The 57,671-nt window shown below is 33.7% G+C and carries 45 protein-coding genes and 1 riboswitch (1 of these 46 only partly in view); of the genes, 14 read left to right on the forward strand and 31 right to left on the reverse strand.

The window, feature by feature from the left end; all coding sequences use genetic code 11:
• Window positions 1-1,429, reverse strand: a 1,429-nt coding sequence (locus tag ACT3CE_RS16390) for a ribonucleotide reductase N-terminal alpha domain-containing protein (protein WP_444710853.1), incomplete at its 3' end; no start/stop codon positions are given.
• A gap of 363 nt (window positions 1,430-1,792) precedes the next feature.
• Window positions 1,793-3,028: a 3-deoxy-D-manno-octulosonic acid transferase gene (locus ACT3CE_RS16395; RefSeq protein WP_444710854.1), complete on the reverse strand. Its 1,236-nt coding sequence runs from the start codon at window positions 3,026-3,028 to the stop codon at window positions 1,793-1,795.
• Between the two features lie 167 nt (window positions 3,029-3,195).
• Between ACT3CE_RS16395 and ACT3CE_RS16400 the strand changes: the two genes are divergently transcribed.
• Window positions 3,196-6,621, forward strand: coding sequence for a hypothetical protein (locus ACT3CE_RS16400; RefSeq protein WP_444710855.1), 3,426 nt, complete (start codon window positions 3,196-3,198; stop codon window positions 6,619-6,621).
• Between the two features lie 89 nt (window positions 6,622-6,710).
• Window positions 6,711-7,568 carry an HAD family hydrolase gene (locus tag ACT3CE_RS16405; protein ID WP_444710856.1) on the forward strand — a complete coding sequence of 286 codons (858 nt, stop codon included), beginning with the start codon at window positions 6,711-6,713 and terminating at the stop codon, window positions 7,566-7,568.
• Between the two features lie 21 nt (window positions 7,569-7,589).
• Here ACT3CE_RS16405 and ACT3CE_RS16410 read toward each other — a convergent pair whose 3' ends face one another.
• From ACT3CE_RS16410 to ACT3CE_RS16455, 10 genes are all read right to left on the reverse strand, one after another.
• Window positions 7,590-8,813, reverse strand: a complete 1,224-nt coding sequence (locus ACT3CE_RS16410) for an alanine dehydrogenase (protein ID WP_444710857.1) — start codon at window positions 8,811-8,813, stop codon at window positions 7,590-7,592.
• Between the two features lie 92 nt (window positions 8,814-8,905).
• The gene (tsaE, locus tag ACT3CE_RS16415) at window positions 8,906-9,325 is read right to left on the reverse strand and encodes a tRNA (adenosine(37)-N6)-threonylcarbamoyltransferase complex ATPase subunit type 1 TsaE (RefSeq protein WP_444710858.1); all 420 of its coding nucleotides are present in this window, start codon (window positions 9,323-9,325) and stop codon (window positions 8,906-8,908) included.
• Between the two features lie 21 nt (window positions 9,326-9,346).
• On the reverse strand, window positions 9,347-10,906 hold the full coding sequence (porX, locus tag ACT3CE_RS16420; RefSeq protein WP_444710859.1) for a T9SS response regulator signal transducer PorX: 1,560 nt from the start codon (window positions 10,904-10,906) through the stop codon (window positions 9,347-9,349).
• Between the two features lie 67 nt (window positions 10,907-10,973).
• Window positions 10,974-14,552, reverse strand: a complete 3,579-nt coding sequence (porW, locus tag ACT3CE_RS16425; protein WP_444710860.1) for a type IX secretion system periplasmic lipoprotein PorW/SprE — start codon at window positions 14,550-14,552, stop codon at window positions 10,974-10,976.
• 252 nt (window positions 14,553-14,804) lie between these two features.
• On the reverse strand, window positions 14,805-15,902 hold the full coding sequence (locus ACT3CE_RS16430; protein WP_444710861.1) for an Mrp/NBP35 family ATP-binding protein: 1,098 nt from the start codon (window positions 15,900-15,902) through the stop codon (window positions 14,805-14,807).
• A 68-nt stretch (window positions 15,903-15,970) separates the two neighbouring features.
• Complete coding sequence (locus ACT3CE_RS16435; protein WP_444710862.1) at window positions 15,971-16,309, reverse strand: MGMT family protein; 339 nt, start codon at window positions 16,307-16,309, stop codon at window positions 15,971-15,973.
• Window positions 16,310-17,053, reverse strand: coding sequence for a tRNA (guanosine(46)-N7)-methyltransferase TrmB (trmB, locus tag ACT3CE_RS16440; protein WP_444710863.1), 744 nt, complete (start codon window positions 17,051-17,053; stop codon window positions 16,310-16,312).
• Window positions 17,054-17,071: 18 nt separating this feature from the next.
• On the reverse strand, window positions 17,072-17,542 hold the full coding sequence (locus ACT3CE_RS16445; protein WP_444710864.1) for a gliding motility lipoprotein GldH: 471 nt from the start codon (window positions 17,540-17,542) through the stop codon (window positions 17,072-17,074).
• Between the two features lie 3 nt (window positions 17,543-17,545).
• Entirely contained in the window at window positions 17,546-18,703 is a 1,158-nt protein-coding gene (locus tag ACT3CE_RS16450; protein ID WP_444710865.1) for a PSP1 domain-containing protein, read from the reverse strand.
• A 94-nt stretch (window positions 18,704-18,797) separates the two neighbouring features.
• A complete protein-coding gene (locus ACT3CE_RS16455; protein WP_444710866.1) occupies window positions 18,798-19,922 on the reverse strand; it encodes a DNA polymerase III subunit in 1,125 nt (374 codons plus the stop codon).
• Between the two features lie 458 nt (window positions 19,923-20,380).
• Between ACT3CE_RS16455 and ACT3CE_RS16460 the strand changes: the two genes are divergently transcribed.
• Window positions 20,381-21,568 (forward strand): phosphoglycerate kinase, encoded by a 1,188-nt coding sequence (locus tag ACT3CE_RS16460; protein ID WP_444710867.1) that lies wholly within the window; start codon window positions 20,381-20,383, stop codon window positions 21,566-21,568.
• A 184-nt stretch (window positions 21,569-21,752) separates the two neighbouring features.
• Complete coding sequence (locus ACT3CE_RS16465; RefSeq protein ID WP_444710868.1) at window positions 21,753-22,676, forward strand: LuxE/PaaK family acyltransferase; 924 nt, start codon at window positions 21,753-21,755, stop codon at window positions 22,674-22,676.
• Window positions 22,677-22,831: 155 nt separating this feature from the next.
• Here ACT3CE_RS16465 and ACT3CE_RS16470 read toward each other — a convergent pair whose 3' ends face one another.
• The 5 genes from ACT3CE_RS16470 to ACT3CE_RS16490 form a co-directional block, all read right to left on the reverse strand.
• Window positions 22,832-23,839, reverse strand: a complete 1,008-nt coding sequence (locus ACT3CE_RS16470) for an aldose epimerase family protein (RefSeq protein ID WP_444710869.1) — start codon at window positions 23,837-23,839, stop codon at window positions 22,832-22,834.
• A gap of 99 nt (window positions 23,840-23,938) precedes the next feature.
• Complete coding sequence (locus ACT3CE_RS16475; protein WP_444710870.1) at window positions 23,939-25,189, reverse strand: MFS transporter; 1,251 nt, start codon at window positions 25,187-25,189, stop codon at window positions 23,939-23,941.
• 78 nt (window positions 25,190-25,267) lie between these two features.
• Complete coding sequence (locus tag ACT3CE_RS16480) at window positions 25,268-26,542, reverse strand: galactokinase (protein WP_444710871.1); 1,275 nt, start codon at window positions 26,540-26,542, stop codon at window positions 25,268-25,270.
• Between the two features lie 28 nt (window positions 26,543-26,570).
• Window positions 26,571-27,605 (reverse strand): UDP-glucose 4-epimerase GalE, encoded by a 1,035-nt coding sequence (gene galE, locus ACT3CE_RS16485; protein WP_444710872.1) that lies wholly within the window; start codon window positions 27,603-27,605, stop codon window positions 26,571-26,573.
• Between the two features lie 2 nt (window positions 27,606-27,607).
• Window positions 27,608-28,654, reverse strand: coding sequence for a UDP-glucose--hexose-1-phosphate uridylyltransferase (locus tag ACT3CE_RS16490; protein WP_444710873.1), 1,047 nt, complete (start codon window positions 28,652-28,654; stop codon window positions 27,608-27,610).
• Between ACT3CE_RS16490 and ACT3CE_RS16495 the strand changes: the two genes are divergently transcribed.
• Window positions 28,653-28,907 (forward strand): hypothetical protein, encoded by a 255-nt coding sequence (locus ACT3CE_RS16495; RefSeq protein WP_444710874.1) that lies wholly within the window; start codon window positions 28,653-28,655, stop codon window positions 28,905-28,907. The genes ACT3CE_RS16490 and ACT3CE_RS16495 overlap by 2 nt on opposite strands.
• Window positions 28,908-29,057: 150 nt before the next feature.
• Here the strand turns inward: ACT3CE_RS16495 and ACT3CE_RS16500 are convergent, their stop codons facing one another.
• From ACT3CE_RS16500 to ACT3CE_RS16535, 8 genes are all read right to left on the reverse strand, one after another.
• Window positions 29,058-30,071, reverse strand: a complete 1,014-nt coding sequence (locus ACT3CE_RS16500; RefSeq protein WP_444710875.1) for a GntR family transcriptional regulator — start codon at window positions 30,069-30,071, stop codon at window positions 29,058-29,060.
• Between the two features lie 102 nt (window positions 30,072-30,173).
• The gene (locus ACT3CE_RS16505; RefSeq protein WP_444710876.1) at window positions 30,174-31,076 is read right to left on the reverse strand and encodes a substrate import-associated zinc metallohydrolase lipoprotein; all 903 of its coding nucleotides are present in this window, start codon (window positions 31,074-31,076) and stop codon (window positions 30,174-30,176) included.
• Complete coding sequence (locus tag ACT3CE_RS16510; protein ID WP_444710877.1) at window positions 31,076-32,506, reverse strand: RagB/SusD family nutrient uptake outer membrane protein; 1,431 nt, start codon at window positions 32,504-32,506, stop codon at window positions 31,076-31,078. Before ACT3CE_RS16510 ends, ACT3CE_RS16505 begins: the two co-directional genes overlap by 1 nt.
• A gap of 9 nt (window positions 32,507-32,515) precedes the next feature.
• On the reverse strand, window positions 32,516-36,145 hold the full coding sequence (locus ACT3CE_RS16515; protein ID WP_444710878.1) for a SusC/RagA family TonB-linked outer membrane protein: 3,630 nt from the start codon (window positions 36,143-36,145) through the stop codon (window positions 32,516-32,518).
• 123 nt (window positions 36,146-36,268) lie between these two features.
• Window positions 36,269-37,438 (reverse strand): FecR family protein, encoded by a 1,170-nt coding sequence (locus ACT3CE_RS16520; protein ID WP_444710879.1) that lies wholly within the window; start codon window positions 37,436-37,438, stop codon window positions 36,269-36,271.
• A 91-nt stretch (window positions 37,439-37,529) separates the two neighbouring features.
• A complete protein-coding gene (locus ACT3CE_RS16525; protein ID WP_444710880.1) occupies window positions 37,530-38,084 on the reverse strand; it encodes an RNA polymerase sigma-70 factor in 555 nt (184 codons plus the stop codon).
• Window positions 38,085-38,238: 154 nt separating this feature from the next.
• Window positions 38,239-39,420 (reverse strand): aminopeptidase C, encoded by a 1,182-nt coding sequence (locus tag ACT3CE_RS16530; RefSeq protein WP_444710881.1) that lies wholly within the window; start codon window positions 39,418-39,420, stop codon window positions 38,239-38,241.
• A 36-nt stretch (window positions 39,421-39,456) separates the two neighbouring features.
• The gene (locus ACT3CE_RS16535) at window positions 39,457-39,810 is read right to left on the reverse strand and encodes an MmcQ/YjbR family DNA-binding protein (protein ID WP_444710882.1); all 354 of its coding nucleotides are present in this window, start codon (window positions 39,808-39,810) and stop codon (window positions 39,457-39,459) included.
• Window positions 39,811-40,260: 450 nt separating this feature from the next.
• Between ACT3CE_RS16535 and ACT3CE_RS16540 the strand changes: the two genes are divergently transcribed.
• Window positions 40,261-40,662 carry a response regulator gene (locus tag ACT3CE_RS16540; protein ID WP_320117620.1) on the forward strand — a complete coding sequence of 134 codons (402 nt, stop codon included), beginning with the start codon at window positions 40,261-40,263 and terminating at the stop codon, window positions 40,660-40,662.
• On the opposite strand, the gene ACT3CE_RS16545 is transcribed toward ACT3CE_RS16540, so the two are convergent.
• Both ACT3CE_RS16545 and ACT3CE_RS16550 read right to left on the reverse strand, forming a co-directional pair.
• Entirely contained in the window at window positions 40,659-41,024 is a 366-nt protein-coding gene (locus ACT3CE_RS16545) for a YraN family protein (protein WP_444710883.1), read from the reverse strand. The genes ACT3CE_RS16540 and ACT3CE_RS16545 overlap by 4 nt on opposite strands.
• 11 nt (window positions 41,025-41,035) lie before the next feature.
• The gene (locus tag ACT3CE_RS16550; protein WP_444710884.1) at window positions 41,036-41,944 is read right to left on the reverse strand and encodes a S66 peptidase family protein; all 909 of its coding nucleotides are present in this window, start codon (window positions 41,942-41,944) and stop codon (window positions 41,036-41,038) included.
• Between the two features lie 387 nt (window positions 41,945-42,331).
• On the opposite strand from ACT3CE_RS16550, the gene metG reads away from it, so the two are divergent.
• Complete coding sequence (gene metG / locus ACT3CE_RS16555; RefSeq protein ID WP_444710885.1) at window positions 42,332-44,362, forward strand: methionine--tRNA ligase; 2,031 nt, start codon at window positions 42,332-42,334, stop codon at window positions 44,360-44,362.
• Between the two features lie 59 nt (window positions 44,363-44,421).
• Here the strand turns inward: metG and ACT3CE_RS16560 are convergent, their stop codons facing one another.
• A complete protein-coding gene (locus ACT3CE_RS16560) occupies window positions 44,422-45,372 on the reverse strand; it encodes an HU domain-containing protein (protein WP_444710886.1) in 951 nt (316 codons plus the stop codon).
• A 175-nt stretch (window positions 45,373-45,547) separates the two neighbouring features.
• On the opposite strand from ACT3CE_RS16560, the gene galE (ACT3CE_RS16565) reads away from it, so the two are divergent.
• Both galE (ACT3CE_RS16565) and rfbB read left to right on the forward strand, forming a co-directional pair.
• Entirely contained in the window at window positions 45,548-46,567 is a 1,020-nt protein-coding gene (galE, locus tag ACT3CE_RS16565; protein ID WP_444710887.1) for a UDP-glucose 4-epimerase GalE, read from the forward strand.
• A 38-nt stretch (window positions 46,568-46,605) separates the two neighbouring features.
• On the forward strand, window positions 46,606-47,661 hold the full coding sequence (rfbB, locus tag ACT3CE_RS16570; RefSeq protein WP_444710888.1) for a dTDP-glucose 4,6-dehydratase: 1,056 nt from the start codon (window positions 46,606-46,608) through the stop codon (window positions 47,659-47,661).
• A gap of 54 nt (window positions 47,662-47,715) precedes the next feature.
• Here rfbB and glmS read toward each other — a convergent pair whose 3' ends face one another.
• Both glmS and ACT3CE_RS16580 read right to left on the reverse strand, forming a co-directional pair.
• Window positions 47,716-49,551, reverse strand: a complete 1,836-nt coding sequence (gene glmS, locus ACT3CE_RS16575) for a glutamine--fructose-6-phosphate transaminase (isomerizing) (protein ID WP_444710889.1) — start codon at window positions 49,549-49,551, stop codon at window positions 47,716-47,718.
• A gap of 249 nt (window positions 49,552-49,800) precedes the next feature.
• Complete coding sequence (locus ACT3CE_RS16580; RefSeq protein ID WP_444710890.1) at window positions 49,801-50,610, reverse strand: glycogen/starch synthase; 810 nt, start codon at window positions 50,608-50,610, stop codon at window positions 49,801-49,803.
• 192 nt (window positions 50,611-50,802) lie between these two features.
• Between ACT3CE_RS16580 and panC the strand changes: the two genes are divergently transcribed.
• From panC to radA, 4 genes are all read left to right on the forward strand, one after another.
• Entirely contained in the window at window positions 50,803-51,642 is an 840-nt protein-coding gene (gene panC, locus ACT3CE_RS16585; RefSeq protein ID WP_444710891.1) for a pantoate--beta-alanine ligase, read from the forward strand.
• 18 nt (window positions 51,643-51,660) lie between these two features.
• The gene (panD, locus tag ACT3CE_RS16590; protein ID WP_444710892.1) at window positions 51,661-52,011 is read left to right on the forward strand and encodes an aspartate 1-decarboxylase; all 351 of its coding nucleotides are present in this window, start codon (window positions 51,661-51,663) and stop codon (window positions 52,009-52,011) included.
• A 243-nt stretch (window positions 52,012-52,254) separates the two neighbouring features.
• On the forward strand, window positions 52,255-52,752 hold the full coding sequence (rfaE2, locus tag ACT3CE_RS16595) for a D-glycero-beta-D-manno-heptose 1-phosphate adenylyltransferase (RefSeq protein WP_444710893.1): 498 nt from the start codon (window positions 52,255-52,257) through the stop codon (window positions 52,750-52,752).
• An 88-nt stretch (window positions 52,753-52,840) separates the two neighbouring features.
• A complete protein-coding gene (gene radA, locus ACT3CE_RS16600; protein WP_444710894.1) occupies window positions 52,841-54,214 on the forward strand; it encodes a DNA repair protein RadA in 1,374 nt (457 codons plus the stop codon).
• Between the two features lie 148 nt (window positions 54,215-54,362).
• Window positions 54,363-54,562: riboswitch (cobalamin riboswitch) on the reverse strand.
• A gap of 42 nt (window positions 54,563-54,604) precedes the next feature.
• Here radA and ACT3CE_RS16605 read toward each other — a convergent pair.
• Complete coding sequence (locus tag ACT3CE_RS16605; RefSeq protein WP_444710895.1) at window positions 54,605-56,980, reverse strand: transglycosylase domain-containing protein; 2,376 nt, start codon at window positions 56,978-56,980, stop codon at window positions 54,605-54,607.
• Window positions 56,981-57,188: 208 nt separating this feature from the next.
• On the opposite strand from ACT3CE_RS16605, the gene topA reads away from it, so the two are divergent.
• Window positions 57,189-57,671, forward strand: partial view of a type I DNA topoisomerase gene (gene topA, locus ACT3CE_RS16610; protein WP_444710896.1) — the 5' portion only. The gene runs 1,935 nt beyond the window's last position; 483 of the gene's 2,418 nt are visible here — the first part of the coding sequence; it begins with the start codon at window positions 57,189-57,191; the stop codon falls past the right edge of the window.

The raw sequence follows: 57,671 nt of genomic DNA on the forward strand, positions 1-57,671 counted from the left end.
TTACCATATCTTGGTAAAGACTCGCATCTGCTTCCTTTAATCTTTTTATAAAAGGATTTTTAGTTTCACGATCTTTAGCCAAATATACCGACGAACGATAAGCCTCTATTGCAATTGTTTTATGCACTTCAACTGCAAAATCAATAGCTTTATCGGTTCCATAACGCAAACCTAAAGCAGCAAGCATATCCCCTTCGGCAGTAATACCAACTCCGGTTCTTCTACCTTCTTTAGCTTTAGATCTGATATTCTCCCAAAGTTTCGATTCCACTCTTTTTATTTCACTATCCTCAGGGTCGTTAACTATTTTCTCTAGAATGGCATCAATTTTCTCTAGTTCTAAATCGATAATATCATCCATCATTCTTTGCGCGAGAGCAACATGCTTTTTAAATAAAGTAAAATTAAATTTAGCTTTATTTGTAAATGGATTTTCTACGTAACTATATAAATTAATAGCCAACAAGCGACAACTATCGTAAGGGCACAATGGTATTTCGCCACATGGATTTGTAGAAACAGTTCTATACCCTAAATCGGCATAACAATCGGGTACCGATTCTCTTTCTATTGTATCCCAGAATAAAATACCTGGCTCGGCCGATTTCCATGCATTGTGTACAATTTTATTCCACAATTTACCGGCATCGATATCTTTACTATATGTAGGTGTTTTTGAATTAATCGGGTACTGCTGAGTATAAGGAGTTCCATCAATAACAGATTGCATAAAACCATCATGAATTTTTACAGATACATTTGCTCCGGTAACTTTTCCCTGTTCCATTTTAGCATCTATAAACTCTTCCGAATCGGGGTGTTTAACCGAAACACTTAACATTAAAGCACCACGACGACCATCTTGTGCAACTTCTCTTGTTGAATTTGAATAACGCTCCATAAAAGGAACAATTCCTGTTGAAGTTAAGGCTGAATTTTTAACTGGAGAACCTTTAGGTCGAATGTGAGAAAGATCATGCCCTACTCCACCACGGCGTTTCATTAATTGTACCTGCTCCTGATCAATTTTCATGATTCCGCCATAAGAATCAGAGTCTCCTTCGTTTCCAATTACGAAACAATTGGATAAGGAAGCAACCTGATATTTATTTCCAATACCAGACATTGGACTACCCTGCGGAACGATATATTTAAAATCTTTTAAAACGGCGAAAATTTCTTCTTCGCTTAGTGGGTTCGGATAACGTGCCTCTATCCTTGCAATCTCACTTGCAATTCTACGGTGCATATCATCTGGAGTCTTTTCATAAATATTTCCATAAGAATCTTTCAGTGCGTATTTATTTAACCAAACACGTGCTGCAAGTTCGTCTCCTTTAAAATATTCATAAGATGCTTGAAAGGCTTCTTCGGTATTGAATGTCTCTTCCATCTCTTCAACGTGATTTTGCTTCTCCTTAACTTCCATTCAGGGTATATAAAAATGATTTTTCAATTAGATTATTATTCTCTATAAATCAACAAAATGACCTATTTCACCTAGTTAGATTTTGTACTTCGCAAGGTACACAATGTGACACTACCGTACAACTTTAGTTTTGTTTTTAGGATAAAAGTTATCCACAAATACCTGTTAATATATTTATTATCAAATCTTTAATTTTTATAAAAAATAAAAAAGTTACCCAAAAGGAAAATTTTGTATTAATTTTTAGTTAGTAAAACCAACAGAATTAAACAAATATTTTCATCACCAAAAAATGCGCGTTCGTAAAAACTAAATGGCAAAAACGTGGCACCCTCAGTAAACACTAGGAAGTAAAATAAGCATCTATTTAAAGACCTTAATTTCTGATAATATTTTTGTACTAGCTCCTCTTTTTTCGTCTACATAATTCTTAGACTTTTGTCCGGATTCGGTTCTTTCTGGGACATTTTCATAGTAGGAGTCTAATAATTTAGATAGCTCAATAAAATTATCATAACTATTTGAAGCTCCAATTTCAATTAAATCTTTTGCCTCTTGAAACTTGTGGTAATTTGGACCGAAAATAATAGGCAAACCAAAGGTGGCAGCCTCTAAAGTATTGTGAATTCCTCTACCAAATCCGCCTCCAATATAGGCAAGTGTACCGTATCGATATAAAGAAGATAAAACCCCAATACAATCTATCACTAGAACTTCAGCATTATCAATTTCCTGTTTTGATGCTTGGGTATATCTCACCCAGCTTTTTGCAATTTTAGAGGTAATTGCATTTATATGACCTTCATCAACCTCGTGTGCGGCAATAATGTATTTGTAATTATTTTGAGAAGTATTAAGATAATTTATGATGTTCTCCTCATCTTTAGGCCAAGTGCTACCAGCTATTAAAACAGGTCGGTTTTGGCTAAAACCTTCAACTTTTGGTAATGTTTTAGATCCTTTGGCAATTGTATAAACCCGATCGAACCGTGTATCTCCGGTTAAGGTGACATTATTAAAACCGATACTATTTAGTAGGCTTACAGACTCATTATTCTGAACAAATAGATGAGTAAATGCCGTTAACATTTTTCGATGGAATTTACCGTATCGTTTAAAAAACAATTGATCGGGACGAAAAATAGTAGAAAAAATATAAGTTGGCACCTTTCTTTTTTTCAATTCCTTTAAATAGTGATGCCAAAATTCATACTTAATAAAAAATGCCATTTTAGGATTTACAATATCCATAAAGAGCTTAACCTGAGTAGGAAAATCGGGTGGTAAATAAAAAATAAAATCGGCACCCTCATAATTCTTTCGAACTTCGTATCCAGAAGGAGAAAAGAAAGTCAACAAAATTTTACACTCTGGATACTTCTCTTTAAACTTTTCAATTACCGGACGCCCTTGTTCAAATTCTCCTAATGACGCAGAATGAAACCAAACAATATTTTGCTCTCCTTTGACAGCCTTTTCTAGTTTTGCAAACAAATTTTTTCTTCCATCGACCCATTGTTTGGCTTTTGGATTAAAATTAGCTGCAATTCTTATTAAAAGAACATATATTCGAACCGACAGGTTGTAAAAGAAAACCATATTTGAAAAAAATTAATGTTTAACGCGATAGCTTCGTTATCTTTATTCTTTGCAAAACTAATAATTTTACGACTTAGATTCCGTTTAAAGACAAGCGATTTCTAATAAGAACATACACCATAAACCAAAGAAGAACAATTCTGTTGAAACAATTTATCCTCTTCATATTGCTAATTACCCCGATTTCAAGTTTGTTTGGCCAATCCGAAAACAACCTGAGATATAAGAAAATACTAATAAACAAAGACACTATACAAATAGATTCTTTACTAATACTACCATCAACAGTTAAGGTATTTTATGGAACCCAGGAAGTAAATAAGGGCTGGTACAAAATAAATAGTACGAATGGTGAATTTATTGCAAGTCCGAAACTTAAAGCTTTAAACGATACAATTACTCTTAAATACCGGATATTTGCTTACAATGTTAACAAACCAATTTATACCAGAGATATTTCACAAATAAATCTATCTGGAGATACTCGAAGAAGAACTTTTACGCTTCGGAAAAATGATTATTCCAGAGGAATTTTAAATAGCAGCGAACTCGAAAAGCAAGGAAATTATTCTCGTGGAATTTCTTATGGAAACAATCAGGATGTGGTAATGAATTCGAATTTAAATCTTCAGATATCGGGAAAATTAAGCGACGATGTAAATATTCTTGCAGCCATTTCAGACAACAACATCCCCATACAGCCCGATGGAAATACTCAAACCATTCAGGATTTCGATCGAATTTACATTCAACTTTACGATGACACAAAAGAATTAACATTGGGAGATTATGAAATTGAATCTCCAAGTGGAGATTTCATGCGCTTTTACAAAAAAGTTCAGGGAGGTAAATTTTCGGGGTTAATCAGCAAAGGAAAAAATGGACACACATTAGAATCTACTATTAGCGCCTCTATCGCCAAGGGCAAATTCAATAGAATGGAAATTCAGGCTTCGGAAGGAGTTCAGGGACCTTACAGATTAACCGGCTCCAACAAGGAAAGCTATATTGTAGTACTTGCCGGCTCGGAAAAAGTATTTATAGATGGTAAACAGTTAAGCCGAGGCGAAAAATACGACTATGTAATTAATTATAACACCGCAGAACTTACTTTTACAACACAACAACCAATTAATGGCAATTCGAGAATTATAGTTGAATTTGAGTACTCAGAGGAAAATTACTCGAGATACCTACTATTTAATTCCAATGTTTACAAAAGCAGGAAAGGTAAAATCTGGTTTAATATATATCATGAACAGGATAGTAAAAATCAACCTCTGGATCAAAATTTAAGCGAAGAGAATAAATTATTGCTAAGCCAAATTGGAGATAGTTTAGAACTCGCAAAAATTACAAAAGAAGAAATTGTTGAATATTCGAACGACTATGTTCTTTATAAAAAAATCAGTAAACAAATTAACAATAACGATTATGATATTTACGAATATTCGACCCAGACAGATAGTGCAATTTATAGGGTAAATTTTTCTTATGTAGGCAATAATAGTGGTAATTACATACAAACCAATAGTGTTGCAAACGGAAGAGTATTTGAATGGATCGATCCTGTTAATAATATCCCGCAAGGCGATTATGCTCCTTTGGCGCAATTAGTAAGCCCCAAAAAACAGCAAATGATTACCCTGGGTGCCAATTACCAGATTGGAGAAAGCACTGCGACCAAATTAGAATTGGCATTAAGTAATCGTGACCTGAACACCTTCTCCTCTTTAAATGATAACGACAATAAAGGAATTGCTGCCAATTTTGAATTAAGTAAAAAAACGAATGTTGCAGATACCAATAAATATCTACTTAACGAATTCAACTTTCATTTTATCCAGGATAATTTTGAGGAGATAGAAAATTTTCGCTCTGTTGAATTTGAGCGAGACTGGAACATCGACGAACTAAGCAGCACAAAAAATGAAAGCTACTACTCTTTAAACAATTCGTTTATTAATAACAATTGGGGTTCGGCAAGCTACAACTTATCTTTATTACAAAAGGAATCGAGCTATAGCGGAATAAAGCATGATTTTAGTTTAAAATACCAACAGAAAAAACTATCTGTACTTTTTACGGGAAACTCTCTGTCTACAACGCAAGAAGAAATAGAAAGCAATTTTTACAGGCACAAACTAAATACAAATTACTCTTTAAATTTTGTAAAAATAGGATTGGAAACCGAAAATGAAAATAATAAGTTTAAAAATAAAGACGAAAACACAGTATTAAACAATAGCTTTTCTTTTTACTCCTATAAATTTTACATTACAAACGAAAACTCTTCAGTTAATGAGTTTACTGCCTATTATAAAAAGAGAAGAGATTATTCGCCCAAAGATCTTAAACTTAAAATACAAAGTGAATCGGAAGATTTTGGTGGTAAAATATGGTTAAATAAAAATAGTAACAATCAATTAAAAGTAGAATCGATTTACCGCAAATTTTCAATTTTAGATGATTTGTACAGCTCCGAAGAACCTGAAAATACATTCCTTGGTAAATTGGAACATCAAGCTCGAATAAAAAAAGGCCTGCTACAAAGCTCAACTTATTATGAGTTAGGTTCGGGCTTAGAAAGTGAAAAAGAATATTCGTATGTTAAAGTAAACGACGGACAAGGAGTTTATCGCTGGACGGATTACAACGAAAATGACATTAAAGAAGTAAATGAGTTCGAAATAGCTAGTTTTAAAGATGAAGCAAACTATATTCGTGTGGCCACAAACACTACTAATTACCAAAAAGTACATACCAGCGAATTTCGTCAAACTATTAATTTGCGTTTAAAAAGACTAAAAGGCAAGTCAAAATTTACAAGCTTCCTTTCCAGATTTAACAATCGTTTTGCTTACCGAATTTCTAAAAAAAGCCTGAAGAATGATTTTAACTTATATGCGAATCCTTTTCAATCTCAATCATCAAACGAGTATTTAATTACCATTAACTCAAGCATTCAAAACACGCTTTCGTATCGAAAAGCAAAATCGAAAACCAGTTGGGATATTCTACACCTTAGTAACAAAGGCAAACAACTCTTGAGCCAGGGTTTTGAACGAAGAAAGTATCATCAAAACGGATTCCGTTTTAATTGGAGAATAGGCAAATCGAATCAGTTAAACAATCGAATCGATTTTGGAAAAAAAAGCCTCTACAGCGAAAATTTTACAAATCAAAACTATCGCATAAATGAAATTAAGAACGCACTAAAACTTAAATTTCAAACCAGTTTGGTATTTCAATTTGGCCTAAACTACACTTTTAATCAAAAAGAAAATAGTATGGCAACAGAAAAATCTATAACCCATAATGCTGGTGCCGATTGTCAATATTCTATCGTGAAAACCGGCAAGTTAAGAGCCAGTTTTAACTTTCTAAATATTGATTACAATGATAACTCAGGTACTTCTATTGCCTATGAAATGCTAGAGGGTTTTTTACCTGGCAACAACAGTACCTGGAGCCTATCTTACAATCAGCAACTCTCGAAAGTTTTTCAGATGAATATTAGCTACAACGGCCGCCAAAGTGAAGGTGGAAAAACCATTCATGTTGGAAGCATGGAGGTAAGAGCATATTTTTAAAAACAGCAAACTACTATAATTAAATTTAAATTCTGACATAATTCTCGTGCTAAAAATGTAAATTTAAAGGTTAAACTAATTTTAAATTTATGGTAGAACAGATAAAGATTGTGGTTAGCGATTTAGATGGCACTCTATTACCCTCGTTGGGAGAAATAAGTGATAGAAATTACAAATGCCTGGAACAATTAAAAGAATCGAATATCATAAGAGTTATCGCAACAGGAAGAAACCTGTATTCTGCCATGGCTGTTTTACCTGATAATTTCCCTATTGATTACCTGATATTTTCATCGGGAGCAGGAATTATGAGGTGGGACACAAAGAAATTAATATACTCGCAACAAATTGAAGCTAAAGAAGTACGTGAATTGTCACAAATTTTAGTCGATCATGAAATTGACTTTATGATTCTTGATCCAATACCAATGAATCATCAGTTTTGGTATTATCAAAGCGGACATAAAAATGCCGATTTTGACAGAAGATTAAACCTTTACAAACAATTTGCCACTCCTATAGGAAAAATTGAAGACACCCAAAGAGATGCCTGCCAAATATTGGCAATTTTACCCAATAAAGAAGATTGGTTTGAAGAGTTAAAAACCAAATTCGACGATATAAAAATTATTCGTGCAACATCGCCTTTGGATCATGAATCAATATGGATGGAGATTTTTCCTCTGCACATTTCGAAAGGACATGGTTGCCAATGGCTGTGTAATAAACTTGGAATTAGTCCCGAAAATTCCTTTGTAATTGGTAACGACTATAACGATATTGACCTGTTAGAATGGGGCAAGCATTGTTTTGTTGTTGAAAATGCGCCAAAACATTTAAAAGAAAAATATAAAACCACCAAAAGTGTGATTCAAGATGGTTTTGCTTTGGCAGTAGATCAAACTTTAAAATGCTTATCCTGCGAACAGATAAGCATTAAAAAATAATAAAACGTATTTTACAGCAATTTACATTGCTGCCAGCAACAAATCGATATCCTTTGCTAAAATACCAAAAGTATCGCCTAATTTTCTGTTTGTTAAAATACCCCGATATACATAAGTACCGTGCCGTAAACCAATATCATGTTTAATAAATTTATGAATTCCCCCATTTTGTCCAACATTTAAAAGTAACGGTGAACAAATGTTACTTAAAGCCAAAGAAGCCGTTCTTGAAACATGCGATGGCACATTAGGCACACAGTAATGTAATACACCATGTTTTTTATATACCGGATCTCTGTGGGTTGTAAGCATCGAAGTTTCGAAACATCCTCCCTGATCGATACTTAAATCAATAATAATAGAACCTGATTTCATAGACTGCACCATTTCTTCGGTTACCATATACCCTTTGTAATCGCTCTCATGTCGCATCGCACCAATTACCACATCGGCCGAAGCTAAAGCTTTCTGAAGCACATGAGGATGAAAAATTGATGTAAATACCCGGTGACCAAGATGATCTTCCAATCGGCGCAAGCGGTAAATAGAATCGTCGAAGACCTTTACCATAGCTCCCAAGCCAAAGGCGGCTCTGGTAGCAAATTCGGCTGCTGTGCCAGCTCCCAAAATAACCACTTCGGTTGGAGTTATACCAGTAATACCACCTAACATAACACCTTTTCCTCCATGGGCCTTACTCAGATATTCGCCAGCAATCATTATGGAAGAGATTCCTGCTATTTCGGCCATTGAACGAACTACCGGAAAATAATTGTTTCTGTCTTTTACCAGCTCTAAAGCGATGGCAGTCACTTTTTTTTGCATTAACTTACGCACATTCTCTCCACACTGGCTCTTTGTTTGTAAGGCCGAAAATAGAATCTGATTTCCTTTTAGCATGTCAATTTCGTGTCCTGAGAAAGGAGAAACCTGCATTACTACATCGCATTGATATACTTCTTTTTTCTGATTTACGATAAGTGCGCCATTCTCGCTATATTCTTTATCGGTATAATTAGATGCCAAACCCGCTCCGCGTTCCATGATCACTTCATGGCCATTACTCACCAAAAGTTCTACCGACTGAGGTGTTAAGCACACCCTATTCTCTCCTCTGTAGTCTTCACGGGGAATTCCAATCGCAAGTTTCTTATGTCTGCGTTCTAATTCCAACATTTCTTCCTTGGGCTGGTAAAAACCATGTCCCAATGGAAAATTCTTAGATCTATCACTTAACGGCGCCATACACAAAATTGTAAGATTAAAACAGGATACTTACCTATACTTAGGAATTACAATTTAAGAAAATTTTGGCTTTTTCTCACTTTTGATTTTAGCTAATAAATAATACGGATTGAACGGGCACCATCTGCTTCTTCATTAAAATGAACTTCAACCGTATCGTTTGGTAAAATAGAGGCTATTTTTTCGGGCCATTCGATAAAACATAAGGCATTACTATAAAAATAATCCTCGTAGCCAAAATCATAAGCTTCCTGCACATCATCAATTCTATAAAAATCGAAATGATAAATAACTGCTTCCTTAGCTGTATGATATTCGTTAACGATGGCAAAGGTAGGACTGTTAATCGTATCCGTAACCCCCAACTCTTCGCAAATGGCTTTTACAAAAGTTGTTTTACCAACTCCCATTGCTCCATGCATGGCAAATATTCGCTTGTTGCCAACCAGTTTTATAAATTCTTTGGCAACCTTATTAATCTCATTAAGTGAATTGATTTTTAATTCGCTCATTTCTCTTTTATGTATTGATAATTAAACCTTACGAGGACTAAGCGTTACCAAAGGAACAATCATCTCTTCTAAAGAAATTCCTCCATGCTGAAAGGTATTTCGATAGTAAGAACTATAGTAATTAAAATTGTTCGGGTAAGCCAAAAAGTCTTCGCCAAATGCAAAGATATAAGAAGAACTTACATTTACTTGTGGAAGCTGTGCTTTTCGAGGATCGGTAACTTCAAAAACTTCTTTCGATTTATAATTCAGGTTCTTTCCTTGTTTGTAACGAAGGTTGGTATTGGTTTGTCTGTCACCAATTACCTTAATTGGGTTTTGCACCCGAATAGAACCATGATCGGCAGTAATAATTAGTTTTACATTTTGTTCGGCCAGCTTTTTAATTAACTCCAAAAGCATAGAGTGTTCGAACCACGATAAAGTTAAGGATCGGTATGCTGCCTCATCGGCTGCCAAATCTCTAATCATTTCGCTTTCTGTTCTAGCATGTGAAAGTATATCAACAAAATTATAGACAAATACACTTAACTGAGAATTAAGAATAGAATTAAGGTTATCGAGCACTTTAGCTCCCATTTTCTCATTATTAATTTTCTCGTAATGATAAGTATAGTCTTTATAGTGTCTTTTAAACTGGAAACCTATAAAATCTTCTTCATGAATATTTTTACTTGTCTCTGCATCTTCGTCAATCCAGTAATCGGGGTATCGTCGTTGAATTTCCAATGGCATTAAGCCTGAGAACATAGCATTACGGGCATACTGTGTAGCTGTTGGTAAAATAGAATAACACATCGAATCATCTTCGAGCGTATAATACTGGTTAATAACCGGATATAAGGTTTGCCACTGATCGTAACGCAAATTATCAATTAAAATAAATGCTACTTTTTGCCCTTTATCTAATAGTGGATATACTTTTTCCTTAAAAACATTGTTCGACATTAAAGGAGTTTTATCCTCAGAATTATCTAACCACGACAAATAATTTTTCTTTACAAAACGAGCAAATAAATTATTAGCCTCGGTTTTTTGCATGCGCAAAACTTCATCCATTCCCGAGTCTTCGATATTAGATAATTCCAACTCCCAAAAAACAAGTTTACGGTACATCTTCATCCAATCTTCAAAATCGCGGCAATCGTTAATTTCCATTCCCATTTGCCCAAATTTAGATTGGTAAGCCATGGTTGTTTTCTCGGATACAAGGCGTTTTTTATCGATATGCTTTTTAAGAGTAAGCAGAATTTGCTTTGGATTAACCGGCTTTATCAGATAATCAGAAATTTGTTTTCCAATGGCCTCATCCATAATATCTTCTTCCTCACTTTTTGTAATCATTACAATTGGTAAGGCCGAATTAATAGATTTTATTTCGCTTAAAGCTTCCAAACCGCTCATTCCCGGCATATTTTCATCTAGTAAAACCAGGTCTAACTTAGTAGTGCGAACTATATCAAGAGCATCGTAAGCATTGTTACAGGACTCAAGCTTATAACCTTTACTTTCTAAAAAAATAATGTGGGGTTTCAATAATTCAATCTCATCATCAACCCATAGTATTGTTATATCTTTCACGTCTCTTAAATTTTAGTTGAACACATACTAAAGCAAACGGCAAGTTGAATTATTTATTTCGCAATATCTATTTCAAATAATACTTTTTAAAGAATTCTATATAGATAGCCGGATCGCTATTTTTCATAAACACCTCAAGATTTTCATCGGATATTATAAAGTTTCGGTAACCAACTTTTTCTATTGGAGCAAACAAATCGCGGTTTGTAACTATGGCTCTAAAGTACATCATAGCCTGCTTTTTATTGCGCATATTAGTTACCAGTAATATTTCTCTATTGTTGTCTAAACTACGAACTTCTATTTTTAAACTTCGGGTATTATACCTTTTTATTCCGTTTAACAATTGCTTGGTATTTACATTATCGGTAGAATAAACCAATGCAAAATAATGAGCTCTGTTTTCGTCGTATTTAAACAAACCATCTTCAATTTGCTTTGATTCTTTTTTAGCAACAATAAATTCTTTTTCTCCAAAGTAATTCTTTTTAAAAAAATCCAGGTAAGGAAACAAAGTTTTGTTCACATAGAAATTTTTAAAATTTTCTTCACTGATTATAAAATTTCGATAATCAACATCCTGCAGCTGAGTATATACCGATTTATCCACAATCAGTTTACTAAAATAGCTCATTGCATCGGATTTAGTTCCAATATTATTTACTACAATCATATTTAAATCGCTATCGTACTGATCTTTTAGTACGCTATAATCTTTATCGTGATTGTAAATATCATTTCTAAGTTTACCAATATTAACTTTTCGAACTGGAACAAGTAATATAAACTTATGATTGTCTTTCGCATTCATCTCGAATTTTACAGAATCGAGATTTGAATTTACAGACACCAGTTTTCCTTTTTTCTTAAGCGTTTCAGTAGTATGCTTGCGCTTGATATTAAAATACGTTTTAGTATAAAAATCGAGATACTGCTCAACTTCCTTGCTCTTCCTTAATATTTCAAAATTCGATTTTGTAATGATAAAGTTACGGTAATCGATATCTTCAATACCCGAAAAGGCTTTTGTACTTGTAATTATTCCATTAAAATAATTTAAAGCATCAGTTTTATCTTTTAGGCCTTTCACCATAATCATAATTTTCTCTTTATCGAGCGAAAGTCGATCTACTTTAAATGTACGGTTATTATAGGCATCGGAATTGTATCGCGAAATATTAAACAAACTTCGGTTAGGGTCGCCATCTTTTTTTGAGAACATCAAAACAAAATAGTGTTCTTCGTCTTTTGTGAATTTATATAATACTTTAGGAGCAGCTTTTTTCTTATCTCTGGTTTCGATTTCAACCATAGCTTGCTGATCTTCAATTCTCCAATTTCTTAATAGTCTATTCTGACGAGCCAGATCCATATCTCTGGCAGTATAAATCACTGGCTTAACCCCTTTCTCTAATCCGGTAATAATTGCTTTTACTGTTTGGGCAATTTCCTTTGTTGGATTCGCCTCTAACACTTGTTCTAAAGATTGTTTAAAGTTATTTGATTCCTGTGTTCTTCCAATACACAAAGCTCTTAAAAACAAAAATCGGGAACGCAAATCACTTTCCGGATATCTTAATAATCCATCGCTGCATAATTTTACAACTCTAAAATAGTAGAAATTCTGAAAGTCTTCGTAGGCTTGCGCATACAGTGCGTTTGCTTTTTGATCTTTGGCATCTAGTTTTAGTCTGTAATTCGGATCGCTTAATGCTTTTGCATACTCGCTACCTTTAAATTCTGTTAATATTTTCTGCTTGTATTTTTCTGCTTGTGTAGAGTTTCCTTCTAACTTGTTTAAGGAATAGCAATGATAATAAGCCGACAATAGATATGGATTCTCAGGATATCTTTCAATTAAGAGCATCATACTCTCTAGGGCTTTGGTATTATTCTGTAGTTTTTCCTCATAAACCAAAGCGGCCTGATAAAGTCCCTTCATTATTCTTTCATCAGATTTTACCATTGCAGCTTTTGTCATTGGTAAATCAAGCATATAATAATCTCTTGATTTTGGATCTTTCTTTTTCGACTCACTACTGATTCCATCACTTTTGTCTTCTTCCAGAGCTAACTCTTCATCCTCAATACTAAATGTCGATCGATTTTTTCTTCTCCAATTATCTTCCAGCTTTCTTCTTCCCCATTTACGTTGAAAATCGGCTTTACCAATACCTATATTCGTAGGATTATAAAAATACCAGTTGCCTTGAGACGAAGAACTACTAGTTGAATTTCCAAGCATATTATTTTGAGCATAAAATGCTCTATCCGACTGATTTTCTGACTCGATCAATCTTTTTTCTCTTTCTTTATCGTTAATCTCTTTAATCAACCCATTAATAAGTTTATCACGATCTTTAGGACTCATTAAAGCAACACGCTGCAAACTATCTTCGCGCACAACCATATTTAAATTATTAACCAGCTCGGTAAGATTTCCCACGCGATTCGATATTTTAGAATAGTTAGGGTAATCTTTCCCTAAATAGGTCATGGAACTATCGTAGCACATTTGTGCTTTCATATAGGTTTGTTCGCCAAAGTAATAGTCTGCCAATTTTAAAAAGGAAATTGCTTTCTGGTTTTCATTAAAAAGTGAAACCTCAGTAGATTTCCAGTAGTTAGGAATTGCAGCCTCTATATTTTCATCGACTACATCCATTTCGGCCATTGCAAAATAAATCTGATCCAGATATTCTTTATTTTTCTCATCTCTAAGCATTTTACGAAGGCCTTTTCTTATCTCTTCTCCATTTTCGTTTCCAGTATAGGATAAAGCTCGGCTAATTTTCGCATTAAAAGTCATTTCATAACTCGCTTTTAAATCTATTAGCTTTTGAAAAGTTCTGGATGCTTCGCTTGGATTTTCTATTTTCTGATATATTTGGGCCATTAAGTAATAGTAGCGCGCTTTATTTTGTTTTTTATCGGCTAAATTCACACATCTTTCCAGCTCTGGAAGCGCATTCTCCAATTCGTTTTGGCGAATAGAAGCATCGGCATTTAAAGCTGAGATTCTCAATAAATCTTCTTTCGATAAATCACTTTCATTTGATAATCGCTCTAAAATTTCACCTCCTGCAATAAACTCACCTCTATCAATCAAACTAGTAGCTTTCCATAATTTTGCTTCGGGTACTAGTTCAGAATCAGGATACTCACGTAAAATAAAATCGAATGCTTTCTCTGCAATGTGATATTCTCCCTTATAAAAACGAGCTTTTCCAATTAGTAAATAACAATCATCAATCCAGTTATTGTACTCTTTTTTCTTTCTAAACTCTTTATATTTATCCGATTGGTTATTCTTTTTTCGCTTAGGCTTACGTGTTATAGAGTGTATTTTAATTGCTTTGGTAGCTTTCTCTATGGCTCTATCCATACTCGAAAAAGATAAGGATCGGGCCGATACATTCTGATATTCGAAAACTGGAAGTAAAATGGTATAATTCTCCTGAATCCCATTTACAATCTTCTGCTCTCCTTCTTTAAGACTTTCTTTTCCGTTAAAATAAACATTATAGTGCGTTGTTAACGAATGATATTGTCTGCTCATAAAAGTATTCTTCTGATTTGAGCATGCAAATGCAAAGGTTAAACAGATTACTATCAGTAAAGCTTTTTGAATATTTGTTCGAGTCAAGATTGTATGTTTTATATGACAAAACCTATTTTTATAATAAAACCCCTTAGTTCTACCTATTTACCTAATGATTCTAAGATATTAATAAATTTAACGATAAAAATATCCTATTCTAAAAAAGTATAACAGTTCTCAGTAAGGTTTTATTTTATTAAGACTGAAAATTATTAAAACTTTTTAAAAATAAGCTTATTTAAGGGAAATAAAAAAAGGAGCATTAAGCTCCTTTTAAAATATCAATATAATTTATACTTATCGGGTTATTTCAACACGATGTGTAGGATCTTGATTTTTATTTCTAGCATCAACTACATTTATAAGTTTTTTAGCTAAATCAGCGAAAGCCATACCTGTTACCGAATCTTCGTTAACAGCTGCAGGAGTACCATTGTCTCCACCTTCGCGAATACTTTGAACAATAGGAATTTGTCCTAAAAGTTTCAAGCCTTTTTCTTCAGCAAGATTTTTACATCCATCTTTACCAAAAATAAAATATTTATTATCTGGTAATTCTGCTGGTGTAAACCATGCCATATTTTCAATTAATCCCAAAACAGGAACATTTACACCTGGTCCTTCGAACATACTAATCCCTTTAATGGCATCGGCCAATGCAACTTCCTGCGGAGTACTAACCACAATTGCACCGGTAACCGGAACTGTTTGCACCAAAGTAAGGTGAATATCGCTGGTTCCTGGTGGCAAATCAATCAAAACATAATCTAATGCACCCCAGTTACCTTCTTCTATCATCTGCTTTAAAGCGTTAGAAGCCATGGGTCCACGCCAAACTGTTGCCTGAGCAGGATCTACAAAGAAACCAATTGATAACATTTTAACGCCAAATACCTCGTGTGGTTCGATCATATCTTTTCCGTCGATATTAATCAATTTTGGGCGAGCATCTTCCGATCCAAACATTTTAGGAATCGAAGGTCCAAAAATATCTGCATCAATCAGTCCAACTTTTGCGCCAGTTTTAGCCAATGCAACTGCTAAATTCGTTGCTACGGTTGATTTACCAACACCACCTTTTCCTGAAGCAACTGCAATAATATTAGTAACATTAGGAAGAACTCCAGCTTCTTCAACCATGTGAACGGCTTTAACTGTAATGTTTCCCTTTATGTCTGCATCTTTATCTACAAATTTTAAGATTGTAGAAACACAGGCTTTTTTCAAAGGAATGATATTTGCATCATCTGATTTTTGAAAAATCAATTCGAAACTAATTTTCTTTCCTTCAATTTTAATGTTACGAACCATATCCAAACCCATGATATCCTTATCGGATCCTGGATACTGCACTAAACGCAACGCGTCAGTAACTTGCTTTTGAGTATAACTCATGATTTATGAAAATTTTGTTCTTTACTATTAAAATTTAATACCTGCAAAGATATATATTTAGAATCAATTCAAATAGAATCCAAGTCAAGTTCTTTCATTGGATCCCAAAATATTTTATCAAAATTTTGAATTTGATCGTCAATCACAATAATCCCCTCATTTTCGAGCAATTGCTGCATTAAATTTTCACCCGGAAAATGATGCTTACCACTAAGCATACCTATTCGGTTAACAACTCGGTGGGCAGGAATATATTCTTTACTAGAATAAGATCTATTCATTGCCCAACCTACTATTCTCGCCCCTCTAGGCGATCCTATAAACTTAGCTATTGCGCCATAGCTTGTAGCTCGTCCGAAAGGAATTTGCTGAACAACTTTGAATATTCTGTCATACAGATCAGACATTTATTCTTTTCTTTTAAGTCGGCCAAAACTTCTGTAGGCATCCAATTCGATTTCCACATCGGGTTCGATAAATTCTGACTTTCCTTCGAGCATAAACTTCTGATACTTAATAGGAATCCCCCTATCCAAAAATTGTTGTTCGTAAAAGGTTCTTATGGAAAGAATATCATCTGCAATATCAGAATTATACAAATCGTTTGTATCAATATCTACGGCAAGCGAATTTTCTTTAATTACATAAGAAGTGTACTCATACAAGAAGTTACTATCTGTTTTTAAATGAATAATTCCATTTTGCGACAAAAGATTCGAGTATAAAGAAAGAAATCTGGTTCCCGTTAACCTTTTTCTTTCTTTTTTCATTTGAGGATCGGGAAAAGTAATCCAAATCTCCGAGATCTCGCCCGATTTGAATATCGACTCGAGCAATTCTGCTTTTGTTCTAATAAAGGCAACATTAGAAAGACCTTCTTCAATAGCAGTTTTTGCTCCTCGCCACATTCTGGCTCCTTTAATATCTATTCCAATAAAATTTTTATTTGGAAATTTTCGTGCTAATCCAACCGAGTATTCTCCTTTACCACAACCAACTTCTAAAACAATTGGGTTATTATTTTTAAATACTTCCTGTTTCCACTTTCCTTTATATTGATAATCTGTCTCCCAAACTTCGTTATGAGTTGGTTGAAATACATTATCAAAGGTCTCCATTTCAGCAAAACGCTGTAATTTATTCTTTCCCACGATTAATCGCTGCTTTTATTAATTTGCTTTTTCTATACGAATTCCAACATTCACTACATTCTCCAACTCCTCTTCGCGCATTCCCTGAACAATTTCGAAAACATAGATTCCTGATTTAGGAAAAATAACATTTTGTTGATAAGGAATCTGCAAATCGAAAATATCGCCAAATCCACTTCCATACCACTCTCCTTTTTCCGATGCAAGTGGACATTCAAACTTCTCTTCACTCACAATTCCATCGGGTGTTGTTTTTTTAATAAACATCCACATATTACTATATGCATAAGCACCCGAGTTCCTTACATTAAGATATAAATTATGGGAACTTAATGTATCAGTTATTTCAACTTCAAAACGTAAAACATTTTTCACATTCCATTTGTAATCAGGAATTTTCTCATATTGTTCGTAAACTCTATTCGAATCGCACGAAGAAAATGCAATACTGCCAATAATAAGACAACAAATACAAATAAGTTGTTTCATCTGTTATTTTTTTTGTATTGGTTTATTGGGTTTTCGAGGCTTACGACGGAACTTTCGTTTTCCTTTTCGTTTGTTCGGATTTTCTTTTTTATCAAAACGATTCAAACTATCCTGTCCAACTACATTCTCGTAATCCAGAGCTTTTTTAATTTCAATATCTTTCTTCGAAACCAGCTCGTTAACCTTAATACCTTTTTTATTCTGTTTGATTACCTCTTTAACACGATCAACCGACATTTGAACCAAATTCATGGTACTAAACTTATCAAAAGAATACCACATGGTTCTTTTAAAGATATCTGTTTTCTGATGATAAGCGGTTCCATCTATTGTTTCAAGAGGAATATTTGTGTTCGGAAAATCTTTTTGAGCATCGATATAACAGTCGAGCTCAAAATTTAAGCAACATTTTAATTTTCCACATTGCCCGGCCAGCTTTTGAGGATTTAAAGAAATTTCCTGATAACGGGCCGAATTGGTTGTTACAGAAACAAAATTGGTAATCCAGGTAGAACAACATAGTTCGCGACCACAAGGACCAATTCCTCCAATTCTTCCTGCTTCCTGACGAGCACCAATCTGTCGCATTTCAATTCTTATTTTGAATTGTTCTGCTAAAACCTTAATTAGCTGTCTAAAGTCAACTCTATCGTCGGCAATATAATAAAAGATTGCTTTTGTTTTATCTCCCTGATATTCAACATCACCAATTTTCATATTAAGCCTAAGCTCAGCAGAAATCTGACGTGCCTTTATCATGGTTTTATGTTCCAGTGCAATGGCTTCCTGCCATTTTTCTATATCAACAGGTTTTGCTTTTCTGTATATTTTTTTTGCCTCGTAAGTATTCGGATCCAACTTTTGCTTCCGCATTTGCTCTACAACAAGATCGCCCGTTAAAGAAACAATACCAATATCGTGTCCTGGCGATGCTTCAACAGCAATAACGTCGCCTCTTTGTAATCTTAACTGATTTGAATTTTCATAGAATCCCTTACGGGTATTTTTAAATTTTACCTCAACAATATCAGGACATAGTGCACTTTCAGGAACATCATTTAGCCAATCATAAACATCCAGCTTACCTGCCAGGAGTCGATGATCTGTTTTATTGGATGCGCATGATCCGCATTTCCCTTTTGGTTCCTTATTTTCTATCATATATATATTGATTATAAGTCGATAAACGACCGCAAAATTAGCGAATTTAATTTACAAACCTTTAAAGGTAGTTAAATCGGATAATTAATGTGATTTAAGGTCTCAATAATTTAACCAATTTAAGGCCTAAATCGAGAAATACAATCTTCGCATTTGCATTTCTTTCTATATCGGTATAGGCCTTTGATAATTCATCAGAAATCATCCAAACATTATCCTCGTTTATAAATGGCGAAAATCGCTGAGAAAAATTCATCTCCTCACCATTTAAATAAACCATTTCGGGATGCTTTAAATTTAGAATAAAGTTCTCTCGAATCATTCTAACACAATAATTCAAGAAGCTTTTTTGTCGCTCTCGCCCAATGCCTGCAATTTTTTCGGCCCAATCCATAATATCCAGCACATTACGAGCATAACAGCGTCGCATAATCGAAACAAAATTTTCAAAGTTTGCAGCATTCTCATCCGAATTTTTAATTAAAATTCTGGCTTTTCGATAACTTCCTTCCGATAATCGAACTACATTGTTTAATTCCTGATTGCTTAAATTAAATTCTGTATTTACTGCTTCAGACAAAGCATTGGGCTCTATTGATGGAATTTTAACCAGCTGTGTTCTCGATAAAATAGTTTGAATAATTTTATCGGGCTCTTCGGCAACCATAAAAAACAAAGTTTTTACAGGAGGTTCCTCAATCATTTTTAACAATTTATTGGCACAGGCCGAGTGCATTTTCTCGGGCAGCCAAATAATCATCATCTTGTAATCCGATTCGTACGTTTTCAGGTTCAGTTTCCTTATTATTTCATTGCTCTCGCTGGCATAAATCATTCCCTGAGCATTATCAACTCCAATGGTTCGGTACCAATCGCCAATATCAAAGTACGGATCAGATTGAATTTGATTTCTCCATGAATCAATAAAATTATCACTTACCGGATGAGTAAATCCTTTTCCTTTTACAACTGGAAAAACAAAATGTAAGTCGGGATGAATCAGTTTTTCATATTTTCTGCAAGATGAACATACCCCACAGGAGTCGTCGCCTTTTTTATCGAGACAGGACACATATTGTGCAAAAGCAATAGCCATGGGAAGTTTTCCAACTCCTTTTGGGCCAATTAACAATTGCGCATGACTCACTCGGTTTTCTTTTACTGTCTGAATAAAACGCTGCTTTACGGCATCGTGTCCAATTATATCTTTAAATTGCATGAAAATATGTTCTGTTCTGATTTAGAGGCACTCATAAGCAAAGAGAATAGATCGCTTTACAAAAAACCTGAATTGATTGCAAAAATACATCAGGCTACCCAAAGTTAAAAAAATATAATAATCTTAGATCGTAGTGAATTACAAAAAACAAATTACTTGGTAAGTAAGAGAAATAATTTTTTTTGCAAATGAATAAATGCAAAGAGAATTAACGAATACAGCCTTAATTATTAAACTTGTTAGCAGTTACTTTCTACTAATGTAGATTTAAAAAAATGACGTTTTTATTGCAAATCTACATTAAAGAAAATTTTACGCAATCGTTTCAAAATCACATAATAAATCGTATTAAATACTGATACACTTTTAATTAACACTAATTGTTGTTTATTTTTTGCAGCAATTTGAATAAAAACATACCTTTGCTAGGCAAGAAAAAAAACTAAAGACTATTTCCAATGCAAACAATTGATTCATACAATTTTTCAGGAAAAAAGGCTATTATCCGAGTGGATTTCAACGTGCCTTTAAACGACAAGTTCGAAATTACCGATGACACACGTATCCGTGCTGCTCTTCCAACTATTAAAAAAGTTTTAGAAGGAAACGGATCTGTTATTCTAATGTCTCACCTGGGTAGACCAAAAGGTGTAGATGAAAAGTTCTCGTTGAAACATATCGTTTCTCACCTTTCCAATAAATTAGGTGTTGACGTTAAATTTGCAGACGACTGTATTGGCGAAAGTGCTAAAACAATGGCTGCTGATTTAAAAGATGGTGAAGTATTGCTTCTTGAAAACCTAAGATTCTACGATGAAGAGAAAAAAGGTGACGAAGCTTTTGCTCAAAAACTAGCTAATTTAGCTGATTTATGGATTAACGATGCATTTGGTACTGCCCACCGTGCTCACGCATCTACTGCTGTAATTGCAAAATTCTTCCCGGAAGCTAAAATGTTTGGTTACGTAATGGAAGGGGAATTATCTAGCGTTGATAAAGTGCTGAAAGATTCTAAGCGTCCGTTAACCGCAATTATGGGAGGTGCTAAAGTATCTTCAAAAATAGATATCATTAAAACATTAATGCCAAAAGTTGACCACTTAATTATTGGTGGTGGTATGACTTATACTTTTGTTAAAGCAACTGGTGGTAACATTGGTAACTCATTGGTTGAAGATGATAAGCTAGATATTGCAAGAGAAATTTTAAATGCTGCCGAAGAAAATAATGTAAAACTTCACCTTGCTGTTGATGCATTAATTGCTGATGATTTCTCTAACGATGCAAACACAAAAGAATGTAACGTATCTGAAATTCCAGCTGACTGGATGGGATTAGACGTTGCAGGAAAAACAATTGAAAACTTTAAGAAAGTAATCGAAGAATCAGAAACTATTCTTTGGAATGGTCCTGTTGGAGTTTTCGAAATGGATACTTTCGCTAAAGGAACCAAAGCTATTGCTGATGCAATTGTAACTGCTACTTCGAAAGGAGCTTTCTCATTAATTGGAGGTGGCGATTCTGTTGCTGCAATTAACAAATATGGTTTAGCTGACAAAGTAAGTTACGTATCAACTGGTGGTGGTGCTCTTTTAGAGTATATCGAAGGTAAAGAATTACCTGGTGTAGCAGCTATCCGCGGATAATTAATGATAAAAAATATAATCTCTTTTGAGATCTAAAAGCAGTCTTTCGGGGCTGCTTTTTTTATTTACAACCTAACAAAAATCAACTAACTTTGCCACTGTAGTAATTTTAACGCATAGGATACATGAATTGGAAAGAAAAGATATTTTCAATATCGAATGAAATTGATTTTGAAAAACTACCTTGGAAATTTTTCGCTATCAGGCAAATAACAATATCGTTTACAAAGAATATCTTCTGCATCTGAAAAAAGATGTAGAATCAATCTCGAAAATTGATGAAATACCCTTTCTTCCCATCGAATTTTTTAAATCACACAAAGTAATTTCTTCGAAAGATTCTGCTAAAGAAATTTTTACCAGCAGCGGAACAACAGGAGCATTTACAAGTAGACACTATGTGCCGGATGTTAGTATTTACAAAGCCAGTTTTAAACTCGGATTTGAGCAATTTTACGGTTCAATAAAAGACTATTGTGTACTTGCTCTGCTACCATCTTATTTAGAAAGAGAAGGTTCTTCTCTAATTTACATGATGAAGCATTTGATTAAAGATAGCAATCATCCTAAAAGTGGTTTTTATCTTCACAACCATAAAGAATTAATAGCTACCATTTCTGATTTGAAAAAAACGAATCAAAAAATTATTTTACTGGGTGTAAGTTTTGTACTGCTCGATTTGGCTGAAAAATACAAAATGGATTTCTCTAATGTAATTATTATGGAAACAGGTGGCATGAAAGGCCGAAGAAAAGAAATTACACGTGAAGAGCTACATGCTTTTTTAACTCAGCGATTAGGCGTTCAGAAAATCCATTCGGAATATGGAATGACCGAATTGCTATCTCAAGCATATTCGAAAGGTGACAGTTTATTTTTCACACCTAAATGGATGAAGATTTTAATACGAGATACGTACGATCCTTTTACTTACGAGAAAAAAGGCCGAAGCGGTGGTGTAAATATTATCGATTTGGCCAATATACATTCCTGTTCTTTTATCGAAACGCAGGATTTAGGGAAAATCCACCCCGATGGTAGTTTTGAAATACTTGGCCGCTTCGATAATTCGGACATTCGAGGTTGTAACCTATTGGTGAACGAGTAATATCATCAAAAAAGGCATAAAAAAACACCAAACAGAGAATAAATGAATGTAAACCAATTCTGTTTGATGTTTTAAATATCCTTATAATAAGGAAATTATAGTCTGTTATAACTACTTTTTATTTTAAAGAATTCAGATTAATCTGAAGTATCTCTTTAGCAAAATTTATAGATACAAACATGCTTGTATTTCTCCCCTGGCTTTAAAATAGCATTAGGATAATGATCGTGATTTGGTGAATCTGGAAAAATTTGAGTTTCCATCGCAATTCCAGCACACGCTTCGATCGGAGCACCATTTTTTCCAGTTTCAGAACCATCAAAATGAGCACCGGTATAAATTTGAATACCTGGCTGATCGGTATAAACTTCCATTTTACGACCCGACTTAGGATCAGCAAGAACACCAACTAATTTTACAGAACCATCAGAACCATCAATCACAAAATTGTGATCGATTCCATTAATCATGTTGATTTGCTCATGATCTGTATCACAAGCTACTTTTACTTCCTTTGGACTTGTAAAATCGAATGGTGTACCAGCTACCGGAGCAATTTCTCCGGATACAGTTCCCAATTCGGCCGAAATAGGTGTGTAATTTGAAGCATTTAACTGCAACTTATGATTCTCAGCTGAAGCTTTACCTGCACCACCTAAATTAAAATAAGCATGACTGGTTAAATTAATTACAGTAGACTTTGTTGTTTCTGCCTCGTATTCAATTACGAACTGATTATCTTCGGTAATACCATAAATAACCGATACATCTAATTTACCTGGATATTTTTGATCTCCATCTTCACTTGTTAAGCTTAATTGATAAGCTTGTACAAACTTATCGGAAGTAAGGGGGGCAACTGCCCAAATTCGTGAATTAAATCCATCATTACCACCATGCAGGTGATTGGTTTCATTGTTACAGTCCAATTGAAATTTTTCTCCGTCAATTTCAAATTTACCCTCAACAATTCTGTTGGCATAACGACCGCATAATGCTCCAAAATATCCATCTCCTGCAAGGATCTCATCCATGCTGTCGTAACCAACTACAACATCATCGATATTTCCTTTTACATCAGGTACTTTTATTGAAATAATCTGTCCTCCTCTTTCAATAAAGGTAACCTCTATGTTTTTGTTTTTAAGTGTATAAGAGCGCATTTTATTGTTTTTTTAATATAATACCAAATTAACATTAAAAATCTTCTTATAAAACCATAAGATCTTTTTAAAATTAAACTGGTAATAAATCCGTAAATATTAAGCTACTTGTTTTCTGATTTTGGCACCTTTTAATGCAAAGAAAATAATGTATGCATAAAAGAAAAAGAAAAATAGATAGGCAGCACTATAGTTACATGATGCAGCATCGATTGATCCATCAGGTAATAAAGTACCTGTAGCATCTACCACTTTACCCATGATAAACATCCAAATACCAACAAATACAACACCTGTACAGATAATACCTGAACCTAATTTTGCAGCTGCTGCAGGAATATCTTTCATAGAAAGATCGAAAAGTACCGACCACATAATTGATAAGAATAATCCTTGAGCGATTAATGGCCAAATTGAAAATGCAGAACCTTTAGTTAAAAAGAATGCACCCAACAAAACAACACAAATAAGCGAGTTTACCAATAGAACTTTTGATGCTTCGTATTTCTTTAAAAGACCAGCTCCCAATAATCTACCCACAAAGAAACCTGCAGGATAGAAACCTAAAATCATTGTAGCATAGGCCATTGTTTTTCCTTCAACATTGTATTCGACATAGTTTAAGAAATAGTTACCTACCCCAACTTCAAGTCCCATATACATTCCAATAGCAAGAAAACCAAGAATTAAGTGAGGAAAACTCCACGCACTACGTCCAGCTCCTTCGTTCGAAACATTATCCTCTTCGCCTTCAATGGCAGGAAGATGCATAAAAGTAAGAATTACTGCTGTTAATATGGATATTCCAGCCAATGCAATAAACATTATCTTGGCCATATTTTCATGAACGATAACGTTTCCTTCATTTGATTCAATAATAAATCCACCAATGATTGGAGCCAATACAGCAGCACTTGAATTGATAGCCATAGCTAAAGTTAAACGAGAAGCCGAAGTTTCAGGAGTACCCAAAGCAATTACATAAGGGTTAGCAGCCACTTGCAATACAACCACACCAATAGCTGTAATAAAAAGACCTGCCAATACCATATTGTAACCAATTCCTAATGCAGGAATAAAAATAGCACAACCGATACCTGTTATTACCGAACCAATGATTACACTCATTTTGTAACCAATTTTTTTAACAACTCCACCAACGGGGATGGATATGATATATGCACTAAAGAAAGCCGCACTTACCAACTGAGCTTGACTTTCAGTGATAGAAAACTGCGCTTTCATAAATGGAACCAAGATATTATTAATCCAAGTTACAAATCCTAAAAGGAAAAGTAGAAAGGACATAATTGCAAAAGGAACCGCGTAATTCGTTTTTGAATTTCCCATGATGATTGTATAAATGTTTTTTATAGAATACAAAAGCAGTTGGATAAACGAATCTACCCAACTACCTAATTCATTTTATTATAATTTTACTTTAACTGATCCTTCAGCTCTAATGAATAATTTATGACAATTACCTTTACCAAATACAGGTTCTAAAGTCGAAATGTAATCTTCCAATAGATCATTAGGAACGAAAGCCTGAATTGTACCTGCAAATCCACCACCATGAACACGCCATGCACCTTTACCTTTAAGTACTTGTTCACTTAAAGCCAATGCAAGAGCTACACTTTGATATTCAGGTTGTCCACCAACAAATATATTTTGATTGTACATGTATGAGCTAAATCCCGACTCAATTACAAGACCTAAGAATTTCTGGAATTCGTTAGCCTCTAAAGCAGCAACCTGATCAACTACACGAGCATTATCTCCTTGAAAGTGCATAGAACGAAGAATAGCACGATCGCCAACTTTTTCACGAATAGTTGGAATCCCTTTTATCACATCATCCATAGAAAGAGGACGAAGAACTTCCTGGCCTAGTTCTTTCGCTACTGCTTTCATTTCTCCTGGAAGAGAATTGTATTCAGCATCTAATCCGCCATGACTACCACCTGTATTAGTGATTACCAATGAATATCCTGTTTTAGCAAAATCAAAATCCAAAGCTTTTACGATAGGATTCTCAGGATTTTCAAAATCGATAGTAATAAAACCACCTACTGCACATGCTGTTTGATCCATTAATCCACAAAATTTCTTACAAGCATGCTCAGCTTTCTGACCAATTTTTGCATTGTCAACTGGATCTAATTTACCATCGTTAAACAAATGACTGAAAATAGCACCAATCAACACTTCGAAAGAAGCAGATGAACTTAATCCTGATCCTTCAGGAACAGCACCATCAATAACAGCATCGAAACCAGAAACTTCAAGTCCTAATTCTTTAATACCTGCAGCAATTGAACGAACTAAATTGGTTGGCGTTACTTCAAATTCAGTAACTTCAAGATTCGATAAATCTACTTCGAATGGAGGGAAACCAACTGAATTAATACGAACTACATTGGTACCATTCGCAGCAGCAACAGCAATATTATCTAAATTTACAGCACCTGCTAAAACTCTACCCAACTGATGATCAGTATGATTACCACCAACCTCGGTACGACCTGGAGAACTGAATAAACTTGCCTCATCGCTACCAAAAGCAGTTTGAAAATCTGCCAATTGCTTTAAATAACGATCTGCTTGCATTTTTAATACTGCTTCATCGTTTCCGTATAAAGCTGTGAAGGCTTTATTATTGCCTCCATTAAGTTTTTCGATTATTGTACTTATTTTCATCTTCGTATATTTTAATAAATTGTAGTTCTTAATTTTTAATCGATGCTCTGTAATTATTCTCCCAATCCCATGCCGATTTGGTCATTTCATCCAATGTTTTTTCAGCTTTCCAACCTAAAACGGTATTGCCAATAGTTGTATCGGCCCAAATTTTAACAATATCACCAGCTCTTCGTGGAGCAACTACATAATTTAATTTCTCGCCTGATGTTTTTTCGAATGATTTAATTACTTCGAACACAGAAAAACCATTACCTGTTCCAATATTGAACATCTCGTAAGAAGATTCATTTCTACCTTCGATCATGCGCTCTATAGCAATAATATGAGCCTTAGCTAAATCAACAACATGAATATAATCGCGAATACAAGATCCATCAGGTGTATCATAGTCGTCGCCAAATACACTTAACTGATCGCGCAAGCCATAAGCAGTTTGAGTAATAAAAGGCATTAAGTTAGCAGGAACACCAATTGGCAATTCACCAATAAGACCTGAATGATGTGCTCCAATTGGATTAAAATAGCGCAGTGCAATTCCTTTAATTTTTGCACCCGAAGCGATTGTATCTTTTAGGATATTTTCATTTACCTGCTTGGTATATCCATAAGGAGATTCTGCAGGCTTCACAGGTGCATTTTCAGTTACAGGTAACTCATCTGGTTGCCCATAAACAGTGCAAGACGATGAGAATACAAAATTCTCAATTTCATATTTCTTCATTCCCTCCAATAAATTTAGCATGGTAACTAAATTATTGCGGTAATAGTGCAAAGGAATGTTTACTGATTCACCAACCGCTTTTGCAGCTGCAAAATGAATAATTCCTTTTAAATCATTATTCTCAGCAAAGAATGCATCCAGTTTTACCTGATCAAGCAAATCCATTTCATAAAACTTAGGACGAATTCCCGTAATTTTTTCAATGCTATCAATAACTCTTACTTCTGAGTTCGATAAATTATCAATAATTACAACTTCGTATCCTTTGTTTATTAATTCAACTGTTGTATGAGAACCAATGTATCCGGTTCCTCCAGTTACTAATATCTTTCCCTTCATGATTATTTTTGCTTGTAATGTATATCAGGTAATTCTCTTAATCTTTTGGCAGCACCTTCAGCAGTAATATCTCTTTGTGGTGTACCCAACATTTCATATCCAACCATAAATTTTTTAACGCTAGCCGAGCGTAACAATGGTGGATAGAAATGCATGTGCAGGTGCCATTCAGGATGCTCTTCTCCATCGGTAGGAGCTTGATGTACTCCCGCTGAATAAGCAAAAGAAACTTCAAATAAATTATCGTATTTAATTGTAAGTTTCTTATAAATATCGGCTAAACCAGTTCTTTCCTCATCGGTTAATTCTAACAAGCTAGAAACTGCTCTTTTACTAATAATCATGGTTTCGAATGGCCAAACTGCCCAAAAAGGAACCAAAGCAATAAATGAATCATTTTCTACTACAATTCTCTCCTTCTTTTCCAATTCGCTAGTCAAATAATCGAATAACATGGTGCGTCCGTGCTTCTCGAAATATTCTTTCTGAGTTTCTGTTTCCTTTGAAGTTTCAAGCGGAATTAATCCTGAAGCCCAAATTTGTCCGTGCGGGTGAGGATTGGAACATCCCATGATTGCACCCTTATTTTCAAAAATCTGCACGTAACCTATGTCTTCACGATCGCCCAGTTCTTTATATTCTTTACACCAAAGATCAACTACTTTACGGATATTTTCCACTTTCATTTCAGGAACCGTAAGACTATGATCAGGGCTAAAACAAATTACTTTACAAACTCCTGATTCACTTTCTGCTTTAAACAAGTCGCCGTCGGCATATTCTCCTTTTGGAGTATCCTGTAAAAGTGCACTAAAGTCATTCTGAAAAGAATACACATCCTCGTAATTAGGATTCTTTTCTCCTCCAATTCTATCGTTTCCCGGACACAAGTAACAGTTTGGATCGTGAGAAGGACGTTTTTCTTCTACAACTTTCTCTACCTGTCCTTGCCAAGGTCTTTTAGATCTGTGTGGTGAAACCAATATCCATTCTCCTGTTAATGGATTGTATCTACGATGCGGATTTTCGATGTAATCAAACTTTTTCATGAGTAGTAAATTATTAAATATGAACGATGAATTGATATTCACCCCAACTATATTCAATTCAAAATTCTTTAAATATTTTATTTCTAATACTTTATACGAGTTGAGTTCTGTCGGGCTAAATTCACCTAAATTAGCTATCGATGGAGGGATGATTGCCTCATTAGTTGCCCGACATCAAGCAACTCGTTCATTGTACTTTCTATTTAAAACACTAATTATACCTTCCTGTATCGTAAACCTTTTCGATTTCTAATTTTTAAATCCGTCGATCTACAATATTTATCTTACTGGTTGGTACTGGTTGGTAAATTTATATTTTTTTTATTAAAATACAAAAGATCAAAATAAATAAAGCTCTGATTCCTAAGAATCAGAGCTTTTAATATCATCTACAAGTCAGGTTTTATAACGAATTCCGTCTTATTAAACTTGAATTATTTTCAATTAATTCTTTTTTTGAATTTAGAACCATATCTGCCAAAATTTTTCCCATCTCTTTAAAATCTGTACTTATTGTAGTTATCCCATCTACAACAATTTCTTTTAAAGGAGTATCATTATAAGAGATAATTCCCAAATCTGCACCAATGCTAAGATTTTCCTTTTTTGCCTCTTTTACAAGAGTTACCAAATCGATATCGTTGGGAACAATATACACTTCGCCGGCATTAATTTGCTGCTCTTTTAGGCTGTTGATAACCTCAAATTCCCATTTACCCTTATAAGTATTGATAAATTTTTTAAATCCTTTTAATTGTCCAAGCGGCTCTTTTCCTCCTGGATATACAAAGAAAATTTTCTTGTATTTTTCCAGTAAATCGACTCCCGACTCTAAAGCATTAAAAATATCTTTCTCGAAATTCTGATATACTGCAGGATAATATTTCTTTAATGTTGGATTCGTTTGATCGAGCATATATACTTTATCCTGAGGTAAGTTTTTTAATACATTGTATGCATCGTTAAACTTTGCGGGCATAATTACATAAGAGGTATATTTACCGTTACTATTCTCAATTAACTCTTTAAATACCGATCGGTTAAAGTGATGGAAATATATATCAACAGAAACATCACCTCCCAAATGTTCTAGAAAGGCATTGTATAAAATCTCTTTAAACACATTAAACTCCTCGAACAATAGAAATATTTTTTGCTTAAATTTAGTGGCGGTACTTTCTAAATAATATCCTTTTCCCGGAACTGAAGAGACAATTCCTTTTGCTTTTAACTCATTAAAAGCAACCAAAACAGTATCTCTCGATAAGCTAAACTCTTTGCAAATTGAATTGATTGATGGCAAGCGATCACCAATCGAAATATCACCATTTTCAATAGATTGAAACAGAGAATTAATAAGCTGTTTGTATTTAGGTGTTCCCGACTCACTTGATACTTGAAAAATTCCGGACGGCATATTATTTGTATTTTAATGTAAATGTTACAGATACAAATATATAAAATTTCATACCGATACGCACTGGTAGGGTTAATTTCGTTTAAATTAAGTAGAATATTTTTAATTAATGATTTGAATTTTAGATTGAATTGTATCTCTTAAATCCTCTAAGTTGATATTAAAATTCTCAGAATAAAAATTCTTGGCAAGTTCTAATTTTTGGCTAATTAGTATACGTCCGGCATTTATTTCTTCACATAGCTCCTGATCAGAATATTCAGAACAATCGAAATATTCGAGGTATAAAGAATTAAAGCTTTCGGGATCTTCAACTAAATACAGAGAAACTAACTGACAAAAATCCTCATACTCATTATTAGTAGCATAAGGAGTTAACATTCCCCTTTTTATAGCATCAGCATAAGATACCCCATTGCTCCAGCCTTGTCCCAAATATCCTTTATCAGAAATGGTATTAAAACCTGCTGGCAGTTCGTAATTTTGAAGCAAAATATGGTTAAATTCGTGATGCATACTTATTAATTGCTGCAAAATCCAATTTTTATCCTCTAAATCAAAAACATTTAAATTAGATAAACTTAAGCGTGAACCAGACTCTTCGTAGGCAATTATCCGTGTGCCACTGTTATTATAAATATACGATCCAAGAAATACTATTTCCTTAGGAATATATTCTCTAATAAATGTCTCCGAATCATCGGAAAGTACAATAAAAGGATTAATCCATAAATTTTCAATTAGCTTTATTACTGGAATTACGAGGTCCTCATCAATTGCCGAAGCAGTTTGTCCTTTGCTCAAAAAGCGGTCATCCCATCTCCATCGAATGGCAGTACCATAATTATTCAAAATGTTTTCTCTTATATAAATATCATTAGGATGCTCAGACAATTGTTCCTCTGGAGCTTCATAGTTAACCTGATCGGCAGAATTGCAAGCAGATAGAATGAAAACTAAAAAATTGAGAGATATCCACAATATGTTATTCTTACGATTTGTCATTACTCTCTTAAATTAGGTTCTAAACCATTATTTATGGCCGTTTGTGGTATTTGAACTGCAGTTTTGTTATCACCAGCTTGTAAATTAATAACTTCTCCGCCTAAGGTAATGTGGGTAACAGGAATAGAAAACCTTTTAATATCGAACCACCTCAGAGCTTCATCAACAAATTCTTTTCTTCTCTCATCAATTAAAAAAGAGAGCATTGCTTTTTTTGTGTCTGATTCCGAATAGTAGCTTTTAATAAGATCCAAATCTACAAGACCTCCATTTTCATACCTTTTTGCTGCCAGCACATGATAATCGTCCAAAGCTCTCTGAAATTCGCCAGTCATAATAAACGCTTCCATTCTATTTAGTAAAACCTCTTCACCTTTTAATTCGCACTGAATAAAATAGGGCAAGCCTGTATCATTAGTGGTATATCGAAATAGCTCATTATATTTAGGAGCAAACACAGCGCTTGTTCCCAAGCTCCATTGCTGATTTCTTATATCACTTTCGGCTTGTAAGTTATTCGAAAAAATCTCTGCATACTTCTCAGAATTACTTCTGTACCCATAATTTTCACGCGCAAAAAATGTTTCTTTTCTAATTAACAATAGATTTCCAATTTCTTTGGAATCAGAATATTTTGCAGCCATTTCATCAAAAGTAGTTCCCTTAAATATCTGATACAAATCCCGAACATATTCCGAATTTGCCTGACCGTCACCTAATATTTTGTTACAATACAACTTGCACTTATCATATTCTTTTCTAAACAAATAAAATCGCGCCGCAAAAGCATACGCAGCCTCCTTTGTAAAATGATATTTATTAGACTCAACATAAGAATAATCAGACAAATACCTCAAACCTATTAGTAAATCTCTTTCTATTAAATTATAAACCTGCTGTACCGATTGTCGCGTATATTTTTTTAGAAACTCATCTTCAACTTCCTCTACATAAGGAATACCAATATCGGTACCTGCACTTGCAGAATTATAGTGCTTTGCAAACACATTAACTAACAAAAAGTGGTTGTAAGCTCTACTTATCAGCGCTTCACCTTTTACTGCTGATCTTAATGCTTCATCGCCTTCGATATCATCAATTACCGCTAAGCCTTCATTGGTATGTGCAATGGCGTAATACGCATAACTCCAAAAATAAGTGGGAGACTCTTGTGCTTCGTAAGAATCTATCGGCTCCCATCCAAATGCTTCGCTCATGTGTTCCTGCTGGGTATTATCATCTATAGCAGTAACATTATCTGTCATCCACTCAACAAATAAATAAGTTGCCTGATTATATGAATTAGCCACTAAATCGGAAACATCCTCTAATGTTTCAATTTCCTTTCTGTCGTCAGGATTTTCATCCAGATACTTATCGCAGGATAAGCAAAAGAAACAAACCAATATAAGTGCGACTACATTTTTCATGATTGCAAATTAAAAATTTAAATTTACTGAAAATGTATAAGTACGAGCCATTGGCAATGAAATTCCTCCAGATTGAAAATATTCCGGATCAATTCCATTTAGTTTACTATCGGAATATAGTAATGCTAAATTATAAGCCTGAAAACGCAGGTTAGCAGAATTTATAAAGCCATTCTTTAGCCAATTTTGAGGAATTTGATAATCTAAACTTACATCTTTTAATCTAACAAAACCTCCATCAGCAACTCTAACATCACTTTTATTATACAATTGGTATGGATTTAAACCTGCATCGCTTAATTGCTCGGAGAATTGCCAACTTAAAATAGCTGGAATATTAGTAGAATTTTCATCTCCCGAGGATCTCCATCGATCTTTTAATCCACCTGGTAGACTGGAATAATCGTCATAAGAATCGCTATACGCATCTTCCAATCTTATTTTATTTCCATATCGAAAATGAATACCCACTGATAAAGAAAAATTATTATAGCTAAAAGTATTATTTAAACCGCCAAAACCCCTGGGTGTTACAGGTCCTTCGTATTTAAGATACTTAAGAATATCCAATCTGTTCTGCAAATTAATTTTTTGGGTAAGTTCTCCATCTGGTCCATAAAATTGAGGAACTCCATTTGTATCGAGACCGGCAAAAGGAATAGAAAATAAACTCCCTGCTGAGTAATCTTTTAGGTTTGTTCCGAGCGATTGTATGGCATCGGCAATTCTGGGTTCATCTGAATACTCTGTAATTTTATCTTTTGAATAACTAAAAGTAAATTTTGTGCTCCAGGAAAATTTTTCCTTGTTTATATTTTTAGTAAAAACTGTGGCCTCAAAACCATCCATTTTTAACTCTCCAACATTACCATATTTATAGGTTTCTCCGCCTATTCCGCTTGTTGTAAGCAATCCAAGTAAATCTTTAGAATATCTTTTATAATATTCTAAATCTAAATAAATACGATTGTTTATTAATCCCAGTTCAAATCCAAAATTAAATTCATACAATTTTTCCCACCTTAAATTCTTGTTAGCCAGATTTTCGATATACAGAACCGATTCCCTATCATTTTCATTTGGTCGCAAAGGCTCATAATCTCTTAACACCAATGATTTGCTTGCCCCAATGCCATTATCGCCCGATAAACCATAAGTCGCCTTTACCTTAAAAAGATCTATAAAACTGTATTTACTCATGAATTTTTCGGCGTGCAAATTCCAGGCTAAGCTAAAGTTCCAGGTTGGTAAATAGCGCGATTTAGCAATTTTCCCCTGCCTGTTATCTCCATCAAACCGGAAAGTTGCATTGAAAATATATTTCCCCAAATATGAGTATGAGCCTGTAGCAAATGCACCTATAAATCTATACCGATCGTCGGTATCATAGAAATAATCTAAATCCCTAAAAACGAGATATCGCTTAAAGTTAGGATCACTAACAACCAATCCTCCTTTATCGTACAAATAACCCCATGTCTCTTTATAAATTTCTGATCGGTTAGTATATCTTACTTCTTGTCCAATAAGAAAATTAGTAATATGCTCATCACTAAATTTAGGACTCCATTCCACTATATTTCTCATAAAATAACTAGTTAATGAGTTTTTTGTGGTATTGTAAAATCCCCCTTGAGGCAATACTGTATATGGATCCTTTTCTGGTGCTTCCGGATCATCAAATAAATATTTGTTAGAATTTACAAACAAAGGATTATCTGCTCTATATACTTCAGCCTGATTAGATGATTCATGAATTTTTTGTTCGCGCAGAGTATTTACCCAGCGCCCCTGAAATATTGATTTAACTTTTAATCGCGAATTAACTTTATATTGCAAATCGCCTTGAAATAAAAAGTCATCAACATCAATATTTACATAGTTATGATTTAACTCGTAAAGAATATTAAATGGGGCATAATCGTGTCTGAAGTATTCCAAATCACCATTATCGTCATAAGGTCGAATACTTCGGCCTGTATACAAAGCATAATTAAATGGATTAATATCAAAGTTTCTTTCGTAAACACCCGTAATTGGCTCAAATTTACGATCTCTTGATCCGGGCAATTGCTGATCACGTATATTCCCCGATAATTTAAAACCAAGTTTAAATTTTTCAGAAATATCGAAATCACCCTTTATGCTAGCAGTATAATTTTTAATCTTATCGGATACTGTTTGTCCCGCATCATTATAAAAACCAATGGAAGAAAATAAACGAGAATGATCTGAACCACCACTAATACCAAATGAATGTTGCTGAGATAAGGAATTGCGAAATAATACATCGAACCAATCGGTATTGCTATTGGCATATTTCGATAAAAAATCGTAGTTCAATCCTCCATCGGGTCCCCACGACAATTCGTTATTTGCAATTAAATGAAACATTTTACTTAATGCTCCACGATTTGAAGCACTTGCGGCGGTAGAAATATCAATCCAATCTTTATCATATAATTCCTGATAAACCTCCATCTCTTTATCAGAAGTCAATACATCGAACTGAGAATAACTTGGCTTTTGCTTTATACTTACACTTCCCGAATATGATACTGTAGGTTTTCCTCTTTTCCCTTTTTTTGTAGTAATAACAATAACGCCATTCATAGCTTTTGCACCGTAAAGTGCAGTTGCCGAAGCATCTTTCAAAATTTGATAAGATTCTATATCATAAGGATTGATTCCAAGCAAGCCAGAACTTAAAACTGTGGATAAATTTCCGGATGTTAAATCATCGTTAGTGAGTTCAATAATATCTTCCAGAACAACACCATCAACCACCCAAAGAGGTTTATTACTCCCATTAACCGAAGCATTTCCTCTAATTCGAACAATAGGAGCCGTTCCAAAAGTTCCAGAAATATTTTCAATTTGCATTCCTGCAACATGCCCTTGTAAAAAACGACTTGCATCGGGTATTCCATTTAATTCTATCTGTTTTTGATATATTTTAGACGCTGCTCCTGTAAATAACTTTCTATCAATTTTCTGATAGCCAGTTGTCACAACAACTTCGAGCAATTTTTCATCTGTATAATCTAAAACAGCATCTACTATTTCTTGATCTCCAATACTAATTTCTCTGGTTTTCATTCCTATAAACGAAAACACTAAAATACCATTAGAATTATTGTGTTGTAACAAAGAATAGTTACCATTAATATCGGTAGATGTACCAAAATTTGTCCCCTTAAATAAAACAGAAACACCCGGCAGTAATACGCCATTAGCATCGGTAACACGCCCACGAAGTTTTTTTACATATCGATCTGATTGAAAGGTTTTTATTTTATATGTTTGAAGATCAGAAATCGGTTTTATAATAATAAGCCTATTGCGTATTTCGTAAGTTAAGCCACTCTTAGAAAGACAATCTGTTAAAATGTCTTCAACACTTTTAGGAGTTCCGTTAAGCTTCAACCCTTTAAGCTTTTTAATATCATCAACATTATACAGGAAAGTGTAGTTGGTATTTTCTTTTATTGCAGACATGATTTGAATCAATGTTGCACTTTTCATTCGTAGCTCCAACTTTTTTTCCTGCGACTGAGCACTTACATATAAACCCGTAAAACACATTAGCAGGAAAAAAAACAGAAGTCTTAGCACAAAAATCTCTTTTCTTTTCTGCATAAAAGACTAATTCCGATTTTTTTTCATAATTTTGAGTGTGATTTGGTTAGTATTTCATTTCTGTAATTACAGAAATGTTTATTGGCTTTGTCCGGGGTTTGTGGCAGCAAATCCCGGTTTTTTTTATATGCTATCCACCATTAATTTTCTCCCTTTAATGGTAAATTTCACTTTATGTGTTATTTCTATCAATTCAAGAATTTCATTAATTTCCTCATATCTGTTTAAATCTCCCGAAAATCTTAAAGATTTACATGATTTATCCAGAAATAAAACATCAACATCATACCACCTCGACAAACGACTCATTATACTCTCAAGACTCTCATCCTCAAAAACAAAGCGTCCATCTTTCCAGGCTGTAAATAGTTTTGAATCAACTGTTCTTTTTTCAAACTTTCCTGTTGTGTGGTTGATGTAAAATTGTTCATTCGGAATCAATTTTTCCTGCTTCCCAATCAACTCATCACTTACTTCAACTATTCCCTCCTCTAATGTAGTTACAATTTTATCTAAATACGCGTTTACATTAAACGAAGTACCCAATACTTTAACCTGAGCTTTATTTAGATCAACAACAAAAGGATGAACCGAATCTTTAGCCACCTGAAAGTAAGCTTCCCCTTGCAACTCAACTTTTCTGATTTTAGATCCAAATTGTGATGGATACCTAAGCTTAGAACTGGAATTTAGCCACACTTTAGTTCCATCCATAAGTGTCAACTTATATTCTCTCCCCGAGGGAATAATAATTGTATTGTAAGATAATTGATTTGTCCCTTCAGTCTGTGATAACTTTTCGTAGGTCAGTTCATAAGAATCATTAGAAATAGCAACTCCATTTTCATTTAAAGTAAGTTTTTCAGCCAACTCATATCTTTGTCCATTTCCTAAAACAAGAATAGCCTGTTTATTTCCATAAAGAGCTTTATTAGGCATATTGATATGACTCTCCTCATTTAAATTAGAAAAGAATAAACTCGTTCCCAAAGCGATAATTAAAACTGCAGCAATTGCAATTAAATTATTTTTTATTTTTCGAGATCTGTTCTTTGCAAGTCTCGATTGTATTTTTCCCCAAATCTCTTCTTTATTTGTATTTTCAAGTTGTAATTCACGTAAATCATTTTTCCTTCCCGGATTTTTAGAAAGATTTTGGAACAAAAGCTGATTCTCTTTTTTTTCGTGTTTCCAATCTTCGAGGTACTGCTCTTCCTCTTTTGTTAAGCGACTTTCAAGTCTCTTCACAATAAGATCAGCAATTTTAAATCTCGAATGCAAACTATTCTTCATTTCTTTTTACTTGGAGTTATACAATATAAGAACAGGTAAACTAAAAAAACAGGTGACAAAAAGAATCTTTTTTTTAAATATTCGTTGTCTTCTACATAAAGAAAAGCATTGTGAATAAATCTTTTAAATTCTCTTTTAAAAATTTGTTAGCTCTCTGTTTTTGTGTTTTTACTGTATTCACAGATATATTTAAATCTTCGGCAATTTCGGCATTTTTTAATCCCTTAAGGCTTAATAAATATATTTTGCGAGCAGATTCTGGCAGTTTTTGAAAAGTTTCGGCAATCATACGATTTACCTCCTCTTCAATTACATTGTTCAGAAAATAATCATTGCTACTCACATCAGTATCGGCATTTTTCTCATATTTTTGAGTTACTTTCTGATGATCGATATAGTTAAGACAAGCATTACGTACCGATTTATATAGAAAAGCTTTTAAAGTAGCTTCATGATAAAAAGATTTCCTTCTTTCCCATAGCTTAATAAAACTTTCCTGAACCAAATCTTCTACTGCTTCGCTATTGGGAATAAATTTAAGACCAAAAAGAAATAGAGCATCAAAATATTTATCGTACAAATTTTTAAAAGCAGATTCTTTTCCACTTCTAAATTTATCGATTGCTATTTCGGTGATTAGGGTCATAGGAACTATTTTATGGGCAAACAATATTATAAAATAATTTCTGAATACCAATGATGTATTAGGCTCTGTTTCTTAAAAAGGAGAAACAGAGCCTAATTAAAACCATAAAAAAAGGGTGCCGAAAAGACACCCTAGAAACAAAAAATATTCTTTTTTACAATCCTAATTTCTTTTTCATATCTTTTGATAAAGCATCTTTATGAACCATAATAGCTACCGTTTTTAATCTTACATAAGCTTCACTCATATTTAGATATCCTCCGAATTTATTACTATCGTCAGCCCACGAATTCTTTGTCCTGTAATAAAGAGTTCCATTCTGGTCTTTTACAATGCCTGTTAAATGCATTAAATGATCATCAGTAGTTTCATAATTATCGAAAGTTTCCTGACGAAGTTCCTGATTCACTTTAGGTTCAGACATATTTACTGTTAGCTTCTCCCTTTTATTTTCAATCCCATCTTCCCATTTAGCAATTTCAGAATTACTCATGTCTGTTTCCTTAAGCGCTGGCAAAACAGCATATCCTTTGCGATGTGAAAAACCTTTTTCACTTACATCACCATCCCAACATACCGAATAACCACAATTTAATGCATTATTAATTACATCCATCAGTTCATCAACTGGTAAATTATAATATAAATCATCAGACCAATTATCCGGAATTTCTAAATTTATGGCTGTATAATATGGATGATGATTATATGAAGTTAATTCTACATAATCATCATAATTAATACCTAATTTCTCAACAAAACTCTGAGGTGTATATTCTTTACCCTCGTACTTAAATGTTTTTGTTAATTCCCCCATATAAGTATCTAAAACACCATTAACGGAGGCCAACCAAACAGGTGTAATTTTTTTATTTGGATTTTTTACAATTTCATCTATCATGGCTTTCGTAGAATTCACCATTTCGCTATGAATATGATAGCTACTGCCATATTTATTACCTTGATATACACTTTCGGGAACAATTCCTTTTGTTTTCATTACATTAAAAACATCATGCGCCTGTCCTCCTTCACTAAAATTACCTTTACCATGTAGTCGAAAATAGCGCTTTGCCTTTTGAGTATATGCTGCACGAACAACATACATTTCAGATAAATCAAGTTCAGGACCTCCCATTCTAAGTAATTCAGTTTCTATAAATGATGTTGTTGCATAACACCAGCATGTTCCTGTACTTTGCTGATTTTTTACGGGTGTTGTTTTCACCTCAGTAATTGTAGTAAACTTTTTATCCTTGTTGTCTTTGCTCTGAGCATTCACTAGGGTAAGGCTACATAAAGCAATGCAAACACTTACAAATAATAATTTTTTCATCAGTTAGTTTTATATTTGTTGGTAAGAAAATTCTACTTACAAGTTCTTAAGTTCCTCCTGTTTTCTCTTACTTAATTTTTGAACCACCAAATCATACGATTCATCAATCCATTCTTTTAATAAATTATCAGCTACAATATCATCAATAATTACGGTATTCCAATGTTTTTTATTCATATGATATCCCGGAATAACAAACGAATACATTTCACGTAATTCAATAGCTTTTTCAGGATCCGATTTTACATTCACACTTAAATCTCCACTTATATTAGTCAGCAAAAAGATCTTGTCCATGACTTTAAAAACAAGAGTTTCTTCATCAAAAGGGAATCCTTCGGTAACTGCTTTTTTCGATAAACAATAAATCCTAAGCTCTTCTATATTCATTACATCTATTTTATACTTGCATTAATTATTCTTTCTGAATTTTAAACACAAATTTACGAACGCTTAAAATTAATGGAATTAAAGAAATAATCGCATAATTAACATCCATATTAGAATTTTAAATACACCTATTTGGTCTATAAACTTACTCTTTTCTTTAACCTAATAGTAATTTTTGATAAAATGACTTTAATTAACCATTAAAAAAAGCCGACATACTGTCAACCTGCTAATAAAGCTGTTTAATTAACAGTAAATTCAATTTATGTTCATAGCAAAACATACTTTTAAAAAACTCTAAAACAGCCTATTCTTAATAAACACGAGTCGTATTTATGCTGAAAAAGAAGCAGTTTAAAAACCGGCATTAAAAATTGTTTTTTTTAGTTGCCGCAATCTTCGTATATTTATTTCAAAGAAGTAGCTATTAATAAACGTATATTTTTAATCATGGATCAGATAGGATACTCGCAAAAGTACAACTGGAAAGACAAACGAATTCTGATAGTTGAGGATGAAGAGATTAACAATATGTTTTTCGATGCAGCTCTTAGCAGAACCGAATCAGAATTATTATGGGCTAAAAATGGTAAAGAAGCTGTCGATATTATTGAAGTTTCGAAAGATGTTGATGTTATTCTTATGGACATTCGTTTACCAATAATGGATGGTTGTGAAGCAACTAGAAGAATTAAAAAAAGCCATAAAGAAATTCCTATTATTGCCCAAACAGCTTATGCTTTAGAAGGCGATCGCGAAAGAATTATGGATGCTGGCTGTGATGATTATCTCGCAAAACCAATACGTTTTGAAGAACTACTGTCTACTATAGACAAGTATTTAGCTGATTAATCTATAGGAGCAATAAATGCATTCTCGATATGTTCTATGGTAAATTTATCATCCTTTTTTATTACACTTATTACATCAAACCTAACCTCTTTTTCAATTTCTTTTAAATCGACATAAGCTTGAGTTGCTTTAACCAAAAATTTAATTTTAGATAATGTAACCGCATCAGCAGGATGCTCAAAATAATCTGTTGATCTTGATTTTACTTCTACAACTACTAAAAAATCATCCTTAAAAGCAACTATATCAAGTTCTTTTTTCTGATAAATCCAGTTTCTATCTACTATTTGATAGCCTTTTTTTAACAAATACTTAGCGGCAATATTTTCGCCTAAGTTACCTAAATCGTTGTGCTTTGCCATAACCAAAATTATTACCTTTTATCCCAAACCAGTTTCACCTGTTCTTTGTCTACACTTAATTTTACGTACCTTCCCAAAGGCAATGCCCAATTTTCCAGTATGTGTCCGGCAGGAAAACCATATACAACAGGATAAGAATAAGCCTTAACCGCCTCATTTATAATTTGGTAAGCAGTTTTTCCAAAATCAGGATTCCCAGCTTTCATATCGCTCATTCCTCCAACAATTAGTCCCTTAATATCTGCAAGTTTATCACCCAATCTTAAGTTTTGCATCATACGATCTAAGTGATACAATTCTTCCCCAACATCTTCAATAAATAAAATTTTTTCATAAGTCTCAAAATCAATCTTAGTTCCCCTTAAACTATAAAGTATCGATAAATTTCCCCCCATCAATTCTCCTTCAGCATTACCAACACGATTCAATTTATTAGATTCAATTTCATAATCCTCAACATTCCCCATTATTGCATTTACCATACTTGTAAGCGATTTATTCTCCCCTGTATCCGGAAAATTAACTGGCATAGTTGAATGTAAACTTTCAATTTCAAGAATATTATTTATATAAGTATGAAAAATGGTAATATCACTATAACCTATAATCCATTTCGGATTACGAATAAACCAATCAAAATCTATATGCTCTAGTATTCGCACACTTCCATATCCTCCACGAGCACAGAGTATCGCTTTAATTTCAGGATCGTTTAACATCGATTGAAAATCATATAACCTATGGATATCTGTTCCTGCAAATTGATTATATTCATCGAAAACATGCTTTCCTAAAACTACTTTAAAGCCTATCTCCTCCAATTTATTTACCGCAAGCCCAACTTTTTCGGGGTCAATTTTTCCTGCTGGCGCTACAATTCCAATTTTATCTCCTTTTTTTAAGGCAGCTGGCTGATACATATCTATTTAGTTTTTTTGAAAAGTAAGTTCAAATTAAGAATAAAATACAAAGGGATAACAAATTTTTTAGCAATTCTATCTTATCTTTGCAAACAATTCGGTTAAAAGACTTTTTTAACCGAAAATGTAAGCAAAATTAAGGTAGGAAGATATAATCTTAAAGCAGAAAAGTATTTTCCTTTTGAAAAAATATTTTGAAACATACATCTGTAAATAATCAACAATACAGAAAAAAGCATGACTATTAACAAAAGTACAAGCTTAAATGTTACAGAATAAAAGTCACAAATGAAGCAAACATGAATATTATTATTCTATAATTACAAAATAGAATAGTAACGATACATCTGATATTCCATATTGCAAATGAATACAAATTATAATAATATGAAAAAATTTAACCGAACGCTTGTAACTACAGCTTTACCTTATGCTAACGGACCTGTTCATATTGGTCACCTGGCTGGAGTATACGTTCCTGCAGATATCTACGTAAGATACTTAAGAATGAAAGGAGAAGATGTTCTTTTAATTGGTGGTTCCGACGAACACGGTGTACCTATTACCATCAAAGCAAAAAAAGAGGGAATAACTCCACAGGATGTAGTCGACAAGTATCACAATATTATTAAAGATTCATTTGAGAAATTTGGTATCTCTTTCGATGTTTACTCAAGAACCAGTTCTAAAATACATGCCGAAACAGCTTCTGATTTTTTTAAAACATTGTACGATAAAGGAGAATTTATCGAAAAAACAAGTGAACAATACTACGATGCTGATGCAAATCAATTTTTAGCAGATAGATACATTACCGGAACTTGTCCTCATTGTAACAGCGAAGGTGCTTACGGAGACCAATGCGAGAGCTGTGGAACTTCTTTAAATGCTACAGATCTTATTAATCCAACCTCTTCGATTACTGGGAACAAACCAGTACTTAAAGAAACCAAACACTGGTATTTACCACTTGATAAATACGAGCCTTTTCTAAAAAAATGGATTCTTGAAGAACACAAAGAATGGAAACCAAATGTTTACGGACAATGCAAATCATGGTTAGATAACGGACTTCACCCTCGTGCTGTAACCCGCGATTTAAACTGGGGAGTTCCTGTTCCTGCCGAAGGTGCAGAAGGAAAAGTTCTTTACGTTTGGTTCGATGCTCCTATTGGTTATATCTCGGCAACGAAAGAATTAACTCCCGATTGGGAAAAATACTGGAAAGCTGAAGATTCAAAAATGGTTAATTTCATTGGAAAAGACAATATTGTATTCCACTGTATTATTTTTCCATCGATGCTAAAAGCTGAAGGATCTTATATTTTACCAGAAAATGTTCCTTCAAATGAATTTTTAAATCTAGAAGGAGATAAAATTTCAACCTCAAGAAATTGGGCCGTTTGGTTACACGAATATTTAGAAGAATTTCCCGAAAAACAAGATGTTCTTCGTTATGTTCTTACAGCAAATGCTCCCGAAACAAAAGATAATGACTTTACCTGGAAAGATTTTCAGGCAAGAAATAATAATGAGTTAGTAGCTGTTTTAGGAAACTTTGTAAATCGTGCTTTAGTTTTAACACACAAATATTACAAAGGAATAGTTCCTGCTCAAGGTGAGTTAAGCGATTTCGATAAAGAAACAATTGCTCAAATTCCTGTTTTAAAAGAGCAAGTAGAAAAGAATTTAGAAACTTACCATTTTCGAGAAGCTTTAAAAGAAGCAATGAACTTGGCTCGTTTAGGGAATAAATACCTTGCTGATACAGAGCCTTGGAAACTAGCAAAAACCGATCCTGAGAGAGTGAAAACAATCCTGAATATCTCTCTTCAGATAAGCACTAATCTTACAACTTTAATTGAACCTTTTTTACCATTTACAGCCAAAAAGCTTCGCGAATTTCTTAATATAGAATCTCTTTCGTGGGAAAATATTGGAGCAAGTGTAATTAAGGAAGGTCATCAGATTAACAAAGCATCTTTACTTTTCGAAAAAATTGAAGATGAAACTATTCAAGCTCAAGTTGATAAACTTTTGGCAACAAAAGCAGCAAACGAAGCCGAAAATAAAGTTGTTACTCCTGCAAAAGAGAATATCAATTTTGATGATTTTATGAAAATGGATGTTCGTGTAGGAACAATTACCGAAGCAGAAAAGGTGGCGAAAACCAAAAAACTTTTAAAGTTAACTGTTGATACTGGAATTGATCATAGAACCATTGTTTCGGGAATTGCAGAACACTACAAACCAGAAGAAATTATTGGCAAACAAGTTAGTGTTTTGGTAAATCTTGAACCAAAAAAATTAAAAGGAATAGAATCTCAGGGAATGATTTTAATGGCTGAAGATGCAGATGGAAAATTATCATTTGTTTCTCCCGACCAAAGCATAAAACCTGGATCTGAAATCAGATAAAATACAGACAAAAAAAAAGCGCTTTCTTATGAAAAGCGCTTTTTTTATGTGTTTTTATATTATTTCTTTAAAACCCAATACGATGATTTAGGATTTGCAGCAATTACCTTCTTTTTAAATTTATCAACAGCAGTTCTACTATTAAACTTATTAATTGCAACCGAATACAAATTCTTATTTCTGATAATAATTGCAGGATAAGACTTCGAAATTAATTCTTTCTGCAAAATCTTAGCATTATCGGTAGTAGTAAAACTACCAGCAATAAGATAATACATATTACTACTTACTTTTTGCACACTAACACCCGCCGATTTATTTTCAAGCTTAGGTTCATATTTTACCAATTCTTCAGGTGGCGAAATTTGAGCTTTTAACTGTACATGATTTTCACTAATGGCAGCTTTGCTATCAGAAAATCCCATTGATGCAGAATTTAAAAATGAAGATCGATCAGTATTTAAAGGCAAGAAAATTACTACTGAAATACAAGCTGCTGCGGCAGTATACCAAATTCTTTTTCTAGTAAAAAAACTCTTTACTTTAACCGAATTGGCACCAATATTATGAATTCTTTCCTCTACAGGTTTACTTAACTCGGTAAAAGATAGTTGTTCCAAACCAAAAGCATCAACCAAATAATTCATATTATTTGATGGCTCAAATTGTAAATTGTGCCTTCTATCATTAAAAAAAACACCAATATTATTCAATTCAACCTTTTCTCCTCGCTGAATTTTAACTTTTATATCTTCAACAAAAAACAGAATTGATTTTTCAGCCTCGGTATAATTTAAATTTTCCGAATCAGCTAAGTGATTAATCAATAAACCATCATTTTGGATTAAATTACGGTTAAAACCAATATCTTTCGAAGGGGGTAAAACAAGCTGCTGATTATCATCAAATTTTGCAGATTTGTAATTAGCTACAAACCCACCAAAACCTGGTAGAATTACACAGTCATGAACGAATAATAAATCTTCAATATATTTTGATACTTCAAGCATAATACACAAATATAATTAAAATTTTATGTCACTCAAATGGATTTTCTGCGTACAAGCAACAATGTTTTAATAATCAGCGATTTTCCTTTTAAAAAATAATTTAAATAAATTACTTAAGCTTATCAATAAAAAACTCCTTAATTTTACTTATCATTTACAATACATTAAATAAACTATGAAAAAACAAATACTTGTAGCGGGCGGAACTGGATATATTGGATCTCATACAACAGTTGAACTTCAAAATAATGGTTTCGAAGTTATTATTGCAGACAATTTATCAAATTCGAAAATAGAAGTTTTAGACGGTATTGAAGCCATTACAGGAATAAGACCTATTTTTGAAAAAGTAGACTTAAGTGTAATCGAGGAAACTGAAGCGTTTTTTAAAAAATACTCTAAGGTTCAGGCAATTATCCATTTTGCTGCAAACAAAGCAGTTGGCGAATCGGTAGCGAAACCATTAATGTACTATCGCAACAACTTAAATTCTCTTATGAATATTTTGGAAGCGATGAAAGAACATAAAATTCCAAATTTGGTATTTTCATCATCCTGTACTGTTTATGGTCAACCTGATAAGTTACCTGTTACAGAATCTACTCCAAGAAAAGAAGCTGAATCGCCTTACGGTAATACAAAATCGATAAGTGAAGATATTATTCGCGATACAGTGAAAGCTCATCCTGAACTAAAAGGAATTGCCTTACGATATTTTAATCCTATTGGTGCTCATCCATCATCAAAAATTGGTGAATTACCACTAGGTGTACCCAATAATTTAATTCCGTTTATAACACAAACTGTTGCAGGAATTCGTCCAGAACTTAGCGTTTTTGGCGACGATTACAGCACCCCCGACGGATCATGCATTAGAGACTACATTAATGTTGTAGATCTTGCAAAAGCTCATGTAGTAGCAATTGAAAGATTACTGAAAAACAAAAATGACTCAAACTACGAATATTTTAATGTAGGAACAGGCCAAGGAATATCGGTTCTTGAAATTATTGAGGGTTTTGAACGATCAACTGGAAAAAAAGTACCGCACAAAATTGTAGCTCGTCGTCCGGGCGATGTAGAGCAAATTTATGCAGACACCTCATTTGCAAATAAAACTTTAGGATGGAAATCGGAAAGTTCTCTGGATGACACCCTTTTATCGGCCTGGAAATGGCAGGAAAATTTAAAATAATAGATTCAATTAATTTCTAAGCTTTAAAATTACGACTGATGAAAAAGAAAATTTTAATTACTGGTGGTGCCGGCTTTATTGGATCTCATGTAATTCGACTATTTGTAAATAAATATCCTAATTACGAGATTATAAATTTAGACGCTTTAACTTACGCCGGAAATCTTGAGAACTTATGCGATGTAGACTCCAAGCCGAACTACAGTTTTATAAAAGGTGATATTACTGATTTAGAATTTGTTACAAACTTATTTAATAAATATAAGTTTGATGGAGTATTACATCTTGCTGCAGAATCGCATGTAGACCGATCAATTTCAGATCCATTGGCTTTTATCAATACCAATATTTTAGGAACAGTAAACCTACTAAATGCAGCAAAAGAGGTCTGGAAAGATGAAATGAGCGATAAAAAGTTTTATCATATTTCTACTGATGAGGTTTATGGATCGCTGGGAATAACAGGAAAATTTACCGAAACTACTTCTTACGATCCAAGAAGTCCATATTCTGCTTCAAAAGCAAGTTCAGACCATTTGGTACGCGCGTATTTTCATACTTATAAATTACCGGTTGTTATTTCTAATTGCTCCAATAATTATGGAGCCAATCAGTTTCCTGAGAAATTAATTCCTTTGGTAATTAATAATATTAAACATTCGAAAACTTTACCTATTTACGGTAAAGGCGATAACATAAGAGATTGGCTATTTGTAGAAGATCACGCTTTAGCCATTGATAAAATATACCACGAAGGTAAAGTTGGGGAAACCTATAATATTGGCGGTAATAATGAGTGGACTAATATCGATCTGGTAAAAAAACTTTGCGATATTATGGATAAAAAACTTGATCAGGCAATTGGTACTTCTCAAAAACTTATCAGTTTTGTTAAAGATCGAGCTGGCCATGATATGAGATATGCTATTGATGCTTCAAAAATTGAAAAAGAACTTGGATGGAAACCAAGCATTAAATTTGAAGAAGGTTTCGAACAAACCATTGATTGGTATTTAGAAAATACCGAATGGTCGGATCATATTCTCTCGGGAGATTACGAGAAATATTACGAAAAGCAATATAAAAACAGATAAAAAGAAAGAGCGATGAATAACAACATCGCTCTTTTTATATACTTAATTTTAAGTTTATTCTACAGTAACCGATTTAGCCAAATTTCGTGGCTGATCTACATTACATCCGCGCAATACGGCAATATAATAAGAAATTAACTGGAAAGGAATAACCGTTAATAATGGAGCCAAAGATTCCAATGTTTCCGGTATCTCAATAACATGATCGGCCATTTTACTAATCACCGTATCTCCTTCAGTAACAATAGCAATAACATGTCCTTTTCTTGCTTTCACTTCCTGAATATTGCTTACAATTTTCTCATAAGATTTATCCTTGGTTGCAGCAACAAAAACTGGCATTTGCTCATCAATTAAAGCAATAGGGCCATGTTTCATTTCTGCAGCAGGATAGCCTTCAGCATGGATGTATGAAATCTCTTTCAATTTAAGAGCTCCTTCCAAAGCAACTGGGAACAAGAATCCTCGACCTAAGTACAATGCATTTGTAGAATCTACGTATTTTTTTGATAATTCTTTAATGTCATCCACTTTATTTAAAATTCTTTGAATTTTTTCTGGTAAGTTTGTAAACTCCGCAATTAACTTATGATAATGATCCTTTTCTAGAGTTCCTTTTCTGTAGCCAACAAGCATTGCCATCATAGTTAAAACAGTTACCTGAGCAGTAAATGCTTTTGTCGATGCAACCCCAATTTCTGGTCCTGCATGAGTATAAACACCAGCATCAGTTTCACGAGGAATACTTGAACCAACTACATTACAAATACCAACAACTGTTGCTCCAGCTTCCTTCGCCAGCTTAATAGCCGCCAATGTATCGGCAGTTTCCCCACTCTGACTAATTGCAAGAACGATATCATCCTCAAAAATCACAGGATTTCTATATCTAAATTCAGAAGCATATTCTACTTCAACAGGTATTCTGGCAAATTTTTCGAATAAATATTCGCCTACCATTCCTGCATGCCAAGAAGTTCCACAACCAATAATTAAAATTCGTCGTGCATTTACCAGTTTTGGAATTACATCGTTAATACCACCAAGAAATACTTCTTTATTTTTAGCTGAAACCCTACCTCTAATCGTATCGTGAATAGAACTAGTTTGCTCAAAAATTTCCTTAAGCATGAAATGTTCGTATCCACCTTTTTCTATTTGCTCTATATCTAAATCTAAATGCTGAATATGTGGAATTAACTTATCGTTTTGAATCGTTTTCAATGTCAGTTCATCACGACTGATAATAGCTACATCATTATCGTTAAGGTAAATTACACTTTGAGTGTACTCGATAATAGGGGTTGCATCAGAAGCTAGAAAATACTCTCCATTTCCTACACCTACTACAAGCGGACTCCCTTTTCTTGCAGCAATTAACTGCTCTGGTTCATCTTCACTAATTACTACTAAACCGTAAGCACCCACAACTTTTGTAAGAGCTAAACGAACAGCTATTTCAGCAGAAACTTCTCCTTTTAAATAGATATACTCAATTAAATTAGCTAATACTTCAGTATCAGTATCGCTCTTAAACGTATATCCACGTTTTATCAGTTTTTCTTTAAGAAGTGCATAATTTTCAATAATTCCATTATGAATTATTACAAATTTACCATTCATCGACTTATGAGGATGCGCATTTTCATCATTAGGCTCTCCGTGTGTAGCCCAACGAGTATGACCAATTCCAATAGATCCGGAAATATCATGTCCTTTTACATGATTTTCTAAATCCTGAACTTTACCTTTACATTTAAACAACTGGGTCTGATTTGTACGAAGGGCAATACCTGCTGAATCGTATCCGCGATATTCCAACCTTTTTAAACCATTTACCAGAATAGGGTAAGCATCCTTACCTCCAATATAACCAACTATTCCACACATAAATACATAAGTTTCGATTTCGGTACCACGCAAAATCGGTTTATTACTTTTAATCAACAAAATTTTACTTGAATTTTATTTTAAAATCATATCAGGTAAAATATATTATCGATTCAATTATCATAAATTTGATCTAAAAATACAATAAGTTCATTTAGCCTCCAAACTTGTTATTAATTTAGAAACGGGCATAAAAAAGGTGCATAAAACATAGTTTAAATGCACCTATCATATTTTTAGAAAACCAACTTATTCTGCAACCAATTCGTCGTAAAAATCAGAATAAGCTGAAACATATTCATCTTTATTTTTATAGTCCATAAACGGTTTTCCACTTGCCTGAGCATAAGCTTTTATTTCTTCATTAATGCTTTCGCTACCCATAATAATAGCATCCGACTGATCGATTGCTAGTTTATGCAAAGAAACATAAGATGCATTTTCCAAAACCGTTACATCATCAGCTGTTACACCCTCAATTATTGCTTTATCTTTAAAATCAGCACTAAAAGGGGTAGTAAACTCATCATCGTAAATCGAGAATACAACTTTTGTATCGGTAAACAAAGGATCTTCGTTAAATGCCTTCTTAAGATACAAAGGCAATAATCCTGTGAACCATCCCTGGCAATGTACAACATCCGGAGCCCAACGTAATTTCTTAACCGTTTCTAACACACCTCTTGCAAAGAAAATAGCTCTCTCATCGTTATCGGCAAAAGCTTCGCCATTTTCATCAAGTAAAACTTTTTTTCTTTGAAAATAATCCTCATTATCAATGAAATAGACCTGCATTCTAGCAGCTTGAATAGAAGCCACTTTGATAATTAGGGGGTGATCTGTATCATCGATAATTAAATTCATACCCGACAGACGGATCACTTCATGTAATTGATTTCTTCTCTCATTAATACATCCGTATCGAGGCATGAAAGTTCTAATCTCTTTTCCTTTTTCTTGGATTCCCTGCGGTAAATGTCTTCCAATATCAGACATTTCACTTTCAGGGAGGTAAGGGGTAATTTCTTGTGAAACAAACAATACTTTTGTCTTTTCCATATAGTCGCTAAATATTAATACAGATTATCTGCGCAAAATTAATAAAAATATTTAATAATCATGATCTTGATTAAGCTTAAAGCACCTACAAAACAATTAAATGCACTTATTATTTCTATTGTAATCAATTATTTATTTTATTTGCAGTCGTAACTAAAAATCAAAATGATTTTGTAAGACTATTTTAACGGAATGAAAACAGTAAAGCTTGTAGCTGATACAAAAGCAATAATCAGCAAATATAAAGCAGAAGGAAAAAGTGTAGGATTTGTCCCTACAATGGGTGCTTTACACGCCGGACATTTATCTTTAACCGAACAATCTGTTAAAGATAACGACATTACAATTGTAAGTATATTTGTAAATCCTACTCAGTTTAATAATCCTAATGATTTAAAATCATACCCTCGATGTATCGATGAAGATCTTGATAAGTTATCAAAATTTAGTCCTGATATCATTTTTATTCCAGAAGTTGAAGAAATGTACCCTGAACCTGATACCAGAATTTTTAATTTTGGCAATCTGGACCAAATAATGGAAGGAAAAAACAGGCCAGGACATTTTAATGGAGTAGCTCAGGTTGTAAGTAAACTTTTTGATATTATAAATCCAGATAATGCCTATTTTGGTCAAAAAGATTTTCAGCAAGTAGCTGTTATTAAGCAGATGGTGAAAGATCTTAAGTTAAGCGTAAATATCGTTCCCTGCCCTATTATCAGGGAAAAAGATGGTTTAGCTATGAGCTCGAGAAATACGCTACTCAATGATGAGCAAAGAAAAAATGCATCAAAAATATCTGAAACTTTATTTAAAGCTCGTAACTTAGTACCCAAATTAAACGTAATTCAATTAAAGGATTGGGTAGTTAAAGAAATCAATAAAAACCCATATCTTTCTGTAGAGTATTTTGAAATCGTAGATGATACACATTTAAACCAGATTAAAAACTGGGATGAAGACAATATTAAAATTGGGTGTATCACCGTTCAGGTAGGAAACATTAGATTGATTGATAACGTAACTTTTTAATAATTAGTTAAAGGCGATATGTACATTGAAGTTTGTAAGTCGAAGATTCACAAAGCATCAGTAACTGGTGCTAATCTTCAGTATGTTGGAAGCATAACCATAGATGAAGATCTAATGGATGCAGCCAACTTGATCGAAAATGAGAAGGTTCAGATTGTAAATATCAACAATGGTGAACGTTTGGAAACTTATGTGATTCGTGGCGAAAGAGGTTCAGGGACAATTTGCCTGAATGGTGCCGCAGCAAGAAAGTGCGCAGTTGGTGATGTAGTTATCATTATCGCCTATGCATCGATGGAATTTGAGGAAGCAAAAAAATGGGAACCAAGTTTGGTATTCCCAGATACTGCTACCAATAAATTAATTTAGATTAATTTTAAGATACAAACAAAAGGCTGTTCTTTCGGGATCAGCCTTTTTTTATACCAACTTTAAATCTAATGCCCCAATACAGAAACTGCAATTCTATATTTATTACAAAACTTATATCAACTAAGTGCTACCTCTTTAAATAAAATAGAGTAAACCATCCACCCTTATTGCAGTTAGGCATTAGCTTTAATACTTGTTACTCTCTAAACGATACTGTAACTTTAAGCAAAATCTTATAAAATGGACAAATTACAATTGATAAAAGATAAAATTTTTTTTAAGCAGGAAGATGCTTATAATAAATTACAAACCTGGAGATTTAAAGAAGAAAAAATAGTATTCTCTAACGGATGTTTTGACATTGTACATCGGGGACATTTAGAATATTTAGCCAGTGCCGCTGCAATGGGAAATAAAATGATAATTGGTTTAAACACCGATTTATCAACCCAAAGATTAAAAGGTCCTACTCGCCCAATTAACGATGAATATTCCAGAGCCTTATTACTCGCTTCGCTTGGCTTTGTTGATATGGTAATTTTATTTGAAGAAGATACTCCTTTCAATTTGATAAACTTTGTTCAGCCCGATGTATTGGTTAAAGGATCGGATTACAAAGCAGAAGATATTGTTGGATACGATATTGTTAAAACCAAAGGTGGAGAAATTAAAACACTTGATTTTATCGAAGGGTTTTCGTCAACTGGGATTATCAAAAAAATACAAAACGAAAAATAATAAAGTTTCAGACAAAATATCTAAATACAAATTTTTCTAAATAAAATTATTTTTTCATTATTAATTACTCATTGTTAATTATTTAAACGTGGTTACGAAAGCTAAAACAAAAAGTGCATGGTTCTGTCAGAACTGTGGTGTCGAATCGGCAAAATGGGTAGGCAAATGCCCTTCCTGCGGCGAATGGAATACTTTTGTTGAAGAGATAGTTGTTAAATCAAAGGCTTCGAACATTGTTGGCACCAATGAAAATGTGAAAAACAAACCTCTAAAAATTTCTGAGATCTCATCATCGGAAGAAAAACGATTTAACACCGAAGACATGGAGTTAAATAGAGTTTTAGGAGGAGGATTAGTACCCGGATCTTTAATATTAATTGGAGGAGAACCAGGAATTGGAAAATCAACTCTGGCTTTACAAATTGCTCTTCGCCTTAAAAATTTCACGACTTTATATGTATCGGGCGAAGAGAGTGCCCAACAAATAAAATTAAGAGGAAACAGAATAAATTCTGATAACGAAAAATGCTTAATTGTGAGTGAAACAGCAATGGAGAATATCTTTACTCACATTAAGAACACACAGCCAAATATTGTGGTTATCGATTCGATTCAAACGCTGGCTACAGAAAGAATAGAGGCTGGTCCAGGCAGTGTTTCTCAAATTAGAGAATGTACGGCTCAACTGCTTCAATTCGCCAAACAATCGGCCGTTCCGGTTCTTTTAATTGGTCACATTACCAAAGATGGCAATTTAGCCGGACCAAAAATTCTTGAGCACATGGTTGATACTGTACTTCAGTTCGAAGGCGATCAAAACCACATGTATCGTATTTTGCGAGCCACAAAAAATCGTTTTGGTTCTACCTCCGAAATGGGAATTTATGAAATGCAGCATACTGGCTTACGAGAAGTTTCCAATCCATCGGAGCTTTTACTTTCTCAGGAAGATGAGAGCTTAAGTGGCACAGCAATTTCAGCTTCCATTGAAGGAATGCGTCCTTTTCTGATAGAAATACAAGCACTGGTTAGCTCGGCGGCTTATGGCACACCTCAACGTTCTTCAACAGGTTTCGATCTTCGGAGACTAAACATGCTATTAGCGGTATTAGAAAAAAGAGCTGGATTCAGAATTTCTACAAAAGATGTTTTTCTAAATATTGCTGGTGGAATAAAAGTTAATGATCCCGCTATCGATTTGGCAGTAATTATTGCAATTCTTTCTTCGAGTACCGACATTTCAATTCCCAAAGAAGTCTGTTTTGCAGGAGAAATTGGTTTATCAGGAGAAATTAGATCTGTAAATCGTATAGATCAAAGAATTAGCGAAGCCGAAAAGCTGGGTTTCAAGCAGATATTTATTCCAAAATACAATTCTAAAGGCCTGAACATCTCTAAATTTAATATCAAAATTCATTTGGTAAGTAAAGTTGGTCAGGTTTTTCAAACTCTTTTCAGATAAAAATAAAAGAGGATGTCTTGGCAAGACATCCTCTAAAGTAAACAGTTACTATGAATTTTTTTTATGATTCGAATATGGCATTTCGAATCTACTAGCGTCGGAATTAGAAAGAATAAAATGAATCTTTCCGCTTTTCTCGCCCGAAAGCTAAAATCCATTAATTTAGGCAGGTCTTCTGGCTTACTCCGGTTTTAAACTCCTTCCCATCCCGAATACTTTGGACAGTGGAACAATTGTTTAAAACACAGATCATTACTGAATCGGAGTTTACAGCTGCGGGGACAGCTCCTGAATTAAACAGGATTCCCTATTATTCCCTTTTCAGGGACCTAAATCACATTACAATTTTAAGAAAATAAATTGATCTTTCAATAAATTATCAACCGAATATTAAAAGAAATCCTCATCTTCAGAATCTTGTAATTCGGTGTTATTAGATTTATTAGATTCCGACTCACAATCAAGGTTAATAATCACCCCTCTAGGCTTTTCAAAATCTCCTTGTGATACATTTAAATCTTTGTCAGCATATACTTTTTTCATGTACAGCGCCCATATTGGCAATGCCATATTAGCTCCCTGTCCTAATCGGATTCCTTCGAAGTGAATCGCTCTATCTTCGGCACCAACCCAAACTCCTGATACCAATTCAGGAGTAATTCCCATAAACCATCCATCGGAATGATTTTGAGTTGTTCCGGTTTTTCCTCCAATAGGATTATACAAATTATAGGTAAACCTTAACCTCACCCCAGTACCTTTATTAACAACACCCTGCAACAAGTTTGTCATTAAATAGGCTGTTTTTTCATTCATCACCTCTTTCTTACGAGGAACCGACTGAGCTATCAAATTTCCTTTGCTATCCTCAATTTTACTTATAAATCGTGGTTTTATATAAACCCCTTTATTTACAAAAGAACTATAAGCACCAACCATTTCGTAAACCGAAATTTCTGAGGTTCCCAAAAAAATTGATGGAACAGGATCCATTCTACTTACAACACCCATTTTATGAGCCATAGAAACCACAGCTTTGGGTGTAGTTTGCTTTAATACCCAACCCGAAATATTATTTACCGAATTGGCCAAACCCCATTTTAGAGTCACCATTTCTCCTGCCTTTTTTTCGGTCGAGTTTCTCGATGCCCAAGGTGTACCATCAGGTAATATAAAAGTCTGTGGTATATTTGGCACCTTATCGCAAGGAGACAAACCATCCTGCATTGCCAAAGTATATAAAAATGGTTTAATAGTAGAACCTACCTGACGTTTTCCAACACTTACCATATCGTACATAAAATGCTTATAGTTAGGACCTCCAACATAAGCTCGCACTTCTCCAGTTTGGGGAACCATTGACATAAATCCTGCACGCAAAAACCCCTTATAATACAACATCGAATCCATGGGTGTTAAGGTAGTATCCCGTTCTCCCTGCCAGGTAAAAATTTTCATTTCTGTTGGCTTAGAAAAGGATTCTTTTATCGCATCAAATTTTAATCCCTTTTTACGCATTACTCGATATCTTTCACTTCTGCGTATTGATAAGTCAAGCTGATGTTCAACTTCTTCGGTACTTAAATCATCCGAAAAAGGAGGTCTTCTATGATGTTGCTTTTCTCTATCAAAAGCTTTTTGCAAATTAAGTCCCAAATGCTCTTCCACTGCCTGTTCAGCATACTTTTGCATTCTCGAATCAATGGTCGTATAAATTTTTAGTCCATCCTTATAAATGTTGTATGGAGAACCATCAGCCTTCTGATTTTTATTACACCATCCATAAAAAGGATTATTATCCCACTCCAGAGAATCTTCTTTAAAACGTTGTAAATTCCACGATGGATAATTCTTACGCTCAGGCTTTTTAGCTGTTAAGGACATTCTTAGGTATTCTCTAAAATAAGGCGCCATTCCCCTTTTATGATCTACTTTCTGATAATCGATACCAAGAGGTAAATTCTTAAGCGAATCGTAAACTTCTTTCTCTAGATAATCATATTTCACCATCTGAGCCAATACCACATTTCGCCTGTCTTTAGTTAATTCGGGTCTACGTAAAGGATTATAATAAGAAGAATTTTTAGCCATACCTACCAGCATAGCAGCTTGTTCAAGCCTAAGAGAATCGGGTGTAGTATTAAAATATACATTTGCTGCAGATTTAATTCCAACAGCTAAATTCAAGAAATCATATTTATTAAAATACATTGTCATGATTTCCTCTTTTGTATAGCTTCGCTCAAGTTTTACAGCAATCACCCACTCTCTAAATTTTCTAAAAACAATATCCAGCTTACTGTTAAAACTTTCGCGCGGAAACAACATTTTAGCCAATTGCTGAGAAATAGTACTACCTCCACCAGCATTTTTATTTCCTGTAATTAAACCTTTCACAACACGACCTAAACCACGAATATCAACTCCAGAATGATTTTCATATCTCACATCTTCAGTAGCAATTAATGCTTTTTGCAAATAAGGAGAGATTTCGTGGTATTCCACGTACGAACGATTTTGAAAATAAAACTTCCCAATCAACTCATTATCCACAGTGTAAACTTCAGTAGCTAAGCTACTTTTCGGATTTTCCAACTCTTCGAAAGTTGGCATAAAACCAAATTTTCCATTAGATACACCAGCAAAAAATAATACCATTGCTAATACCCCAAACAGAAAAACAGACCAAAAAATGATCAGCGATTTCTTGAATTTTCTCAGATTTGATTCCTGATTTGTTTCAGTACTTGGATTAATTTCAGACATTTTATACCAATTGTTTTTTATTGAGCTGTAAAAATAGCAAATTATATTCTAATAGGTAAGACGTATTTTTCTTGATTTTATTGGCTAAGAGTTATACAATATAAACATGTAATTGCAAAATAAATACAACAAAATTTTGAACTTAGGCTGCTTATTGTTTTACTTTGCAGAAAATTTTAACCTTAACTTTCCAAAGCACAAATACGAGATGGTAGAGAATTTAGTAATAGTCGAGTCCCCTGCAAAAGCAAAAACAATCGAGAAATTTCTTGGTAAAGACTTCTTGGTAAAATCAAGCTTTGGGCATATTCGGGATTTGGAAAAAAAGGATTTTGGAATTGATATTCAGAATAATTTCACCCCAAAATATGTAGTTTCTACAGATAAAAAAAAGGTAGTTGCAGAACTTAAAAAGTTAGCTAAAGAAGCTAAGGTTGTCTGGATCGCATCCGATGAGGACCGCGAGGGAGAAGCTATTGCATGGCACCTTTTCGAAGTTCTAAAACTTAAAAAAGAAAACACCAAACGAATTGTATTCCACGAAATTACAAAAGATGCAATATTAAAAGCTGTCGAAAATCCTCGTGATATCGACGATAATTTAGTAAATGCACAACAAGCACGTAGAATTCTAGACCGCTTAGTAGGTTTTGAAATTTCTCCGGTATTGTGGAAAAAAGTTAAACCTCAA

Origin of the sequence: Marinifilum sp. RC60d5 (assembly GCF_052400665.1) — a bacterium.
Taxonomy (GTDB): domain Bacteria; phylum Bacteroidota; class Bacteroidia; order Bacteroidales; family Marinifilaceae; genus JBQTGK01.

Bases quoted from the DNA above. Each gene is read 5' to 3' on its own strand.
- ACT3CE_RS16395 (WP_444710854.1), bottom strand. From the start codon at position 3,028: ATGGTTTTCTTTTACAACCTGTCGGTTCGAATATATGTTCTTTTAATA.
- ACT3CE_RS16405 (WP_444710856.1), top strand. From the start codon at position 6,711: ATGGTAGAACAGATAAAGATTGTGGTTAGCGATTTAGATGGCACTCTA.
- ACT3CE_RS16410 (WP_444710857.1), bottom strand. From the start codon at position 8,813: ATGGCGCCGTTAAGTGATAGATCTAAGAATTTTCCATTGGGACATGGT.
- tsaE (WP_444710858.1), bottom strand. From the start codon at position 9,325: ATGAGCGAATTAAAAATCAATTCACTTAATGAGATTAATAAGGTTGCC.
- ACT3CE_RS16430 (WP_444710861.1), bottom strand. From the start codon at position 15,902: ATGAGTTATACTCAAAAGCAAGTTACTGACGCGTTGCGTTTAGTGCAG.
- ACT3CE_RS16435 (WP_444710862.1), bottom strand. From the start codon at position 16,309: ATGTCTGATCTGTATGACAGAATATTCAAAGTTGTTCAGCAAATTCCT.
- ACT3CE_RS16445 (WP_444710864.1), bottom strand. From the start codon at position 17,542: ATGAAACAACTTATTTGTATTTGTTGTCTTATTATTGGCAGTATTGCA.
- ACT3CE_RS16450 (WP_444710865.1), bottom strand. From the start codon at position 18,703: ATGATAGAAAATAAGGAACCAAAAGGGAAATGCGGATCATGCGCATCC.
- ACT3CE_RS16455 (WP_444710866.1), bottom strand. From the start codon at position 19,922: ATGCAATTTAAAGATATAATTGGACACGATGCCGTAAAGCAGCGTTTT.
- ACT3CE_RS16460 (WP_444710867.1), top strand. From the start codon at position 20,381: ATGCAAACAATTGATTCATACAATTTTTCAGGAAAAAAGGCTATTATC.
- ACT3CE_RS16470 (WP_444710869.1), bottom strand. From the start codon at position 23,839: ATGCGCTCTTATACACTTAAAAACAAAAACATAGAGGTTACCTTTATT.
- ACT3CE_RS16475 (WP_444710870.1), bottom strand. From the start codon at position 25,189: ATGGGAAATTCAAAAACGAATTACGCGGTTCCTTTTGCAATTATGTCC.
- ACT3CE_RS16480 (WP_444710871.1), bottom strand. From the start codon at position 26,542: ATGAAAATAAGTACAATAATCGAAAAACTTAATGGAGGCAATAATAAA.
- galE (WP_444710872.1), bottom strand. From the start codon at position 27,605: ATGAAGGGAAAGATATTAGTAACTGGAGGAACCGGATACATTGGTTCT.
- ACT3CE_RS16495 (WP_444710874.1), top strand. From the start codon at position 28,653: ATGAGTAGTAAATTATTAAATATGAACGATGAATTGATATTCACCCCA.
- ACT3CE_RS16490 (WP_444710873.1), bottom strand. From the start codon at position 28,654: ATGAAAAAGTTTGATTACATCGAAAATCCGCATCGTAGATACAATCCA.
- ACT3CE_RS16500 (WP_444710875.1), bottom strand. From the start codon at position 30,071: ATGCCGTCCGGAATTTTTCAAGTATCAAGTGAGTCGGGAACACCTAAA.
- ACT3CE_RS16505 (WP_444710876.1), bottom strand. From the start codon at position 31,076: ATGACAAATCGTAAGAATAACATATTGTGGATATCTCTCAATTTTTTA.
- ACT3CE_RS16510 (WP_444710877.1), bottom strand. From the start codon at position 32,506: ATGAAAAATGTAGTCGCACTTATATTGGTTTGTTTCTTTTGCTTATCC.
- ACT3CE_RS16515 (WP_444710878.1), bottom strand. From the start codon at position 36,145: ATGCAGAAAAGAAAAGAGATTTTTGTGCTAAGACTTCTGTTTTTTTTC.
- ACT3CE_RS16520 (WP_444710879.1), bottom strand. From the start codon at position 37,438: ATGAAGAATAGTTTGCATTCGAGATTTAAAATTGCTGATCTTATTGTG.
- ACT3CE_RS16525 (WP_444710880.1), bottom strand. From the start codon at position 38,084: ATGACCCTAATCACCGAAATAGCAATCGATAAATTTAGAAGTGGAAAA.
- ACT3CE_RS16530 (WP_444710881.1), bottom strand. From the start codon at position 39,420: ATGAAAAAATTATTATTTGTAAGTGTTTGCATTGCTTTATGTAGCCTT.
- ACT3CE_RS16535 (WP_444710882.1), bottom strand. From the start codon at position 39,810: ATGAATATAGAAGAGCTTAGGATTTATTGTTTATCGAAAAAAGCAGTT.
- ACT3CE_RS16540 (WP_320117620.1), top strand. From the start codon at position 40,261: ATGGATCAGATAGGATACTCGCAAAAGTACAACTGGAAAGACAAACGA.
- ACT3CE_RS16545 (WP_444710883.1), bottom strand. From the start codon at position 41,024: ATGGCAAAGCACAACGATTTAGGTAACTTAGGCGAAAATATTGCCGCT.
- ACT3CE_RS16550 (WP_444710884.1), bottom strand. From the start codon at position 41,944: ATGTATCAGCCAGCTGCCTTAAAAAAAGGAGATAAAATTGGAATTGTA.
- metG (WP_444710885.1), top strand. From the start codon at position 42,332: ATGAAAAAATTTAACCGAACGCTTGTAACTACAGCTTTACCTTATGCT.
- ACT3CE_RS16560 (WP_444710886.1), bottom strand. From the start codon at position 45,372: ATGCTTGAAGTATCAAAATATATTGAAGATTTATTATTCGTTCATGAC.
- galE (WP_444710887.1), top strand. From the start codon at position 45,548: ATGAAAAAACAAATACTTGTAGCGGGCGGAACTGGATATATTGGATCT.
- rfbB (WP_444710888.1), top strand. From the start codon at position 46,606: ATGAAAAAGAAAATTTTAATTACTGGTGGTGCCGGCTTTATTGGATCT.
- glmS (WP_444710889.1), bottom strand. From the start codon at position 49,551: ATGTGTGGAATAGTTGGTTATATTGGAGGTAAGGATGCTTACCCTATT.
- ACT3CE_RS16580 (WP_444710890.1), bottom strand. From the start codon at position 50,610: ATGGAAAAGACAAAAGTATTGTTTGTTTCACAAGAAATTACCCCTTAC.
- panC (WP_444710891.1), top strand. From the start codon at position 50,803: ATGAAAACAGTAAAGCTTGTAGCTGATACAAAAGCAATAATCAGCAAA.
- panD (WP_444710892.1), top strand. From the start codon at position 51,661: ATGTACATTGAAGTTTGTAAGTCGAAGATTCACAAAGCATCAGTAACT.
- rfaE2 (WP_444710893.1), top strand. From the start codon at position 52,255: ATGGACAAATTACAATTGATAAAAGATAAAATTTTTTTTAAGCAGGAA.
- ACT3CE_RS16605 (WP_444710895.1), bottom strand. From the start codon at position 56,980: ATGTCTGAAATTAATCCAAGTACTGAAACAAATCAGGAATCAAATCTG.